The following is a 57,671-nucleotide window of genomic DNA, read 5'->3' on the forward strand; positions in this document are numbered from 1 at the left end:
AGATTTAATAGGAGTGAATAGTAGTTTTATAGATTTAGGAGGACATTCATTAAAAATGGTGTTTTTAGTAAATGCTATAAAGAAAGAGTTTGGGGTGAAATTGAAATTACAGGACATTTTTAAAGGAAAAACAATTAGTCAACTATCAGAATTAATTGAAATAGAAATTTGGTTAGAAACTAAGAATAACAAGCAAGATCAGCGAAAAGAGGTTGTACTATAAAAACGAATAAAATTATGGAAGAATTACTTTTAAAATTACGAAAATTTGATGTTCAATTAAATGTTGATGATAATAATCTTAAGTTAAATTTACCAAATAACTTTAAAGATATTACTTTAATAAATGAAATTAAAGAAAATAAAACTGATTTAATTGATTATATTAATAAAGTTAAAAGAAACAGAGTAAACTCTTTAGAGATACCAGTAGCAGATTTTTCTGATCTTATAAAACTGACTCCACCTCAAACTCGGTTGTATGTACTTCAAGGGTTAGCAGAAAACTCTAATGTTTATAATATCCCTTTTGGATGTGAACTAAATGGAGCTGTAGATGTCTCTCAAATGCAAAAGGCTTTTAAAGAAGTGGTTAATAGGCATGAGAGTTTACGAACATGTTTTATTCTTGGTGAAAATTATGAACCAGTTCAAAAAATTATTGAAGAATTCGAATTCGAATTAGAATATATTAAGTCAAATGAGAAAGCACTGGAAACAATTATACAAGACTTCTCATATGCTTTTGATCTTAAAAAAGGACCATTAATAAGAGCTAAACTAGTAGAGATTAACTCGAGACGATTTGTTTTGTTAATAGATGTTCATCATATTATTTTTGATGGGATTTCTACTCAAGTGTTTTTAAAAGATTTAGTTTCATTGTATAATAAAGAAGAGCTAAAAGACCTTAGAATACAATATAAAGATTATACAGCATGGTATTATAGTGATGATTATCAAATGAGTCTTGCTACTCAAAAATCATTTTGGGTAAAAGAGTTAGAAGGGTTTTCTAATACAGCAGTTCTTCCTAGAGACTTTAAGAAATTAAATAAAATTTCTTTTGAAGGAGGATATGCGAATTTTAAAATTAATAGTAAAAGGAGGAAAATTATAGAAGAACTTTCGAAGGAATCTGAAGTGTCTTTATTTAGTGTATTAATTACTCTTTATAGTATTTTACAAGCAAAGTTGTCAGATGCAAATGATCTAGCAATAGGTGTTCCTGTGGCTGGAAGACGTCATTGGGATTTAGACAATATGATTGGAATGTTTGTGAATACTTTAGCAATTAGAATGAAACCTGAAGGGGAGGTTCAATTTAATGAATATTTAAAAAATGTAGGAGCAACGGTGGTTAAAAGTTTTGATAATCAAGAATACCCCTATGAAAACTTACTTGAAGATTTAAATTTAAGAGGGAATAATGATATGAATCCGTTATTCGATACACTTATTACTCTAAATAATATTGAAGAAAGTCAGTTAGAACTTAATGATGTAAATGTAAAACCTATTGAAATAAATAAATCAACTTCTAAGTTTGATTTAATTATGCATTTTAATGAGCTTGATGAAGAGCTTGAATGTACCTTTGAGTATAGCACACAATTATTCAAAAAGGAGACCGTAAATAGATTTTTTGATTACTTTATTAATATAATAGATCAAGTAGGAAGTAATAAATCTATTGCTCTAGAAAAAATAACACTTCTTAATAAAAAGTCAAAAGAAGAAGTGTTAAAGTTAAATGACTTTACAAGTGTAAAATATCCAAATAAGCTTACGTTAGTTGAAATGTTTGAAAATCAAGTTTCTAAATCTCCAGATAGTATAGCTCTGATTTTAGGTGAAGATACTATGACCTATAAAGAAGTGAATGAAAAAGCAAATAGGATCGGAAGAATGCTTAGAACAAAAGGAGTTGGACGTAATGATACGGTTGGGGTTTTAATGGAAAAAAAATTTCAAGTGGTTATTAGTATGCTGGGTATTTTGAAAGCAGGTGGTGCTTATGTACCAATTGATGTTAATTACCCTCAAAACCGAATTGATTATATTATTGAAAATAGTGGAATTAGTTGGGTTTTATCTACAGAAGAGTATTTTGAAGTAATTAAAGAAAGTAAGATTTCAATTATAAATGTGTTGGAGGCAGAATCTATAGGAGATACGTGTAATTTGGAAGTAATGAATAACCCTGAAGATTTATGTTATGTGATCTATACTTCTGGAACTACTGGTGTTCCAAAAGGAGTAATGATTGAACATAAAAATGTTGTTCGTTTACTTTTTAATGAAGAGTTTCAATATGATTTTACAAGTAAAGATGTTTGGACTATGTTTCATAGTCACTGTTTTGATGTAAGTGTTTGGGAAATGTATGGAGCATTATTGTATGGAGGTAAATTAGTTATAGTGCCACAAAAGGACGCTAGAGATCCTTTAAAATATTTAAAAATTTTAAAGGAAAATAAAGTAACTATTTTAAATCAAACACCAACAGCTTTTTATTCGCTAAATAATGCTAGTGAAAAAGAAAATATAGCATTACCAGAAATACGATGCGTAGTCTTTGCAGGAGAGGCATTAATGCCATCTAAGTTAAGAAAGTGGAGAGAATTGTATCCAGACACAAAATTGATAAATATGTATGGTATTACAGAAGTGACTGTGCATATGACTTATAAGGAAATAGGAGGTGAAGAAATAGAAAAAGGCACTGGTAATGTAGGGAGAGCATTACCAACAGGGGTTATCTATTTGTTAGATAGTAATATGCAGCCAGTTCCTAAAGGAGTTATAGGTGAAATATATGTTGGAGGAGAAGGTGTTGCACGTGGTTATATGAACAATAAAGAGTTAACTAATTCTCGTTTTATGAATAACCCTTTTAAAGAAGGAGATCGTTTGTATAAATCAGGAGATTTAGCAGTGCTGATGCCTAATGGGGATCTTGAATACAAGAGACGTATGGATAATCAAGTTCAATTAAAAGGGTTTAGAGTTGAGTTAAAAGAAGTAGAACATCATTTGTTTCAACATGAATTAATTGATGATGTCTTGGTTATTAAAAGTGTTTCAGAAAAAGAAGAATCTTTTTTATGTGCTTATTATATAGCAAAAGAAGAAATAGATGTTACAGATTTAAGAACCTACTTAAGTAATAAATTGCCTCACTATATGGTTCCGTCATATTATGTTAAGATGGAAAAAATGCCGTTTACATCTAATAATAAAATTGATACATCAAAATTACCAGAACCTAAAACTGGGGTGTCAAACAAAAGATATGTAGCTCCAGTTAATGGAGAAGAAAAACTGATGTGTGAGATATGGGAAGAATATATGAGTATAGATCAAGTAGGGGTTGTAGATAATTTTTTTAGTTTAGGAGGAGATTCTTTAAAGGCTATAGGGTTAGTTTCTACAATTAATGATCGTTTTTCTTCTGCTCTTGTTATTGCTGATATATATTCTTACCCAACCATTAAGGAATTGGTAAAAGTATTAAAATCTAAAAATGGAAGTGGAAATGATTTATTGAAGGATGAAGTAGAAAAAGAATTGAAATTATTTCAAGAGAATTATAAAAAAGATAACGATTTTTTAGAGTTGTATGAAGAAGTTTACCCTATGAATGGTGTAGAAAAAGGAATGGTGTTTTATTCTTTATTAGGGAATTCTGAAGATATTAATAATGTTTTATATCACGAACAAAATATATATAACCTATCGTTTAAAGATTTTGATTTTAACATTTTTAAGCAAGCATTAGATTTAGTAATAAAAAAACATAGCGAATTTAGAAAGATATATGATTTGGAAAATTTGGCTCATATCATATTAAAAGAAATAGATCCTGAAGTTTATTTTATAGATTTATCCCATCTTAATACTATCGAACAGGAAGAGTTTATAACTGAAAAATTGCATGAAGAAAAATTAAAAGAAACAAATCTTTCAATGTCTTTAATATGGCGTATGCATATTTTAAAAATACGTGAGGATTTTCAATATTTATTATTTGATTTTAATCATTCTTTATTAGATGGGTGGAGTTTATCAGCTTTTTTAACTGAATTGAATAATACTTATTTAGCATTAAAGAAAAATACTTTTTTGGGATTGAAAACTATTCAGGGTAGTTATAAAGATCAAATAATAGGAGAGTTAACAGCTGTTAAAGATAAATCTAGTAAAGAGTATTGGAAAAAAGAATTAACAGGGTATAATCGATTTGAATTATCGATGACAGGTTTACCTGTTGAAACGGTAACGAATGATTATAATTTAGGGAAAAAGTATAGAAAAAAAATAGAAAAAATAGCTAGTGAACTCAATACAAGTTTTAAGCATTTGTGTTTTGCAGCGACAGCATACGCTTTACGTAAAATAAGCTACGAGAATGATTTGGTAATGGGTATGGTTACTAATGTAAGGCCGTTAATCCCAGATGGAGAAAATTTGATAGGATGTTTTCTAAATACAGTTCCAGTAAGAATTAAGGTTTCTGAAGATATAACTTGGAAAGAATATGTTAATTATATTGAAACTAAACTAAGAGAATTAAAGTATCATGAGCGAGTACCTTTTTATAAAATATTAGAATATATAGATGAAAAAACCTCAAAAGAAAATCCAATTTTTGATGTTAAATTTAATTATATCGATTTTAGGGTTTTTAATGAATTAGAAGGCTATAATAAAAAGAATTCAGAAGAAGTTCATAAAGGATACTTAGAATCTAAATCTTATTTAAATGAAAATACACCTCTTAATGTTAATATTTTTGCAGAGAATGATGACTTTACTTTGCGTATTGTTCATGAGGCTTCTCTTTTAGAAAATAATCAATCAAAAAATATATATCTATATTTTAAGAATGCTCTTGATCAAATATTAAATGAAACAAATAAAAAGTTAAAACTGGAAGAAGTTTTACCTCAAGAAGATTATCTGAAAATAACCAAGCAATTTAATAATACAGAGATTTCTTTTAGAAAGAAAACAACAATTTTAGATTTGTTTAATGAACAAGTTAAGTTAAGGCCAACTAAAGTAGCAACTGTATTTGAAAACGTGTCTTTAACTTATAAAGAGCTTGATGAAAAATCTAATCAATTATCTCATAAGTTAATTGAAGTTGGGGTGAAAAAGGAAACCTTAGTACCAATTAGTATAGATCGTTCTGTTGAAATGATAATTGGTATTTTAGGAATAATGAAGGCTGGGGGTGTTTATGTTCCAATTGACCCTACTTACCCGAAAAGTAGAGTTGACTATATTTTAAATGATATAGAAGCATCATTTATATTAACAGAATTTAAGTATAAAGACCAATTTGAAATATCTCAGTTGATACTAGATGATAAATCTATTTATGAAAATCGATCAAAATTTTCTGCTTTTATAGAAGTAAAAGAATTGTCGTTAGCATATGTTATATATACTTCTGGGTCTACAGGTAAACCAAAAGGAACTATGATTGATCATATAGGAGTGTATAATCAGCTTTGCTGGATGAAAGAATATTTAAATGTTTCTGAACAAGATGTAATTTTACAAAAAACAAATTTCAGTTTTGATGTTTCGGTTTGGGAATTAATATTACCATTATTGTGTGGTGCAAAACTAGTATTCAGTAAGCCTAATGGTCATGCAGATACAAATTATTTAGCGTCTATTATCAATAAGCAAAAAATCACATTAATTCATTTTGTACCTTCAATGTTATCAAATTTTTTAAATGAGGTAAAAGATAAAGGAATAGGAGTGGTACGTAAAGTTATTTGTAGTGGAGAAGAACTTCTACCAAATACAATAAAGCAGTTTCAGAGTAAGTATCCTAATGTATCATTGCATAATTTATATGGACCTACAGAGACGTCAATCCACGTTACAGCTATGGACGTTACAAACTATAGTAAGGGTAAAGTATCTATTGGCAAACCAGTAGCAAACACAAAGGCATACATAGTAAATAGCGAAAATAGATTACAATCAATTGGAGTAAAAGGAGAGTTGTTAATAAGTGGTGTTCAAGTAGCAAGAGGGTATCTTAATAGATCAGATTTAACGCTAGATAAATTTATAGACAATCCATTTGATACACAAAAAAAATTATATAAAACAGGAGATATGGCACGTTGGCTTCCTGATGGTACTATTGAATATCTTGGACGAATTGATAATCAAATAAAACTAAGAGGAAACCGAATAGAATTATCAGAAATAGAAACTGTTTTATTAAGTCATTCAAAAATACGTGTGGCAGCTGTAGATTACCGAGCGTATAAAGGAGAGTTCTGTTTAATAGCATATTATGTTACTTACGGAGAAGCTATTGATGTAGCAGACTTTAGAGAGTATTTAAATAAAAATATTCCTGACTATATGATTCCACTATACTATGAAGAAATGGAAGAATTTCCAATTACTTCTAATGGAAAACTAGACAAGTCGTCATTACCAGATCCTAAAATTAATCGATTAGAATCACATACTGATCCATTAAATGAAACAGAAGAAATATTGTTAGAAGTTTGGTCAGAAATATTAAATATAGAAAAAACTAAGATTAGTACTAATACTAGTTTTTTTAATATAGGAGGTCATTCGTTAAAAGCAATTACTCTAGTTAATAAAATTGTAAGATATTTTGCAGTAAATATAACCTTGAAAGAAATATTTGAAAAGCAAAGTATAAAAGGTATTTCTGATTATATAATTACTATAAAACAACTCAAGAATACTAACTTAAAAGATGATAAAGAAAAAGTAGCTTTATTAATATAAAAGGGGTAGTTTTTTAGAATACTTCATAATATATAATAATAAGACATATGCTTTTAAGGAAAAACATTTGATAAATGTTGATGCTTATTAAATTTAAGTTTTTTGTATAATTATTTTATGGACTATGCTTTCTGATGATTTATAAATAGTTTTCAGATTTATTAACATCTTACTATATGTTGTTTATCTAAGTGTTTTGATTTATTCTTAAAATTAAAACTGGTGCTATGAAAAAATACCAAATTAAACCTAAACAACCAAATTAAACCTAAACAACCAAATTAAACCTAAACTCATGAAAATAGATCAATATATCAGTGATTTAAGGAGTAGAGATATTATTATTTCTGTGCAAGATGGACAAATAGCTGTTAAGGCACCAGATGAAATTATTACTCCTGAAATAGTAAGAGAATTGACAATAAAAAAGCAAGAGATTTTAAGTTTTTTTAAGTTAATCAAAAATGAAAGAGCTTTTACTTCTATTTCAAAAGCAAAAGTTTCTGAGCATTATCCATTGTCTTCAGCTCAACATCGTATGTACTTTTTATATGAGCTTGATAAAGAGGGAACAAGTTATAATATGCCAGGTTTTTATAAAGTTAATAGAGACTTAGATATATTAAAAGTAAAATCTGCTTTTGAAAGTTTAATTAAACGCCATCAAAGTCTTCGTACTATTTTTACAATTGTAGAAAACCAACCTGTTCAAAAAGTTTTAGAAGCTGACTTATTTGAGGTGAATTTTTATCAAGGAGATGTTGATAAAAAAGATAAATATAAGCATGATTTTGTAATGCCGTTTGATTTGTCATCTGACTTTCCAATTAGAATTTCTTTGATAGAGATTCCGAAGGAAGATTATTTATTATTTATTGATATGCATCACATAATTAATGATGGTGTTTCACAAGAGATTTTAATGAATGATTTTTGGTCTTTTTATTATGAGAAATCTTTACCAGTACTACAAACTGAATATATAGATTACTCAGTATGGCAACAAGGTGAATATCACCAATCGTTAGTTGCTACTCATAAAAAATATTGGTTAAATAGGTACAAAAAAGAGTTTACTAAATTAGAATTACCTACAGATTTTTCTAGGCCACAGAAACTTAGTAGTGAAGGGGAGGTATATTCAATAAAACTTAATGCTCAAAAAAGTTCCAAGTTGCGTGCTTTAGTGAAAGAGGAAAGAGTTACAATGTATTCATTGTTTTTAGCAATTTATAATGTTCTATTGAGTAAGTTATCGAATCAAAAAGATATTATTGTTGGAACTCCAACATCGGGTCGTTACCATTCTGATTTAGAGGGGGTAGTGGGTATGTTTGTTAATACTTTAGCTTTACGTAATCAAATAAGTCCAGAAATTACTTTTAAAGAGTTTTTAAAGAATGTTAAGGAAGATACATTTATGGCTTTTGATCATCAATTATATCAATATGAAGAGCTGATTGATGCATTGAATATCAGAAGAGATATGGGACGTAATCCCTTGTTTGATGTTTTCTTTTCTTATAGTAAGCAGATAGATGTGAAAGTGGGAAAAAATACAGGTTCTAAAATCATGAGTTATGATGAAGCAAATGTCATGTCAAAGTTTGATTTAGAGTTAGATGTTTTAGATTCGAATGAGATTGTTTTATCACTAACATATCGAACTGATTTATTTAGTGCATCGAGTATAACTAGATTTTCTAATTATTTAATTAAAATAATAGATGAAATACTGAAGGATAAAAAAGTTTTAATAAAAAATATTGAGATATTATCAGAGGTTGAAATAAATAAATTATTAGTGGAGTTTAATGATACGGATGCAGATTATGATTTAAATAAAACTGTTCTAGATATGTTTGTTGATAAATCTCTTAGTAATCCAGATGCAATAGCTATTGTATTTGAAAAAGAGAAAATGACCTATAGAGAGTTAGATATTCGTTCTGATTTATGGGCAACACATTTAATAAAATCGGGTGTTGTATCACAATCTATAGTTGGCTTATTTATAACACGTTCAAGTGAAATGATAGTAGCTATTTTGGCAGTAATGAAAGCAGGAGGAGCGTATTTGCCAATTAATCCAAATCAACCAATAGCTCGAACCCTTGACATGTTGGAAGATTGTGGAGTTTCTACTATAATTACTAATGCAAGCGAGTCTTTGGAAAATTTAAAGCAAAGTTATAACTGTTTAACTCCCAGTGTTCTTAATTTAGATACGGTTATAGTTGAAAAGAAAACTATGTTTAGGGTTCTACCAACTAGCTTGGCTTATATTATTTATACTTCAGGTTCTACAGGAAAACCAAAAGGAGTGCTAATTCAGCATGAAGGAGTTTCTAATTTAATTCAACATCAACAACAACTTTTTAAGATGAATTATGATGAAAAAATTCTATTATTTTCTCCTTATTATTTTGATGCTTCTGTTGAACAAATATGGTTGGCATTATCAAGCGGAGCCACTTTAGTTATAATAGAGGAACAAAAATTGTTAGAGACAGCTTTTTTAAAATCATATTTAAAAGAACATAGTGTTACACATCTTGATAGTACGCCATCTTTTTTAGAAAGAATAGATTTAGAAGACTTACCAAATCTTCGTCGCGTAATTTCAGGGGGAGAAGCTTGTAGGTCATCTTTGATAGAAAGAGTTACTAATAAATGTCCTTTATATAATGAATACGGACCTACTGAAGCTACTGTAACAGCTACTTATCAAAAGATAGTAAAAGAACAAACTTTTGAATATAGAAGCTCTATAGGTAAACCTATAGCTAATACAAAGATTTATATTTTATGTGAAGATATGAAGTTATTGCCTCAAGGGGCAATAGGAGAACTTTATATAGGAGGAAAAGGACTGTCTTTGGGGTATTTAAATAGGTTAGATTTAACTGAAAAACGTTTTATTAAAAATCCTTTTGGAGAAGGACGTTTATACAAAACAGGAGATTTAGCAAGATGGAAAGAAGATGGTAGACTAGAGTATTTAGGACGTAATGATGATCAGGTAAAGCTTCGTGGTTATCGCATTGAATTAGGAGAAATAGAATGTCAATTAGAGAATTTAGAACAAATAAATCAATCATTAGTAATAACTTTCGGATCGGAAGAAAATAAACAGTTGGTTGCTTATTTATGTGGAGAAAAGGAGTTAAAAGATAGCGAAATTAAATCGTTTTTGTTATCAAAACTTCCCAATTATATGATACCTACTGGTTATATATGGATTGATTCCTTTCCACTTAATGCAAATGATAAAATTGATAAAAAAGCTTTACCTAGCCCAGATTTTATTATAGGAAAAGAATATATAGCTCCAAATACAGAAGAACAAGAAAAGTTAGTAGGTATTTGGTCAGAGGTTTTAGGATTTGAAAAAGAAAAAATTAGTATTAGTTCAGATTTTTTCCAATTGGGAGGGCATTCATTAAGTGCTATTACTCTGGTAAATAAAATTAATCAGATTTTTAATGTAGAAGTTTCTTTACAAGACTTATTTTTATATCGAACAGTTTTAGAATTATCCATTCATATTTCTGGTATGAATAAAGGGAATTATATATCTATTGATAAAGCACCTATACAAAACTCATATCCTTTATCATCAGCTCAACGTCGTATGTATTTTTTATACGAGTTTGATAAAGAGGGGACTAGCTATAATATGCCAGATTTTTATAGAGTTAGTAAAAATATAGAAGCAGCGTTATTAAATAAAATATTTAAAGAATTAGTAATGCGTCATCAGAGTCTTCGTACAATATTTGAGTTAGAAGATGGTCAACCAGTTCAACGTATTTTAGAAGCTGATTTATTTGAGGTTACTTATGATAAGGGTGAAGTAAATGATATAGATCGCTATATTAAAAATTTTGTTCGCCCATTCAATTTATCAAAAGATTTACCATATCGTGTATCGTTGATTGATATTTTAGGAGAAGACTATTTATTAATGATTGATACTCATCATATTGTTAATGATGGTGTTTCTAATGAAATATTGATAAGAGATTTCTGGTTGTTATATAAAGGATATAAATTACCTGAATTAGATATCCAATATGTAGATTATTCAGTATGGCAGCAAGAAGAAGCACAGAAGTCATTAACTTCTAGTCATAAAGAGTTTTGGTTAGAACGTTATAGTGAAGATTTGTCAATTTTAGAATTGCCGACAGATTATTCTAGAATTGAAAAACGAAGTAATAAAGGAGGTGTTTATTCAATAGAACTTAATAAATCACAAAGTGAGAAGTTATCTTTATTGGCAGTTTCTGAGGGGGTTACAATGTATACGTTGTTTTTTGCGGTTTATAATGTATTACTTAGCAAGTTATCAAATCAACAAGATATAGTTGTTGGTACTCCAACAGCAGGTCGTCATCATTCAGATTTAGAAGGGGTAGTAGGGATGTTTGTAAATACATTAGCTTTGCGTAACCAGGTATGTTCAGAGGTAATATTTAAAGATTTTCTATTTAAACTACAAGAAGATACATTGATGGCTTTTGACCATCAGTCATATCAATATGATGAGTTAGTGGATGCTTTAAATATCTCTAGAGATAGTAGTCGTAACCCTTTGTTTGATGTTTTCTTTTCATATAATCAACAAATTAAAGATACAGATTTTAAAGAATCTGATGACCTCAAAATAATAAGTCATAATGTGAACTATGATATAGCAAAATTTGATTTAGAGCTAGATGTGGTTCAGAAAAATGAGGGGTGTAGTATAATTTTTAATTATAATAGCTCTCTATTTAAAGAAAAAACAATAATAAGGTTTTCTAATTATTTTAAAAAAATAATAGAAGTAATATTATTTGATAAAAACATTGAAATATCAAAAATAGATATTCTTTCAAAAGAAGAAAAGAATCAAATTATTAATGAGTTTAATAAACCAGAAATTGAGCATACTATTTCTGGAACAGTTATCGATTTAATAGAAAAACAAGTTACTTCTAATCCATTATCAGAAGCATTATGTTTTAAAGGGGAAGTAATAAATTATAATACTTTAAACAGAAAGGTAAATCAATTAACTCATTATTTTTTAGATGTAATTAAAGTTGAAAAGGGAGATAGAATAGGTATCTATTTTGAGCGTTCTCCAGAAATGATAATTAGTCTTTTAGCAATTCTTAAATCAGGAGCAACATATATTGCTCTTGATCCTGAAAACCCATTGGATAGATTAAAAAAACTAATTGATAATTCAGGTATTAAGTACATAGTAACTAATTTAAGCACTGATTTAATAAATGTAAAAAAATCAGTACAGGTTATAGATTTGTTAGCCCAAAAATCAGAGATAAATAAAATGCTGGAATCTAATCCAATAATATCAATTCAGAAGAATGATCCAGCATATATAATTTTCACATCAGGAAGTACAGGAAAACCAAAAGGAGTAATTATAACGCATGATTCTTTGATTGATTATAGTTTAACATTTACAAAATATTTTTCAATTACTTCTTCGGATAAAGTAATACAACAAGCTTCACCAGCATTTGATACAATGATAGAAGAGATTTTTCCAGCTTTATTGTCGGGAGCTTCTGTTGTAATAATGCCAGAAGGAGGTCGTAATATAGAGGCACTTGTTAAAGGTATTGAAGAAACAAAAGCTACAATTTTAACTACTGTGCCAGTTGTTCTTGACGTATTAAATAATTTTTTAGATAATTTAAAAAGCTTGAGGTTTATTATAAGTGGTGGAGACGTATTACTTCCGAGACATATTAGTAATTTAATTAAAAATTATCCAATATATAACACCTATGGACCTTCTGAATCAACAGTTTGTATTACATACCATGAAATTGATTCTCTTGAAAAAGCTTCATGTATAGGTAGGCCTATAAGTAATAGAAGTGTATATATACTTAATAAAGCTAAACAATTATGTCCTATAGGAGTGTCGGGAGAATTATATGTTTCAGGGAAAGGGTTAGCGAAAGGGTATTTAAATGATGATAAATTAACAAAAATTAAATTTGTAGAAAATCCTATAGTTCCAGGAACAAGAGTTTATGCTACAGGAGATATGGCTAAATGGAATGAAAATGGGACTATTGATTTTATTGGAAGAGTAGATAAACAAATAAAAATTGGTGGTGTTCGTATTGAATTGGGAGAAATAGAGAGTCAATTAGAAAAGTTGGAATTTATTAATCAATCATTGGTAATGGACTTTGATGTTGGAGATAATAAACAATTGGTTGCTTATTTATGTGGAAATGATATTGAAGGTGAGAAAATAAAAAGAATTTTATCGTCAAAGTTACCAAATTATATGATACCTAATGTCTACGTTCAGTTAGAGAGTTTCCCTGTGAATTCAAATGGAAAAATAGATAGAAAATCATTACCTAACCCTAGTCTTAGGAAAATAAATACATTTATTTCTCCAAGTAATGAAATTCAAGAGAAATTAGTAAGTGTTTGGTCTAATATTTTAAAAATAACGAAAGATAAGATAAGTATGAACTCGGATTTTTTCTTACTTGGAGGTAATTCTTTATTAGGAATAAAATTGAAACATGAGATAAATAAAGAATTTGGATTTCAATTTTCGTTAACTGAAATTTTCTTAAATCCAACAATAATGTATTTGTCAAATAAAATAGAAGAGAAAGAGGAAGAAATAAATAGTAAGGTTGATTTAATTCCTTTAAACAATGAAGAGTTAAAAGAGAAATTATTTATAATTCATGATGGAAGTGGAGAAATAGAGGGGTATTTAGAGCTTACTAGAAATATAAAAGAATATCAGTGTTATGGAATTATGTTAGATGATAATGATAATAAGATAACAGTGCCAAGTATTCCTGAGATAGCTTCTTTTTACATAAAAAAAATAAAAACAATTCAACCTTTTGGGCCATATAATTTATTAGGTTGGAGTTTAGGAGGGGAAATTGCTACAGAAATTACTTTACAATTGGAAAGTAATATTGAAAAAGTAGAGAAATTAGTTTTAATAGACTCTTACCTTAAGTATGATAAACCAGTATTTAAAAAGTTATTTAATATTGATTCAGAATTAGAATTAATGAGTTCAATTTTTAATTTCTATCCTAAAAATAGAAAAGAAATTAATTCATTTCAAACTTTAGAATCTGAATTCCTAAAATCTAGTTATTTTAAGGGTTTAACAATTGGTGAACTTCAAAAAATTGTACCGCAAAATATTAAAGAGCTTATTCCTGATTATTTCAATAAAAATAAAAAAGAACTTTTTAAAATGACAAATAAAATCCGAAGGCTAATCGCTTCTTCGGAGGTACATTTTGTGAATAAACAGATTAGTGCTAATACTTTGTATATATGTCCATCAGAATCTCCAAATAACATGAATTTTAATAAATTAAGAAAAGTATTTAAAAGTATTAGTATTAATAATATTTCTGGAGACCACTTTTCTATAATGAAAACACCAGAAGTAATGAAACTATCAAATTGTATAGAAAAACATTTTGAATTAACAGTAGTATAATAATATTAATAAAATAACTATAAAAATATAATTAATGGAGAAAAAAATAAAACTTTTTTGTATTCCATATGCAGGAGGGTCATCGAGTATTTATAATAAATGGAAAGATAAATTAGGAAAGAATATAGAACTATGTCCTATTGAATTAGCAGGAAGAGGAGGAAGGATAAAAGAAAATCATTATAGTTGCTTGTCTGAAGCTGTAAATGATATTCTTAACCAAATAATAGAAGATATTAATGCTTATGATTATGCTATTTTTGGGCATAGCATGGGAGCTTTTTTGGCTTATGAAGTAATTCATAAAATAATGAAATTAGGATTGCGAAAACCAATTCATTCATTTTTTTCAGGAAGAAAGCCTCCAGGTATAGGTATGAGAAAAAAACTTTTTACAGAAATGAATCCTATAGAGTTTGAAAAGGAAGTTTTGGCTTTAGGAGGAACTCCCCCTGAATTTTTTAAATATCCTGAGTTAAAAGAGTTATTTATACCTCTATTAAGGAGTGATTTTGCAATATCGGAAACAATAGTTGAAAGGAGTGAAGGAATCGTTTTAAATAATAATTTTTCCATATTGATTGGTAAAGATGAAAATATTAATTTAGAAACTGCAGTCAAGTGGCGTAAATTCACAGATAAAGAATGTGATATTCATTTTATAAAAGGAGATCATTTTTTCTTGTTACATGAGCAAGAAACTGTTATAGGTCTGGTGAATAAAGCACTGGAAGGTAGTTGTATAGAAGTGTGTTTATAATAAAAAAATAAAATAGAATGAGTTTTACAATAATTAATGAAAAAAAGCATATTATATCTTTAACGGATTTATCTGAACAAGAAACATTAGATATAATTAACAGGGGAATTGAATATTCAAATGGAAGTGTTGAATTAGGTCATCAGTTAAAAAACCAAGTCATTGGTATTTATTTTACAAAGACGTCAACTAGAACAAGAACTTCTTTTTCAACTGCAGCACTTAGGTTGGGAGCTAATGTTATTGCTTATGGCCCAAATGATTTACAAATAAATACAGGTGAAAGTATGAATGATACTTCTGAAGTACTTTCTAGAATGTTAGATGGCTTAGTTGTCAGAACTGCAGGAAGCCCATCAGTACTTAGAGCTTTTGCAAATCAAAAAAGAATGTCTATAATTAATGCCATGACAGAGGATGAACATCCTACACAAGCTCTAGCAGATCTAACTACATTAAAAGGTCATTTTGGGGAATTATCAGGGCTTGAAATAGTTTATTTGGGAGAGGGAAATAATACAGCAGTAGCTCTTGCACTTGCTTTATCTAAATTTTTTAATATTAAACTAAGTTTTTTTACTCCACCCAATTATCAAATAGAGCCAAGTATATTACAATATGCAAAAACTGAAGGAGCAAAGAAAAATACGGTTATTAATGAATATCATGATATAACAAAATTACCAAAAAACGCTGATGTAATTTATACTACACGTTGGCAAACAACAGGAACAACAAAGCCCGATGCGAATTGGAGAGAGATATTTGAACCGTTTGCTGTTACTCAAGAGGTAATGTCAAAATATTCAAAATCTATTTTTATGCATGATCTTCCAGCTCATAGGGGAGAAGAGGTAGAAGCTACTGTAATTGATGGTAGAAACAGTATTGTTTTTCAACAAGCAGAAAACAAAGCTCATAGTGCTAAAGCCGTTTTGGAATGGTGTATGAGGTAACTAAATATTTACTTAGATGTAAGTAAACAAAAAAGTGCATTAAATAATTTATTAATATTATTCTTATGACATCAATTTATTACACTTCATGTAAGAAGTTACCTGAAAATGAATATAAACAATTAACTAAATTATTACCTAAAAATATGCAAGAAAGGTTAAGTAAATTTCTTCGTTGGCAAGATGCTTATAGCTATTTGTATGGTAAATTACTTTTAAGAACAAGCATGCTTCAATTTGGGTATAATCATTCTTTAGAGTTTATAAAAATGACAAAACATGGAAAGCCTTATTTTGAAAACAGCCCTTTCGCATTTAATATTTCTCACTCAGAAGAATATGTTGTATGTGCAATTAGTAATGATGAGAAAGTAAGTTTAGGAATTGATATAGAAAAGGTAAAGCCTATTGAATTAAATAGTTTCAGTTCAGTTTTTTCTCCAGAAGAAAAGCAAGAAATAAATAGTTATAATAAGTTTTATACTTGTTGGACAAGAAAGGAAGCTGTTGTAAAGGCAGATGGGAGAGGATTAACTATACCTTTGAATACAATTAACACGTTAAATTTGTCAACGAAATTAGAAAATGAAAAATATTATTTATCTAGAGTAGATATTAACAAAGGCTATATTGCTCACATTGCATCTCAAACTAAAATAGAAAAAATGAATGTGATTAACTTTTGTTTTTAATTTTAAGGCTTGATTGTTAACAGTTTTTTTTTTTGTAAAATAAAAACAAAAAAATACATTGTCTTTCTATAAATACATTGTATATTTGCAACCGCAAATCGCGGGATAGAGCAGTAGGTAGCTCGTCGGGCTCATAACCCGAAGGTCACAGGTTCGAGTCCTGTTCCCGCTACTAGCCAAGACCCATCACCATATTTTGTTGATGGGTTTTTTATTTTCCACTCTGAATCCCTTGGTATCACTGTCTTTTTATAAAATATAGCATTTGTTTTTTTGGTTCGATATTGCCTGTTTTCTGGGTTAATGACCACTCCCTCTGGAAATACTAATTTTTGAATACGTTTTTTTGTGTTAACGTTTCCAGAAGCCCAGTATTTACTGATGTTTTTAACAACTTCCACACAATCCTCAATTTTTTTGTCTTGGTTCGATATTTTTAGATTTATATTTTGTAGTTCTTCATTTAATTCAGTTAATCTTTCTTCTAAAGGTGTTTTATATCGGTTATATAAATCGTCTGATAAGCCATCAAATATGTGTTTTTTATCTATGGTCTCAATTTTTTTCTTGACTTCTGATATTTGATTTGAGATAATTTTATAGTTTTCCGTCTGTTCTTTGTCTAATTCTTTAAAAGTTAATTTTAATTGTTCTTTAAAAGCATCTTCAAGTTTTGGGTCTAATTCAAATTTCTTTAAATATTGACTAAATAAATCATTGACTCCCTTTTTAACTGAACGAGGTGTTGTTTTAGCGTTCATGTCTTTTGCAGAGCACTTATTGTTTTGACATTTGTAGTAAGGGTATTTACCTTTCGCCATGTACCCTGTTAACTTTGAACCACAATTACCACAAAACAATGAATGGGTTAGAGGTCGTTCTTCTGAATATTTTGATTGTTTATATCCGCTTGTATTTCCTTCTAACTTGTCGTTTATTTGTTTAAACTGACTCGGTGTAACCATCCCTTTCCATCTACCTTTTATTGCTTCTCCATTTAAAAAACTATGTGTGCTAATACCAGCATAAAAAGGTTTTCTCCACATAGCGCTTAGACTTTGTTTACTGATTTTTAACCCTAGTTTTTCTAACTTTTGTTTTATGATAAAATCTTGTTCACCTTTTAGTTTCCATTTCCATGCTTTCTTCAATAATTCACCTTCTTCATTAATAATTATTTTTTGTTTAGAGGCAATATGTTCACTTTTAGTTACACGTGAACCATAAGTGGTGTAACCACGAGGAGATTTACCTAGCCAGTTGCCCTGTTTTACAAAAGCTGTCATTCCAGGTAATGTAATTTCTAAACGTTCTAAATTCTCTTTTCTAGCGTATTGTAATGATTCCATTATTTCAAATTCACCTCTTGCAGTGGTACTGTCTTTTTCAGTGGAAACTTCGATTAGATGAACGCCATGTTTCTTGATAATTTCATCAACTAATTTGATAGCGTTTGCTCCAGAGCGAGAAAAACGACTCATTTTATATATAAGTACGGCAAAAGGTTTATTTTTTGTTTTAGTAATTTCATCATAAAGTTTTTTAAATTCTTTTCGAGTGAAGTCTCCTTTTGCGCTTTCATAAGTTCCTCCAAAAACTTTTGTTATTTCGTAGCCGTGTTTTTTTGAATATTTTTCAGCACTGTCCTTTTGATTGGTAATACTGCTGTTTTTTTCGAATTGCTCTTTAGAGCTAACTCTAGTATATAACCAAACATTTTTATTTGTTTCAACTTCTTCTTTGTAAGTGCTAAATTTTTTAAAATAATCTAAACTCATTTTCAATTTTTTTTTAATTCTTATTTATTTCCTTCGTATGCAATAATGCTTAATATGTATAAGCTATCTATAATATTTTCAGCTAATTCGTCACTCATGTTATTTTTGCCAGTAAGTGACTTTAATTTTTCAATAGATATTTTCTGTATTCCTGTAACGTCAAATATCTGATTAGATTCATAATTTTTGTCCAATTCATAATCAATTATCTTTATTGTTATTTGCCTTTACGCATCACATAAGGTCTTTAATTGTGATATACGCCATACAAGTTATTAGTTGGGATGTATGAAGCCCATAACGAATCCTGTTCCAATTTTATTTATAATTAGAAAAGGTTTGATTAACCCAAAAACAATTGTTTTCAGAGTTAATCTGATAATTTGTGGTTATGATTGTTCGCTGAAATTACTCTTTGTAGTCGACATTCAGAGTAATAAGAAGGTTGTAATTTCTTAATACAAATATACCCAAAAAAAATGGTAAGTGCAACGTGTTTTAATATTCTGAGTTTGATTCGTGGTGTATTAGTTCCTTTTAAGGGTGGTTAATAAGTACGTTAGCACCTATTTACTAGTATCCCACTTATGAATCGTATTAAGTAGAATAGAGTCCTCCCTTTAAATATCTTTATTATAATGTCTATAACAGTAGTTTTATGACCTTTCTTACTAAATGTACATTTTGTTAATCTGATGATAAACATTAAGTTTTGATTAAACTCTTTTGTAGTTTTTTTAGAAAATAGTGATAATAGTATCATTTTGGTACAGTTACATTTTGAGCGAAAATTTTTTTTATAAAAAAGTGTCCCATAATAGTTTACTTTTTGAAATTCTTACGTATTTATTTAATGATAGAACTAGAGTAATCCTCTTGTATGGAGTTCTTGTGTCTATTAATTATTACAATACAGATGAGGTATGAAAAAGTCAATGATTTTTTAAAAATTATTAATAAAGGAAAAAGTACATTATATAGATTTTATAGTAAGAATCAAGATTTATACAGTGAAACTAGAAAGAAGAGAAATAAAAGGTTAATTCCTAAAACCCATGCTAAATATTTTAATTCTGAAATTATGCATGAGGAAAATAAGGTCTTGAGTAGAGAAAATAAATCAATGAAAAATTTAATAGATTGTCTAATTGATAGAGATTCATTGCAAACGAAGTTGTGGTATATGGATTGGAGTTACTTTTTTACAGTAGCTTATAAAGTTGATAGAAATAAAAAATCGTGCTTTAAAATGATGCATAGTTGTTATGAGTATTTAGTAAGCGAATACGGAGGTAAAACAGAGATAAGATTATTTTTCACAACAGAACCATTTGTAAATCGTAAAGGATACCACAACCACTTTTCAATATATATTAGTAATGACAAATTGCATAATGAGATTATACAAGTGATTCAAACATTTTTTAGCTTTGATAGAGTTGATTACAAAAAATATGACAGGTATAAAGGAGGGTTGTTTTACATGAGTAAGGAGGGGCTTATAAATGAGGATTGGGATGTTTTAGGAAATAATTTAAGCAATAAAAATAAATGATTTATGAAGATGATATTAACCGTTGAACAGTATAAAGTATTGAAAGTACAAGTGGATAGATTACAATTAAATTCGGTGAAAATAAAAATGACAGTAAATACACTTAAACAATTAGTGAAATAATTTGTGTTAGTTTTAGACTACAGTCTTTTTATAAAACAAATAATAAGTGTAAAATAGCTAAAAATCATTGTTTTTTGTGTTATTTTATTTGATAGTCTAAAAATAAAACATTATCTTTATTGAAAAATTAAGTAATGTATTATTTTTATTCAAGGGTTTCAACTACTAACCAAAATTCCAATCGTCAAATTTCTAATTTCAAACGAATAAAAGAATTTAAAGCAGAGAATTTATTCATTGATAAAATTCAAGGTAATATATCTTTTTTAGAAAGACCAGAAGCTTCAAAGTTATTTGATGTAGCCACTAGTAATACATCAGAAAACATTACTATTGTAGTAGACAGTATTGATAGACTTGGAAGAAATTTAATAGATATACTCAACACAATAGAACGTTTTACTAGTAATGGTATAAATTTAAAATCGTTAAAAGAAGGTTTTGAGACTTTGATTGATGGAAAAGAAAATCCGATGGCTAAAATAGTGATTAGTGTAATGGGGTCTATCGCCGAAATGGAAAGAAACCGTATAAAAGAACGTACAGCAGAAGGTATTAAAATAGCACAGGCAGAAGGTAAGTTTAAAGGCAGAAAGATAGGTTCAATTCAATCTAATGCTAGACTGTTAGAAAGACATCCTAACATTGTAAAAAAGCTAAATAAAGGACTTACAGTTCGTGAAGTAGCTGAAATTGTAGGTAAGTCTACCACTACAGTAATGAAAGTTAAAAAGGTTTTGGAGTTGAATAAATAATAAAAGGAATCGCTTATGTGATTCCTTTTATTTTAATTATTTGTGAAAACTAGCAACGTTTGTAACAAGTTTGTTTTCTGTTATTTCTATAATTTTAAATGACAAACTTCCAATTTGAGTATCAAAAGTTATTGTTTTACAATCATCCTTTAACTCCCAATTACTATTAAAATATCCCATCTTTGTAGTATTTACCATCTTTAGTAAATTGTTGAGTTGAATTAAAAGAGTTATTTGGTAACCAAATACCATCAGTTAATAGTTCTATAGTATCTGAACAGCTTCCATTAATTTCATCATCAGATGAACAAGATAATAGAGTAAATGCTGAAATAAAAAGTATAAGTAATTTTTTCATAATAATATTTAGTTTTAATTCCACCCTTTGACACATAAATAAGAAGCTGAATTACCTCCTTTAATGTATAAATAACCTTTGTTTGTTAGCTCTAAATCTAAAATATTTGACATTTTAGTATCCCAACACTCATCTTCAACTTTCAAAAGCCAAGATTTTATTTTAACATACCTGTTTTCTGAATAATTCATTTCGCTTCTACTATCCTCATAAAGTTGAAAATTGCATATTGCTTTGGGTTGAGAACTCCAACCATTATCTAAATTATCCCAATAGAATATCTTATTACCTTTGATTTGAATTTTCATTTTACCATATGGTAAACTATTTCTAAACTTACCAACTTTGTTCAGATACTCTAATGCTTCAGATGAGCTAGTTATTTTAAAGTTTTTTCTTCTTTCTTTTTCTTCTCTACTTCTAATATCACTTAAGGCAGCCCACCCTAGTAATACAATAACAGGGATTATCCATAAATTCTTTTTTAGCATGTTTTAAAATTTAAGTTTGTTGATAGTGGCTATATACTTATTAAACCATTCTTTACATATTTCGATAATTTTAGCCTCACTGTTTTCATTAGGTTCATACATACCACTTACATATACGTGACACTTTAAAAAAGTTATAAGGTGATTATGTTGATAGTCTTTAGAATAAGTAAAATAATGATGGTTCTGTTTATATTCAAATTCTGGAAAAGGAATAATCATATCTTTAGAAGCATATTTCTTTTCTAATTCTTCATTTAGAGTATTTATCACTTTGTTAAAATCTACTTGTTCAGTCATATTTGTTTTTTTATCAAAGAAAAACAAATAAAACAGCTGTTATTCAGTTAATTATTTAGCGTGTTGTTTTTTAAAGTAATCGTTACAATTGTTCCTTTTATAGTAGAAGAAGTAATTGAAAAGGAATCAGAAGGTAGGTTTAATAATTGTAGTCGTTCTTTAACTAATTTAATTCCTTTAGATTGATGTTTAGCTATATTAAAATTACTATTAAACCCTATGCCATTATCAATTATATTACAAATAAGGAAGTTATTTTTTTGATTAAAATCAATGGTTAAAATTGGATTTTCAGAATTATTATCGAAAGCATGTTTAAATACATTTTCTACTATTGGTTGCAATAACATTGGAGGGATAACAGTAGTGTTTATATCAATATTATTAAAATTGATTTTAACAGTTATTTTGTTTTGAAATCGTAAATTTTCAAGTTCTATGTAAGTTTTTAAATAACTAACTTCTTCTGCTAAAGAAATGTTTTGAAGTGAAGAATTATGAAGTGTTTTACGAATCAATTTTGAAAACTCACCCATGTATTTTAGTGAATTATCAACATCATTATCAATGATAAAATTTTGAATAGAGTTCATTGCATTAAAAATAAAATGTGGATTCATTTGACTTTGTAATGCTTCTATTTTAGTTGCTGAAATACGTTTTAAAATATCTTGTTTAATCTCTTCTTCTTTTTTAATTCTATTAACCTTAGACTTGTAAAATAGGTAGAAACTAAATAAAAGAATACCTATACATAGACTCTTAAACCACCAAGTCTTCCAAAAAGGAGGAGTGACGATAATTTTTAATAAACTATTTGTATAAGTTTTACTATTACTATAATCTTTTATTTCTCCAGTAATATCATAGTTACCATTAGTTAAATAGTTTAATCGAACTATATTTTCATTACTCCACGGACTCCAATCCTTATTAGATAATTTGTATCTATACTTTAATTTATTCGGGTATCGATGGTTGTTAATATCAAATGTGAATGAAATTGTATTTTGATTATATGGTAATTCAATAGATTTTTTAGAATAATTAAACCAATAGTAATTAGAGGAATCAATATCCTTATAGTTTACTTTAATATTTGAAATATTAAACTTTGTATGTTTTAAATCTGAGTCATTCAGTATACTTTCCAAATTGATTTCATAATACCCTTTACTTGTACCTACAAATAATTTGTTGTCTATTACGGTTGCACAAGTAAAAAGTTTATTAGTTATACCTTGTTCTTCATCTAAGAAGGTAATTGAACCATTTTTATAAACATTTATTCCTTTTTCAGTACCAATTATTAAATGCTCTTTGTATGATTTCAGAAATATGATTGTATTTCCAATTATTTCTTTGTTTTCAATTGTGTCTACTATTTTAAAACCATCATTTGGCTCTGTAATAAAAATAGTACCTCTTGAATTTGAAATAACAAGTTGTTTCTTATTAATAACTATTGAATGTGTTAATTCCTTTTCAGTCCAAATATTGTCTTCTAAAAAGGAAGTAAATCTTCCTTTTTTATATTGATATAAACCAGAAAATTTTGATGAGAAATACAACTTATCACCAATCTTATTTATCGAAATAATATCTCTAGGATTATATTTTTTGCTAAGTTCAAAAACAGTGCTTTTAGTTTTCATTCCAATATTCTCTATAGTATAAACCTGTGAATATGGTCTTTGAAAAAAAGCATTGTTATTAGAAGTGAAATAAAATGCATTGGTATAAATAGGGTAGTAATTTTCTAATTCATAAGAATCAGATGATTTATAAAGACCAATAGTAGTATTAATCCAAATTTCTTTATTATTCTTCGTTAGACTTAAAAAATCTAAATCATTTAAACTGTTTCCTTGAAAATGCCCACTAAATCCTTCATTGAATAGTGACTTTTTATTTATATAAAAAGCCTTAAATTCTGAATAGAATTCTTTCTTGGAAATATTAATATTTTTCTTTTTCGACTTTATAATTAATCCGCTTTTCGTTAGAAATAATATCTCGTTTTCTTTAGTTTGAACATCAATTATATTTTTAATTTTATCATAAAAATTAACTTTTTTAGATAGATTTACTTTAAAAAGTCCTTTGTCTAAAGTCCCTACTAATAAATCATTGTTCTTTTCATCATATTCTAAGCACCATTGCTTGGTACTATTGATATTAAACCTAATATTATCTTTTAAAACAGTGTTGTTATCGAGTTTGAAGATACCTCCAGTTGGGAAATTAATCCCGTCTGCTACACCGTAAATATCTTGATTGTTATCATAAATGAAATCCCAAAAGACACTATTTCCAAACTCGTTAGTTGGTTTAATTCCATTTATATAATCTTCAATGCTAAACTTTTTTATTGATTTATTTTTATGAGCGAACCCATCAAAACTTACCAATATGGAGTTCTTGTTTTTAAATATTGAAAACACTGAATCATAGTTATGATGTAAAAAAACTAGTTGGTTTTTAACTTCATCATATTTGAATAATCCATTTCGGTATGTTTGAATGTAAATGACTTTTTTAAATTTAAAAAAGCCCATAACTTGTAGTTCTACATTCTTATTATAAGTTGGAGTAAGAATTTCTTTGCTATCTATGTTTATAATAGTTATTCCATTTTTAGTACCTACAAAGACCTTTCTGTTATTGTAGCATATCTTTCGAACATAATTGTTTACTAAACCGTTATTAATATTGTAAATAGAGAATTTATTACCATCGTAAAAAGTTAATCCTCCACCATAACTTCCAAACCATAAATTATTATTACTATCTTCTTCTATTGCCCAACAGTTATTAAAAGCTAAACCATCTTCTTCATAAAAATTAGTTATTTTTTTATTCACAATTTTAGAAACTCCAGCACCAGTACCAACCCATAAAATACCTCTACTATCTTTTTTTATTGAATAAATACTATTGCTAGACAATCCATTTAAAGTAGTAATGTTTTTAGAAGGATATGATTGTGTAAATGCTAATTGAGAACACAATAAATAAACAAAAAGAACTAATCTATTTTTTATGAAGTATAGCATTTAAGAAACTTTCTTTTTTTCGGGAAGCTATTGGTAATTGCTCACCGTTATTTAATTCAACATATAACTCCACAGTTTTGTTAAAACGAGCTACATGATTTAAGTTAACTAAATAAGATTTATGTATGCGATGAAAATTTGTTTTTGGTAGTAGTTCATCAACATATTTTAGTGTTTTAGATAATGTTAATTTTTTGCCATTTACAAAAGTTACAGAACAGTAATTACTGTCAGCTTTGCAGTATAAAATTTTATTAGGATTTATAATTTCGTAACCAGATTCTGTTGGTAAAGCAATTTTATTATAATTAGAATCTCCAGAATCTATCTGGTTTAAAATCATCTTTAAATTATTTTCTTTAGTCCTATTATTAAGTGATGATTTATAGCGTTTAATCGTTTCCAATAAATCAATATAATTTATTGGTTTTAATAAGTAATCTAACGCATTCTCTTTAATTGCTTTAATTGCATATTCTGAATAAGCAGTAGTAAAAATAACATCAAATTTTCTATTTTCAATTTCTTTTAATAGTTGAAATCCATTTTTATCTGGCATTTCTATATCAAGAAAAACTAGTTCTGGTTCATATTTACTGATAGATAATAGTGCTTTGTCTACATTTTCACATTTATCTACTACTAGAAATTCATTTGGTAAATATCTATTTAGTAATTTTTCTAGAAAGTCTCTAGCATTATATTCATCGTCAACAATAATAGTTTTTATCATAGGCTTAAAAGTAAGAAACTTAAATGTAAAGTAGTATAATGAATTAGTTATCGTTTAGCTTTGATGAGTTAATGTAATTATAAAACCCGATAATGTTTAAGTAGTCATTTATGAATTGGTTCGTTTTTTTAATATTTCCCGCTACTATATAAAAAAGCCTCATAATTATATGAGGCTTTTTGTATTAATAAAATTTCTTAAAGAAACTTATTTTTTTAATTATAACGTTCAACATTAAATGGAGTTAAATTTAAACTCGTTTTTTGTTCAGAAATTAACTCAGAAACTATTTTACCAGTAGCAGGACCTAAACTCCAACCCATCATAGCATGTCCTGTGGCAACAGTTACATTTTTAAAATTTGATAATTTACCGATGTAAGGTAATCCATCTGGAGAGCATGGACGTAAACCTGAACGAGCATTTTTAATATCTAAAGAATCAATTTTTAAACCTTTATAATACTCTTCAGAAGCTCTGGCAATCATTGAAACTCTTTTAGTATTGATTTTTTCATTTATTCCTGCAATTTCCATTGTTCCAGCAAAACGAGTAAATCCTTTCATTGGAGTTACTGCTACTTTTGCTTCCATTAAAATTGAAGGAATAGTGACCCCTGTATCTTTTTCAACATTAATTCGATATCCTTTTCCAGCCTGAACAGGTATTTTTAAATCGAGTTTTTTTGCAATTATAGGAGTCCAAGAACCCGTTGCTAAAACCATTTCATCAGCTATAATTTCTCTATTATTAGTTTTTATTGAAGTAACTTTGTTATTTGAGGTTGTTATATCAATTAGTTCTTCATTAGAAAGTATAGTAACTCCTGAATCTATTAAATGGTTTTTCATTTGTTTTATAAATTCTGAAGGTGTCATATGAGCATCTGAATGATAATAAACAGCCCCTTTTATATTTAAGTCAACATTAGGTTCAAGCTTTTGTACTTCTTTGAGAGTTAAATGTTCTACCTTTAAACCTTCTTTGATAGCTCTTTCCCCAACCCTCCATTCTTCTTCACCAGTTTTTTCAGTTTGATAATACATCATCAATCCTTTATCTTGATAATCAAAATCAAAATCAGATGAAGCTTTAATGTCTTTATATAATTTTTTACTAAAAAGATTAATATCTTTTATTACTGGTATAGATTTTTCAACTTTCTGATGAGTTGAGGCTTTTTTAAACAACCAAGACCAACGTATAAAATCAAAATCTAATCTAGGTTTTATTGATAAAGGACTTGTTGAGTTAAACATCCATTTAATGCCTTTGTTAATCATTCCAGGAGCAGCTAGAGAAATTATATGACTTGGAGTAATAAGCCCTGCATTTACATGTGAAGCACCACTTAACAAATCTGACTTGTCAATAATAGTAACATTATGACCTTCTTTTTGTAAATAATAAGCAGAGCATAAACCTATAATACCACCACCTACAACTAATATATTTTTATTCATAAACTATATAACTTGGAATCCATGTGCATATGGATCATCTTCATCGTCAATTACTATATTATTATAACCATAAACTTTAGCCCAACCTTGGATGCTTGGTATAATTGCTTTTTTACCATTTAAAGTTGTTTCTTTTTCTACGCAACCTATAAATTTACTACCAATAAAACTTTCATGAATATACTGTTCACCTTGTTTTAATTTTCCTTTGGCATGAAGTTGTGCTATTCTAGCTGAAGTTCCTGTTCCACATGGACTTCTATCAATTGCTTTATCACCATAAAAAACTGCATTTCTGCCTGATGAAGTCGGGTCAATAGGATTACCAGTCCACAACATATGAGTTACATCTCTAATGGTGTGATTTTCAGGATGAATAAACATGTCAGGATATTTCTTATTAATTCTATTACGAACAACTTGTGAATATTGAATTATTTTTGAAGCTGTAAAATCATGAATACCACTAAAGTTTTTTTGAGGATCTACAATAGCATAATAATTTCCTCCATAAGAAACATCAAAAGTAATTTCTCCTAATTCAGGACATTCAATCGTTAATCCTTCGGCAGCTAAATAACTTTTTACATTTGTTAATCTAACCCAATCAACTTTTTTACCCGTTTGTTGGTATTCTATTTCAACTAAACCAGCAGGGGCTTCCATTTTTATTTTTCCAGGAATTTTTGGCGTAATTAACCCTTCTTCAATAGCTATAGTTATTGTACCGATAGTTCCATGTCCACACATTGGTAAACAGCCAGAAGTTTCAATAAATAAAATGGCAAAATCATTTTCAGGATTATGAGGGGGAAAAAGTATAGAGCCACTCATCATATCATGACCTCTAGGTTCAAACATTAAACCTTTTCTGATCCAATCATATTCTCTTAAGAAATGTTGGCGCTTTTCGCTCATATTTGAGCCTTTTAAATTAGGACCGCCACCAGCAACAACTCTTACTGGGTTACCACATGTATGTGCATCTACACAAAAAAAAGTTTTTCTCATCAAATATATCTTTTTTAACCCCAACCTAACTCCCCTTAAGGAAAAACACCCTTCTAAGCTTTTCCTTTAGTGAGGAGTATAGGTCAGTATATTAAATTTTTTCGTTAGTAATTTTGTTGTTAACTAACCTTGATATACCTAATGAATTTTCATTCTTTAGTTCTTCAGGTAATAATTCATTTGGCCAATTTTGATAGCTAAATGGTCTTACCCATCTTTTAATAGAACTTGTTCCAACAGATGTAAACCTAGGGTCTGTTGATGAAGGATAAGGGCCTCCATGCACCATTGAAGAACAAACTTCAACACCAGTAGGAACTCCATTAAAAATAATACGTCCTACTTTATTACTTAAGAGCGAAAGTAAATAATTATACTCATTTATTTCAGAATTATTTCCTAAAATTGTTCCAGTAAGTTGCCCTTCCAGATTCGACACAACTTTTTCTAGTTCTTTTTTGTCTTTACATTTTACTATTAAGGAAAATGGACCAAAAACTTCTTGGTGAAGGTTCGGGTTTTCTATAAAGTCACTACCATTAACAACAGCTAATGCTTGTTTTGCAAAATTAGCTTCTGTATCATTTGCATAGTTTGCAACAGTATGCGTTTTGTCTTGACTAATTATATTATCTTTATTTGCATCGTATGATTCTTTAATATTAGGGTGTAGCATACAAGTAGGGTCTATTTTTACTATTTCATTAGATAAATTAGTAATGAATTTTGAAAAATCGTCACTTTCTATTCCTAGAATTAAACCAGGATTTGTACAAAACTGACCTGTTCCTAATGTAATTGAAGAAGCATAAGTTTTAGCTAATTCTTCGCCTCTTGTTTTTAAAGCTTCTGGTAAAGTAATAACTGGGTTAATACTTCCCATTTCAGCAAATACAGGAATCGGTGTTTCTCTACTAGCTGCTTTGTTAAATAAACTTCTACCTCCAGCAATACTACCTGTAAAACCTACAGCTTTTACATTTGGGTGTTCTACTAGAGCAATACCAACAACTCTTCCGCTTCCGGTAATGTTTGAAAATACACCATTTGGCATTCCAGTTTTTTCTGCTGCTTTAATAATAGCACTAGCTACTAGTTCACCAGTACCTGAATGCATAGAGTGTGATTTTACAATTACTGGACACCCAGCAGCAAGAGCACTAGCGGTATCTCCTCCTGCAGTTGAAAAAGCTAAAGGAAAATTACTAGCGGCAAATACAACAACAGGTCCAATAGGAATGTTTATTTTTCTTATATCAGCTTTAGGTAATGGTTGTCTATCTGGTATAGCAGTGTCAATAGTAGCGTCAATCCATGAACCTTCTTCTACCAATTTAGCAAATGATTGTAGTTGAAAAATTGTTCTACCTCTTTCTCCTATAGCACGTCCTTCAGGTAATCCTGATTCTGAACAATAAGTTTGAATTAAATCATCTCCTAATGCCATGATTTCATCAGCTATTGCATTTAAAAAAGCTGCTTTCTTAGCGCCTGAAAAAGTTTTATACTCTTCAAAAGCTTCATTGGCTAATTCTACAGCTTCATTTACTTCTTCTATAGTTGCTTCATAAAAATTAGAATCGTTTTCTATATTAAGTTTTGGATTGAATGTTTTATGAGTTACGTTTCCTTCCGCAGAAAGTTTATTTCCTATTTGGTTCTTTCCTGTAACTCTTTTTGTGATGGTTGAAATCATAATTTATTTTTTTATATGAAGCTTTTTTGTGAAATAAAATAATTATAAGTTGAGGTAATTATACCCCAACTTATTTGTTAAATAGCTAGTTCTAAGCTTTTATAATCGGGTAATGTAGGACGGTTTTTTACTCCGTTCTCAATTATTTCTAGTACTTGTTTACGTTCTTCACCTATTAAAGGTAATCTTGGTGCTCTTACATTTTCTGTTCCAATACCAGTTGCAACTTCAGCTAATTTAATATTTTGCACTAATTTAGCATTAGTATCTAATTCTAATAAAGGTAAAAACCAACGATAAATGGCTACAGCTTCATTGTATTGACCAGCTTTTATTAATTGATAAATAGCTACTGTTTCTGCAGGAAAAGCACAAACTAAACCAGCAACCCAACCATCAGCTCCTAAAACTAAACTTTCTAAAGCTAAAGTATCAACACCACTTAAAATAGCTAATCTATTTCCAAAACGATTCTTTATTCTTGTAACATTTGAAATGTCTCTTGTAGATTCTTTTACGGCTTGAATATTTGGGCAAGAAGATAATAATTCTTCAAACATATCTAATGTAACTTCAATTCCATAATCAACAGGGTTGTTGTATACCATAATAGGTAAATCTGTTGAATTAGCAGTTTGCTTAAAAAATTCAACTGTTTCTCTTGCATCTGCTTTATAACGCATAGGAGGTAACATCATTAAAGCTGATGCTCCATCTTCTTTCGCTTTTTTTGCAGCTTCAATAGCTCCTTTTGTAGTTTGTTCAGCTATATTCATAACAACTGGTACAGCACCATTTACTATGCGAACTGCTTCTTTAACTAATAAACGTTTTTCTTCATCAGATAAAGTTGAAGCTTCACCTAAAGTTCCACCTAAAATGATTCCGTCTACACCAGCTTCTAACTGAGCTTTAATGTTTACTTCAAACATTTGTAAATCTAGTGTATCGTCATTTGTGAATTTTGTTGTTACTGCTGGCATAACGCCTTTCCATTGAATGCTCATTATAATTGTTTTTTTTACAAATTTATATTGAAAAAGAAAATTCAAACGTGATTCTATTATCACTTATTGATACTATATTACCTTATTATTTGTTTTTGTGTGGTTATAATGTGTATATTTAATAGATTTGATAAAAATAACCCTCATGAAAGTATTACCTTTTAAAATACCAAAAGCAAAAAATATAGGACTTATTTATCAAGAAGATAGAGGAATTTCTTTTTATGATAAATTACATCAGCATGAAGAAATTCAAATTTGTTATATAGTAAAAGGGGAAGGATCACTCATAGTAGGTGATGCTGTAAATGATTATTGTGATAATACTATTCTGGTTATAGGAGGAAACCAACCTCATGTTTTTAAAAGTGATACTTCTATCATTAAAAAATCATTTATGATGTCGCTTTTCTTTACAAAAGAATCATTTGGAAATGCTTTTTTTGATTTAGATGACTTTAAAGAATTAGAATATTTCTTTAATAATGCTAAGACTAGTTTTAAGATAACGAATAATAGTGAAGAATTAATTAGTTGTTTTAAAGATTTACCTAAAAGTGACGATTTTGAAAGGTTTATAATTTTTCTTAAAATTATTAAGCTTATTTTAAAGTCTGATATTGAACGATTATCCACTTTTTTATACACAAAAAAGTATACAGATAATGAAGGAAAAAGAATGGGGAAGGTTATGGATTATACTTTAAATAATTATAGTAAAAAAATAGATTTAGAGGAAGTTTCCGAAGTAGCAAATATGACTCCTAATGCTTTTTGTAGATATTTTAAGCAAAGAACAAATAAAACATATTTTACATTTCTTAATGAAATTAGAGTTGAAAAAGCATGTAAATTATTGCAAAATAAAGAATATTTAATAACAGAAATATCTGAAAAATCTGGGTTTAAAAATATATCTAATTTTAATCGGAAATTTAAAGAGATAAAAGGATTTACTCCGTCTGATTATCGAGCTAATTACTAAATATTTATAATAAAGTAGGGAAATATATATTTTAACTGTTTATTATGTTGGGGGCTTTTTAATATTGAAGTTCTTTAATTAGAAACATACCTAGTATTTTGTGAAAATAAATCTTGTTTTTAAAAAAATTAACAAATTTTTATGACTCTGTTGTTTATATTTGGGGTCCTATCTACATTTTAATGAAAAAATATATACAATCCTTATTATCGATTATCTTTTTTGTGAGTTTGCACACTAAAGCGCAAGAAACTTTACCGATTTATTCAGATTATTTATCAGATAATGTTTTTCTGATTCACCCTGCTTCTGCTGGGATCGGAGAGTGTGGTAAAGTAAGATTAACTGCACGTCAACAATGGGTTGGTGTTAAAGATTCTCCTGAGTTACAAACATTAAGTTTTCACAGTAGAGCTGGAGATAATTCAAAAGCAGGTTACGGATTTGTGCTATTTAATGATAAAAATGGATATCATTCTCAAAAAGCTGTTCAAGGTACTTATGCATATCATTTAGATTTAGGAAATGAGAATTTGTTTAATCAAGTTTCATTTGGTTTATCATTTTCAGCTGTTCAAAATGAAGTAGATCAAACGGGGTTTTTTAATGATCCTGCAGTAAGTCAGGTTGTAGAAAGTAGTTTTTACTTTAATGCAGATTTTGGTATGGCATATCATTATAAAGGCTTTTCATCATATTTTACAGTAAAGAATATTTTATTATCGGCAAAAAATAAATTGAATTCAAATTTTGAATCATTTAACCTTAGAAATTATATTTTGGGAGCTGGTTATTTCTTTGGTGATGAAAATAATGTACAGTTTGAACCTTCTTTTATGTTTCAATACAAAGATCAAACAGGAGAGAAGATTGCTGATATTAACTTAAAAGCTTATAAGAAATTCTCAAACACTCAATTGTGGGCTGCAATTTCTTATAGAAGAAGTTTTGATGGTACTGTATTTGGTGATGCTCATTACGTTACGCCAATAGTTGGAGTTAATTACAAAAAATACATGATAGCATATACATACACAAAACAAACTGGTGATATTACTTTTTCTAATGGTAATTTTCATCAAATATCGTTAGGTATAGATATCTTATGTAGAAAAAGAAGAGCTTCTGCTTGTCCAAATATAAATGGTAGTTTTTAAAAATCCAATTCTTTAATAATACTATTAGGATATTGTTTTAAAAAATAACTAAGTGTAGATTTATTTTTGTTAATATAGAATTGATAAGTAGGAGTATTATTACTTTGTAATAGTAATTTATGCTTATTTAATACATGCTTTGTTTGTTTAGCAACTGCAAGTCCTGAGTCTATTATTTCTATTTTATTACCTACAATTTTTTTAATTAAATCTTTTAAATAAGGGTAATGAGTACAACCTAAAACAATGCAATCTGCATTTTTTTTAATCATTGGTGTTAGATATTTAGTAAGTAGTCTATTCATCTCAGGAGAATTAATTTCTCCCTTTTCAATTAAATTTACTAAACCTTCACCAACTTGTTCTATAACCGTGATATTATCTTCTAGGTTAGATGATGCTTTTTCAAATAATTCACTATTTAATGTCCCTTTAGTAGCTAAAATACCAATAGTATTAGTATTTGTTTGAAGCGATGCTGGTTTTATTGCTGGTTCTATACCAATAAAAGGAACATTATATTTTTGTCTTAATATTTTTATAGCATTTGTTGTAGCAGTATTGCAAGCAACTACTATGATTTTACAATTCTTTTCTAATAAATATTCAGTATTCTTAATTGATAACTCAATTATTTTTTCTTCTGATTTATAACCGTATGGGGCGTTTTTACTATCAGATAGATACATAGTGTTTTCATTAGGCATCAAAAGTTGAATTTCTTTCCAAATTGAAGTTCCTCCTACACCTGAATCAAATATGCCTATTGGATTTTGAGATTGTACTTTCATGATATTACAAAAATAAAAAACCTGCTTTATTAAAGCAGGTTTTAAAAATTATCTTTTGTTAAATTAAGTACTATAATGTATTAGAAGCCTAATTTAGCTTTTACAGCATTGTAAATATTTTCACCTTTATCGTAAACGATTAATCCTTTACCTGGAGCAGCATCAAATACATAAATAATTCCTTTTTCAGCAGCTACAGCTTTAATAGCATCTTCTGCTTTCTTTAAAATTGGAATAGTTTTTTCTTGATATTTTTTTTGCATTTCTTTTCCAGCAGCTTGTTCAGCTTGAGAAATTTTAGCTCTTTCTTGTTGAATTTCAGCAGCTCTCTTTTGATTAACTTCTAAAGTTTGGCTTTTTCCTTCTGCGTCGTATTTTTTATATTTAGCTTCAAGTTTTTTGTACATTGTTTCAATATCATCACGGTACGTTTTATTTAACTTTTCAAGTTCCGCTTTCATTGCTTTAGTTGCAGGCATTTCAGCTAATAATTTATCAGTATTTATATGTGCAGTTTTTTGTGCGTTAGCTACACCACCTAATCCAACTGTAAAAATTGCAACTAATAATAACGTTTTTAAATGTTTCATCTCTGTTGTTTTAATTTAATTATTGTCTTTATTCTTGATTTATTTGTTTTCTTCTTGTTGTTTTTTCTTTTCTTCTTGCGCTTTTTTTAATGCGTCTCTTTTCTCTTTTAATAGTTTTCTTTTTTCTGCTCTAGCTTTTAAACGAGCTTTTCTTTTTTCTTCAATTTTCTTTATTCTTTCTTCTCTTTCAGAAAGTTTCTTTTGCTTTAAAGCAGCTTTTTTAGCGGCTATTTGCTGTTGTTTTTCACTTAAGTCACCATTTTTCAATAGTTCTTTCTTAGCAGCTATTTTATCTTTTTTAGCTTGCTTTTTTTGATCTATATTGATCATTTTTACTACAAGATTACTAATGTCGTGTTTCTTGTTAGAGTAAAGCATTACTAAATCAGAAGATTTATCAAAAACAAAATCGTATTTCTTTCTAGATGCAATAGTTTGTACTGAATTATATACTTGATCTTGTACGGGTTTTATTAATTGCTTTCTAAAATTATACATATCACCGTTTGGACCAAAATATAAAGATTCTAACCTTCTAAGTGATTCTTGTTTTATCTTAATATCTTCTTCACGTTCCTCAATTAAATCTTTAGTTAAAATGGCTTTTTCATTAACAAGATCAGTTTTCAAAACTTCAATATTACGAGCCTCTTTATCTAATTTCTTTTTCCACTTATCAACTTTTGCATTTAATGAATTTTGAGCTTCAATATATTCAGGAATATTCTGCAGAATATATTCCATATCAATATATGCAATACGTTGATTTTTTTGTGCAAAAGAGGTTGCGACTAAAAGTAAAAGAACTACTGATAAAATGTTTTTTTTCATCTTTGTATAATGTGTTTAGAAAAAACCGTGCCAAAAACCAGACACATTACAAATGTAAGGTTTTAGAACTGTCTTCCAATAATAAAATGTGTTTGCCAACCAGATTTTAAAGCGTTTATACCTTCTAATCCAGGTAAAGGATCGAATCCATGTGCAAAATCGATTCCTAATAACCCAAAAGCAGGCATAAAGATACGAACACCTACTCCAGCTGAACGCTTTAACCTAAACGGATTAAAATTGCTAAAATTGTCATATGAATTTCCAGCCTCTAAAAAACCTAAAGTATAAATAGATGCAGAAGGTTTATCTGTTATTGAATAACGAACTTCTAACTGAAATTTATTATATATAGAACCACCATCTACAGATGATATTCTATTATTTTCATAACCTCTTAAACCAATTGTTTCTCTTCCATCTAATTGCCCTTGAGCAATACCATCACCACCTACAAAATATCTTTCAACAGGTGTTAATCCTAATTTACTATTATAACTTCCTAAATAGCCTATTTCAAAATTAGACATTAATACTAATTTTTTAGCTAATTCAGTATACCATTTTCCTTTTGCAGATAGTTTATAATACTCCAACCATTTATATTTATCAGCAAAATAAGTTTGTTCTTCTGGAGACCCTTGAATTAGATCAGAAGGTCTTGTATAGTCTTTACCATTAATTAAAGAGTATGGAAGCGTAGCTTTAGCTCTAATAGTAAACTCTGAACCATAAGTTGGGAAAATTAAACTAGGCCCTGTTGAATTACGGCTAAAAGATGCTGTATAAGCTAAGTTATTTAAATCACCCTGACTTAAAACTGCATTTGATGAACCTACTCTATATCCATAATTCTGTAAGTCTATACGTTGGTAACTAATGTTTTGAGATAATGTAAAGTAGTCATCTGGCCACTTTAATCGTTTACCTAAACCAATAGAAGCTCCAATAATACTTAAACTTTCATTTTTATTTACAGAGTTTGTCCTGAAGTCAAATCTGTATTGGTTAGAAAGATATACAGAAAACGATAAAGATTGAGGTGTTTTACCACCTAACCATGGCTCAGTAAAAGAAAAACTATATGTATTATAAGTTCTACTTGCTTGTAAACGTAATGATAGACTTTGACCGTCACCCATAGGTAAAGGTTTATAAGCATCTTTATTGAAAATATTTCTTATAGAGAAATTATTGAAAGATAAGCCTAAAGTACCTATAAATGAACCACCACCGTAACCACCTTGCAATTCAATCTGGCTTCCACCTTTTTCCGCAACAGAGAATTCAATATTAGCAGTTTTATCTTGATAATTAGGAGTAACATTAGGAGTAACATTGGTGTCAAAGAATCCTAATTGACCAATTTCACGGATAGAACGTATAATGTTTTGACGACTAAATAAGTCTCCCGGTTTTACACGTAATTCTCTAAAAATAACATGGTCATTAGTTTTATCATTTCCAGCAACAGTTACTTTTTTTATTGTTGCTTGTTCATCTTCTCTAATTCGAACTTCAACTGTAATTGAATCATTTTTAACTTTAGTTTCAACAGCGTTTATTTGAGAAAATAAATACCCATTATTATGATAAAGTGTTTGGATATCCTGAGAGCTTGGTGTACCATCTCCAGAAATACGTTCTTTCAATACTTTTCCATTGTAAACATCTCCTTTTTCAATACGTAATAAGTTTTGTAGTTGAGAATCAGTATAATTTTTATTTCCTACGAATAAAATATCTCCGAAACGATATTGGCGACCTTCTTCTAACTTTATTTCAAGGTTAATAGTATTGTCATCATTCCAGGTTACTTTATCTGATAATATTCTAGCATCTCTATATCCTTTTTCGCTATACTTTTCAAGTATATTTTCAAGATCTTTTTTATAGTCTTCTAAAATATATTTTGATGATTTCCAAAAACGACCAAAAAACTTACGCTTGGTGTTTTTCATAGCACTTCTTAACGCACCAGCTGACATAGCTTTGTTACCAGTAAAGTTAATTTCTTTAATTTTTATACGATTACCTCTATCTATAAAAATTTTCATGCTAATGGCATTTACATCAGAAGTATCTTTTTTAGTTTCTAATGATACTTTTGTTTTTAAATACCCTTTATCTGTATATTTTTTCTTAATATAATTACGAGTAGTTACAATAAGGTTGTCAGTTACCATCATACCTTTTTTTAACTCAGTCTCTTTTCTAATATCTTTTGCTTTTGATTTGCTTACACCAGTAATAACTACATTTGATAGTTGTGGGAGTTCAGTTACATCAAATTGAAGGTATACTGTATTTCCATCTAGCTTAGATAAGTATACATCTACTTCACTAAATTGTTTACTTTCATACAGTTTTTTTATAGCACTTGTAAGTTTATCACCTGGAAGTTTTACTGGTTGTCCATTTACTAGACCAGTATAAATTCTAACAGTTTGTTCGCTGAATTTTTGAAGTCCAGTAACAGTTATGCCTCCTAGTATATAATCTTTTCCTTTTTCGTAAGGAATAACACCATTTGTTTTGGTACTGTCTTTAACTATTATGTCTTGACTTTGAGCATTTACTGTTATAAAAGTAGTAATAAATAATGCTATTAAATATGAATATTTATTCATCGCTTTCAATCTGTTCACTTGTTTTTCCAAATCGTCTTTCCCTATTTTGGTAATCTATTATTGCATCAAATAGATGCTCTTTTCTAAAATCTGGCCAAAGTACTTCAGTAAAGTAAAGTTCTGCGTATGCCATTTGCCACAGTAAATAATTACTAATCCTTTGTTCCCCACTTGTACGTATCATTAAATCAACGTCGGGCAAATTAAATGTATATAAATGATTATTTATAACTTTTTCGTTAATTTTTTCAACATCTAGCTCGTTATTAACAACTTTTTTAGATATGTTTTTGATAGCATTAACAATTTCTTCCCTTGATCCATAGCTTAAGGCAAATGTTAATGTTATTTTCTTATTGTTTTTTGTGCTTTCAATTACATGTGCTAAAACCTTCTGAGCATTTTTAGGTAAACTACTTATGTTTCCTATTGAATTGATTTTAACATCTTTTTTTATGAACTCAGGTAATTCTTTTTTAAGAGTAGTTACTAATAGGCTCATCAATGCATCTACTTCAAATTTTGGTCTATTCCAGTTTTCAGTAGAAAAAGCATACAATGTTAAAAATTTTATACCTAAATCAGAAGCTGTATCAGCAGTTTCTCTAATTGCAGTTAAGGCATTTCTATGCCCAAAAACACGTTGCATCCCTTTACCTTTAGCCCATCTACCATTACCATCCATTATAATGGCTATATGATTAGGTTTCTTATGTAAATTAATGCTTCGTAGTTTTTCTTCCATATTTTTATTCGGTTAATCCGTTATAACATTGTGGCCTGCCAAAGGTATAAACTATTGATAAACCAGAAAAGACATACCAATCATTTCCATTACCTCCAAAATTAAGAGAACTTATGTCAGGAGTGCTATAATCTATATCATCGGCAAAAGTAAATCTAGCACCTATTTCAAAAGCAATAGCTAGATTATTAACTAGTAATCCTTTTATACCTATACCTACTGGGGCTGAATAAGAGAATTTGTTTTTTAATTCAATAATGTTGTTAGAAATTGCTCTAGCTGGACTTTTATAGTTAAAAGTAGCTACTTCAGCAAAAATATAAGGAGTATAACTAGTTCGGTGATCACCTATGTTGTAGTCATAAAAATTAAATTCAATACCAGCTGCAAATTCGTGTATGTTATTAGAGAAAGTTCTTCCGTTATTTTGTCTAAATGCATGCTCAGCATCACTATCTTTAGCAGATACAGGGATGTATGTATAAGTACCCCTAAGTGCTATTCTAGGATTCAAATTGTACTTATATATTATACCTCCGCCTATTTTATTTGGGTAAATATAGTTAGTTCTTCCTATGTCACCTATGAAGTTTGAGCCCCCTAACAAGACCCCTATTTCATGGCTTTGAGCCTGTGAAACAATTGAAGCAATTGAAAATAATATGAATAAAATTTGTTTTTTCATTATAAAAATAGCGTGCAAATATAGGGAATTGAATTTGCTTTAAAAAGTTAATAATCTGTCTTTTTTGATTAACTTTTTTTTTGAAGATTTATTGTGGATAGTATATTTTATAAAGCTTCATTTCTTGTGTCTTCTCCCCACAATAGTTTACCTCTAAGTGTTTTTATGTAGGATTGATTTTTTGGTAGAATACTTTTAATAGTAAAAGGAGCTTTTTTTATTCGGATTGTTGTTTTTTGATCTACAGTAGTTATTCTAGAGTCTAAAGATATTAAATAGTCTTTTTCTCTTGCGCTAACTTCTAGTTGAATTGAGGTGTTATCGGGTATTACCATTGGTCGGGCATTTAGGTTGTGAGGAGCAATGGGGGTAATAACTAAACTTTTAGAGTTTGGTAAGATTACTGGTCCGTCACAACTTAAAGAGTAGCCAGTTGATCCTGTTGGTGTTGATATAATTAAACCATCTGCCCAATAGTTTGTTAAATATTCATTATTTAAGTAAGTTTTTATCCCAATCATAGAAGTTGTGTTTCTACGCGCGATTGTTATTTCATTTAAAGCAAAATTTAATTCTGAAAACTCTTCTGTTGTAGGATTGGTCTCAATTTGTAAAAGAGTTCTTTCTTGAATAGAATACTCTTTTTTTAGTAAAAGCTCAATAGATTCTTCTATTTGGTCTTTTTGTATGGTAGCTAAGAAGCCTAATCTACCAGTGTTTATACCCATCATAGGGATATCTAAATTACGAACATATGTAATTGCTCGTAAAAAAGTTCCGTCACCTCCAATAGTAAACAATAGATCAAAAGAATCTGATAAATCATTAAAGTGAGAAAAGGTTGGGTATTTTTTTTCAAGTGATTTGTTTTCAATTAACAAGTCGTAAAATTTTTGTTCAAAAAAAACAACAATATTGTATTTCTTTAAAAGAGCAAGCAAAATTTTTATTTCCTTTTCAGCAGAAATAGTATACGCTTGTCCGTATATGGCTACTTTTTTCACTTTTTGATAATGTTAGTTATAATTATGAAAGTTACATGTCTAGATATTTTCTCAAATATCTAGCTCTATCTTTAAGTTCTTCAATGTAAAAATCATCATCATGTTGTGTTACTACAGTGTAATCATATCTCCTAAAAGTTTGAATGATTTCATTTATTTCTGTTGATGATACTTTTAATGTTACTTGGATGTTATCTTGCCCTTCATGAGACATATACATACCTAATAATTTTCCATTATTACTTTCAACTATTTGAGAAATTTGACTCATAGAGTGTTCACTTTTCCCTTTTTGAATAATTAAAGTTTCACTTTCTAAATGTAAAAAAGGGCTGTCAGCAAATGCATCTAAAATATCACCTAGCTCATAATATCCTACATAGTTTAACTCGTTGTTTAAAACAGGAATTAAATTACAATCATTGTCAGCAAATAAAGTAACTAAATCAAGTAAGGTAGCTCTTTCATTAGTGTAAAAATGATCTAGTAGGTAGTCATATTCTTTTATACTACCATTTTTATTTTCAATAGTTTGAATATCACTTTCAGGTAAACAACCTATAAGTTTTCCGTTTTCAATAACTGGAATATGTGTTATAGGTAAATTTTTAAATAAATCTTGAGCACTACTTACCGTATCTTTTAAGCCAAGCTCTTTAATTTCGTTTAATATAAAATCGTTAATATTCATTAGTACGAATATAGGTTAAAATGATTTAATCAATTACTTTTGCTCATAATAATATATAGCTTAAAATAAAACTTAAACAGTAATGGCAAAGTTAAGTGTAAATATAAATAAAATTGCAACATTACGTAACTCAAGAGGAGGTAATGTACCTAACTTACTTAAGGTAGCACAAGATGTTCAAGATTTTGGTGCTGAAGGAATAACTATCCACCCAAGGCCAGATGAGCGACATATACGTTATCAGGATGCTTATGATTTAAAGTCTATCGTTACTACTGAGTACAATATTGAAGGAAATCCAATTAAGCAGTTTATGGATTTGGTGTTAGCAATTAAGCCAACGCAAGTAACTTTAGTTCCGGATGGAGAAAATGTACTTACATCTAATGCAGGATGGGATACTGTTAAGCACCAATCATATTTACAAGAAGTAATTTCAGAATTTAAAAAAGAAGGAATTAGAACTTCTATTTTTATAGATACAGATTCAAAATTAATAGAAGCAGCGGCAAAAACTGGAGCAGATAGAATAGAGTTGTATACAGAAGATTTTGCTAGTGGATTTGAAAAAGGGAATACTGAAGCTATAAAGCCATATACTAAAGCTGCGGTTTTAGCTCATGATTTAGGTTTAGGAATCAACGCAGGACATGATTTAAATTTAGAAAACATTCAGTTTTTTAAACAAAACATTCCAAATTTAGCAGAAGTTTCTATAGGACATGCATTAATTTCTGAGAGTATATATTTAGGTATTCAGAATGTTGTAAATATGTATTTACATAAATTGCAAAGTTAGTTTAAATGAAGTTTTTTACCATAATTTCATAAGTATGGAAATTTTACATTCACGAATTGTAGGAGAGGGAATACCGTTAATTATTTTGCATGGCTATTTTGGTATGGGAGATAATTGGAAAAGTCACGCTAATAAACTGGCTAATGACGGTTTTGAAGTACATCTAATAGATCAACGAAACCATGGACGAAGCTTTCATTCAGATTTTTTTGAATATGAATTAATGGTAGAAGATTTACTAGCTTATATTGAATATCATAAAATAGAAAAGCTACATTTATTAGGGCATTCCATGGGAGGGAAGACTGCAATGTTGTTTGCTACTGAATATGATGAGTTAGTTGATAAATTAATAATAGCTGATATTTCACCAAAAACTTACCCACCACATCATAATGATATTTTAGTAGCATTAAATTCCGTTGATTTTACTATTCAGAATTCTAGAAAATTGGTTGATGAGAAATTAGCAGAATTAATACCGCAAGCTGGAGTTCGTCAGTTTTTATTAAAAAGTCTTTATTGGAAAGAGAAAGGAAAATTAGATTATCGTTTTAATTTGAAATCGTTAACGGAGAATAATAATGAAGTAGGAGTAGCATTACCTTCGTTTACTGTTTTTGAAGGTGAAACATTATTTTTATCAGGAGAGAACTCTGGTTATATTTCTAAAGAAGACGAACCTTTAATAATGGCTCATTTTCCAAAATCTATAATTCAAACAATAAAAAATGCTGGGCATTGGTTGCATGCTGAAAATCCAAATGATTTTTATCAAGAAGTAATAGGTTTTTTATTGGATTAATTAAGCGATGAGAAAAGTGCGTTTTTAGAATTTTGTTAGTTGATGATTTTCACTAAAAAAAAACGAGGCAGGAAAATTAAATAACCCACCCCGTTAGCGCCCCTCCGTATCTGCTTTAAGAGGAAAATTCAAGGGATACCTTCAATCTGCGTTATTTTTAATTTGATTAGCTATATTATTTATAGAGTTGTTGATTAATAGCTTTTCCTTCATATGATTGTTAAAAACTATTGTGATAGCCTTAGCTATTACCAAGTTGTTTCTTTTTCCAGAATATACTTTCTGTATAGTTTCTAATGAAAAATCATAATCATTCTCCATTAGGTATTCTTTAACTCTTTCCCTGTATTTGGGAGGTTTGATTTTTTCTAATTCTTTTCGTTGCATTGTTGTTATCATAAAAACTACAGTTGTTTTTTAGTAAAATACAGCACTTTTAATTTATATTTGTACGTGTTTTGTACTTATGATACTACAAATCTACAAACAAAATTCTAATTAGAAAAACAAAATTAAAATAAATTTAGAAAAAAGTTATTTTTAATGAGTGATTTTATTGATCAGACATATAAAAGAGTAGAGCAGATTATTGATTATAATAATCTGAATATTAAGTCTTTTGAAGATAGGATTGAGGTGTCTAATAATTCGATAGGTACAGCTATAAGAAGAAAAGCCTCATTTAAAAGTAATGTGTTAAACAAAATTCTAAATTCTTTCCCTGATATAAATCCAACATGGTTGTTAACTGGAAAAGGGAGTATGATTTTAAATGATATAACGAGAGAGCCAGAATCTGATTATAAAAATCAAAAGTTACAATATCAAATAAAAGAGCACCTCATTGAGTTACTTTTAGAAGACAATGAGGTGAGAAGTGTACTTTCAAATCAAGTGAAAAGTATAATTAATTAAAAAGTTATTTTAGTAGTTATTTTAATTTTTCACCTAAGCTATATAGTTTATTAAGCCATTTATCTCGATGTTTTTCTGTTGAATTTTTAATAACGGATAAATAAGTGATTTTAACAGGTTTTATACCACAAAACTGAAGAGTTCCTTTTTTGAATTGATTAATTGCTGGTCTTTTCATAAATAAATAGTCATACCAACTAGGAGTATCTGAGGTAATTACAATTCTTGCTGTTTTTCCTTTTAAAAGTTTTTTAGGAAAAGGTTTTCCATTTACAGGTTCAAAAGTTATACCAGGCAAAAAAATCCTGTCTATAAAGCCTTTCATAATAGCAGGGTAGCCTGCCCACCATAAAGGAAAAAACCAAACAATATGATCTGCTTTTTTAATTTTATCAATCGCATTTATTAAATCAGGTTCCAGTTCTGTTCTTTTCCTGTAGCCAAATTTTAAATTTGAATTAAAATTTAAATCTACTATGTTAATTTGATCAATTATTACATTTGTTTTTTTTGTCCCTTTTTTATACGAATCACATAAAGCATGATTGAAACTTTGTTTGTCAGGATGTCCATTTATGAGTAAAATCTGTTTCATTTGTTTCTTTATTGTTTGATAACAAAGAAACGTATGCTTTAAAATTAAAAAAAGGACATTTGTCTAATTATGAACAGACCTTCTTATTCTACTTAAATGTCTTTGTGTAATTCCTAAATAAGAAGCAAGATGGCTTAATGGGATTGATTGAAGATAGTCTGGATGAGTGTTAAGTAGTTCCTTGTATCGTTTTTCTGCACTTTCTTTTTGCAAAAGAAAAATTCTTTTTTCTAAATTAATGTACTCCTGTTCAGCAAAAAGCTTAAAAAGGCGCAACCAGTTAGTACTTGATTCTTCAAGTTTAGAAAGTTGGTTTTTTGATATTGAATATAATTCAATATCTGTCAATGCTTGAATACTTTCTGTTGTTTTTGTTTGTGTGATAAAAGATGAATATGCAGTAATAAATGAATTTTCTGATAAAAAACAGTAAGTAACTTCTTCTTCGGTAGAAGAGTAATAAAATGACCTGAAAATACCGGATATTACAAAAGCCACTTCTTTACATATAGCACCTTCTTTGATAAAAAAATCACCCTTACTTAATTTTTTGTAGGTAACTAAATTTAAAAATGTTTCAATTTCTTGATTTGTAAGAATATTATATGATTCAAGATGTTTTTTCATTTACAAAAATGTTACTTTATCTAAACAAATATAGATGATTTAGTGTATTATATTGTAAATAAACTGACCTATAACTTCACCAGAGTTATATAAAAAAGTTATACATATTAAACAAATATAGATTGAAAAATATATTTTTTTTGAGGTTTTAGCTTTTTCTGATTTAAAAATGAAAAATATTGAAACTAATAGTAAAATAAAATAATACATAATTTTCTTTTTTGAATTAATTTAATTTTGAGGATATATTATAATTGGTATTCTTAAAAGAAAGAATATTACAAAAACTAATAATTTTTTTAGTCATAATAAAAAACTGCCAAAAGAGCAGTAAAAATTATTTGGTATGATTATGGACTATAATTAAACAATAGTAGATGACTTTAAGAAGTGCATTATTAGTATTCCATAAGTTCTACTGTATTAACATTGATAAAAGAAAAAATGAAAATATTTTTAAAATTACTACTAACAGCCATAGCGGTAATTGTGTTGGCTGCAATTTTACCAGGAATTACAGTTGCTAATTATGTAACAGCATTTATTGTTTCCATAATAATTTCATTATTAAATATGTTTGTAAAACCTCTTCTTATATTTTTTACGTTACCAGCAACTATAATAACTCTTGGGTTGTTTTTATTTGTTATTAATGCAATAATTATAATTTTGGCAGGTAAATTAGTAAGTGGTTTTGTAGTAAGTGGATTTTTTACGGCATTAATATTTAGTGTATTATTGTCAGTTTTTAGATCGTTTTTATTCTCTCTAATGAAAGAAGAAAAAAAATAAAAAAGTAAATTAAAAATTTAATATCAAGATATAAGTCTTGAAAAATAAACAGCAAGTCTTTATTCTTATGGTTAAAAGACTTGGTTCTCAATAAGAAAAGTAGTAATTTTGCACCCGATTTTAAAGAAACAGATTTTAAGATGAACATAACAAAAGAAAACGTAGATGCATTAAATGCAGTTGTAAAAGTTGATATTGTTGCAGACGATTATAAAGAAAAAGTAACAAAAATATTAAACGATTACCGTAAGACAGCTAACATTCCAGGATTTAGGAAAGGTAATGTACCAATGGGAATGGTAAAGAAGCAATATGGTAAATCTGTAATGATTGATGAAGTAAACAAGCTTTTACAAGAATCGTTAAATAAATTTTTAGTAGAAGAGAAGTTAGATATTTTAGGTAATCCATTACCAAAAGTAAATGAAAACTTTTCTTGGGATTCTGAACAATTTTCTTTCGAATTTGAGTTAGGGTTAGCGCCAGAATTTGATGTAGATTTAAAATCTAAAAAAGTAAAGCAATATAATATTGTTGCTACTGATGAATTAATTGAAAAAGAAGTTGAGAATATTCAAAGCCGTTACGGTAATGTTATAACTCAAGAAGTAGCAGAAGAGCATTCAAATGTTACAGGAACTTTTGTTAACGAAGAAAAAGAAATTAACAAAAAAGCTACTTTTTTAGTTAACGATTTAAAAGGAAAGAAAAACGAAAAAAAATTAATAGGAACCAAAGTTGGTGATGTTGTTGAATTAGAAACGAAAAAGCTTTTTGCTGATGACCATAAGTTAGAGCAAATTTTAGGAGTTTCTCATGATGAAGCACATGACTTAGATGTAAAAGTAACATTTACTGTTGAAGAAATTAATGTTACAGAAAAAGCAGAATTAGATCAAGAGTTATTTGAAAAACTTTTTGCTGATGGAAGTGTTAAAACTGTTACTGATTTAAAAGATAAAATTAAAGAAGACGCAGAAAAGCAATTTCAACAACAAGCAGATCAACAATTATTAAACTCAGTAACTGAAACTTTAGTAGAAAATACTAAGTTTGATTTACCTAAAGAGTTTTTACAAAAATGGTTACAAACTGCAGGTGAAAAGCAATTAACTGCTGAAGAAGCTGTAGCTGAATATGAAAAGTCTGAAAAAGGACTACGTTATCAATTAATCGAAGGAAAGATTATGAAAGATAACGATATTAAATTAGATTATGCAGAGTTAACTGATTATGCTAAAGGTTTTATAAGAATTCAAATGGCTCAGTTTGGTAATGCTAATCCTGAAGAAAAAGAGTTAGATGAAATCGCAGGAAGAATTTTATCTAATCAAGATGAAGCACGTCGTTTACAAGAACAATTAATGTCTCAAAAATTAGTAACTTTCTTTAAAGGAAATATGAAATTTGATACTAAAGAAGTATCTTATGAAGATTTCATTAAAGAAGTTTACAACGTAGATAAAAAATAAAAAACAATAGCATTGTTTAAAAACCTGAACATATTGTTCAGGTTTTTTTGTTACAAAAGATGGCTATAATATTAATGTAAATGTTCTTATATTTACATCTTTATAACCAGAAAAACATTTTACAATGGATTACGGAAAAGAGTTTGAAAAATACGCAACAAAGCATCATGGAATAAATAGTACATACTTAGGTAAAGTAACTAGTAGCTTAACGCCATATATTATGGAAGAGCGCCAGTTAAACATTACGCAAATGGATGTTTTTTCTCGTTTAATGATGGATAGAATTATATTTTTAGGTACTGGTATTAATGATCAAGTAGCGAATGTAATTCAAGCGCAATTATTATTTTTAGAAAGTGTGGATGCTACTAAAGATATTTCAATATATATTAATTCTCCAGGAGGAGGAGTATATGCTGGTTTAGGAATTTACGATACGATGCAGTTTATAAAACCAGATGTAGCTACAATTTGTACAGGTATGGCAGCATCTATGGGAGCTGTATTAATGTGTGCTGGAGAAAAAGGTAAACGTTCAGCTTTACCTCATTCACGTATCATGATTCACCAACCATTAGGAGGGGCTCAAGGGCAAGCTTCTGATATGGAAATAACAGTAAAAGAAATAGGAAAATTAAAAACAGAATTATATAATATTATTTCTCACCACTCTGGGCAACCTTTTGATAAAGTTCATGAAGATTCTGATAGAGATTATTGGATGAAAGCTGATGAAGCAAAAGCATATGGAATGGTTGATGAAATTTTAACTAGAAAATAATTTCTGAAGTTATTATAAATAAAGAAGTATAGTAATATTCTTATTTAAATAACGACAACAATACAATAAAGCAAGAATAATGTCGAAAGAAGAAAACTTACAATGTTCCTTTTGTGGTAGAAAAAAACCAGAAACAGATTTATTAATAGCAGGTTTAGATGCACATATTTGTGATAAGTGTATTGAACAAGCTCATGGAATAGTTGAAGAGGAAGTAGCAGAAGCTAAAACGAGTAGCTTATCAAGTGATTTAACCTTAAAAAAGCCAAAAGATATTAAAGCTTTTTTAGATGAATATATCATAGGTCAAAGTCAAACTAAAAAGTCAATGTCTGTAGCTGTATATAATCATTACAAAAGATTATTGCAAACTAAAGATGATGAGAATGAAGTTGAAATTGAAAAGTCAAATATTGTTTTAGTTGGTGAAACAGGAACAGGTAAAACATTAGTAGCACGTACAATTGCTAAAATGTTAAATGTTCCTTTTTCAATAGTAGACGCTACTGTTTTAACGCAAGCAGGATACGTAGGAGAAGATGTAGAGAGTATTTTAAGTCGTTTATTACAAGCTGCTGACTATGATGTAGAAAAAGCTGAACGAGGAATTGTTTTTATTGATGAAATAGATAAAATAGCTCGTAAAGGAGATAATCCATCAATTACTAGAGATGTTTCAGGAGAAGGTGTGCAACAAGCTTTATTAAAGCTTTTAGAAGGAGCTGTTGTAAATGTTGCACCTAAAGGTGGACGAAAGCACCCTGAACAAAAATTTATAGAAGTTAATACTAAAGATATTTTATTTATAGCAGGAGGAGCTTTTTCTGGAATTGATAGAATTATAAGTAAGCGTTTAAATATGCAAGCTGTTGGGTACAGTGCTTCTATAGATGAAGATAAGGTTGATGAAAGTAATTTACTACAATACATTATTCCTTCAGATTTAAAAAACTTTGGTTTAATACCTGAAATTATAGGTCGTTTGCCAGTGTTAAGTTATATGAATCCGTTAGACGCTAAAACATTACGTGCTATTTTAACAGAGCCTAAAAACTCGATTATTAAACAATACACCAAGTTATTTGCGATGGATGATGTAGAGTTTTCTATGACAGAAGAAGCATTAATGTTTATTGTAGGAAAAGCTGTTGAATATAAATTAGGAGCACGTGGTTTACGATCATTATGTGAGGCTATTTTAACAGATGCCATGTTTGAGCTTCCAAGTACAGATGACAAAGAATTTATTGTTGACGTAGCGTATGCAGAAAATAAACTTACTAAAAATGCTTTAACAAAATTAAGAGCAGCTTCTTAAGTAAAAAAAACAATAAAAAAAAGCCTCATTTTATTAAAAATGAGGCTTTTTTATGTTAAAAAATGTGCTTTTTAAAGCGCTTTAACTTTACTATGTTTAACTATCCATTCTGAAAGCTGAGCAGCAGTTATGTTATACTTCTGCTGTATTTTACTTTTAACACTTTGTGTATATGAATGGTTTAAAACTAATTTTTCATATTCACCAACAACAGATTTTTTAAATTTCAAATAATAGCTTTCAGTACTTTCTTTTTGAGGTGCTGTTTTTGCTTTTAAAGAAGGAGTACCAAACTGATCTATCCATTTAGTAAGATCACCAGGGTTTAAATTATATTTTTGTTGTATTTCTTCTTTTTTACTTTGTAAATACGAAGGGTTTAAAACTAATTTTTCATATTCATTAACGGCTAAATGTTTAAACTTTGAAAAATAAACAGCAGTATTCGTTTTTATAACAGTTTTGTTAGTGTTAGTTAAATTTGAATATTCAGCTATCCATTGACTAAATTGACTACCATCTAAACTATATTTTTGTTGAACTTCAAGTTTCTTGTTATCAAGATGAGAAGGAGCTAAAAGTAATTTGTCATATTCTGTAATTACTGATAGTTGAAACTTTTCATAATAGTTAGCCGCTGTTTCAGTAGATTGATTACTTTTTTCAGTCGTAATAGTTTTTGGTGTGCTAGTCGTTTTAGGAGTACTTTCTACTTTAGTAATTTGTATAGGTGCGCTAGCTTCCATGTTTTCAAGATAAGCTACTGAGCTATCCTTATACCAACCTTCTGAATATTTAGAATAGGTTTCTTTGTTAATTAGAATTTTTTGAAGCTTATTATTGCTTGCATCAAAGTTTTCTAAAGCAGTACAATTTTTAATATTTAGTTCAGTAAGTTTATTGTCATTACAATATAAATCCCTCATGGTAGGTTTATCGCCAAGTTTTAAAGAGATTAATTTATTGTTGTCACAACTTACAGAAAATAAATTTGGATTGTTGCTTAAATCTAAAGTTTCAATTTTGTTATCACTACAGTTTAAAAAAGTAATTTCAGTGTTTTTAGAAAGGTCTAGTTTAGTAATTTCATTACCATAACAATCTAAACGTTTTAAGTTTGGAAAGTGTTCAATACCTGATAAACTTTTTATTTTAGAATTAACATTAGGTAATAATTTATTATCCAAAGGAGTATTAATATTTAGGTTTACAACATATCGTGCATCACTAACTAAAATATTTCCATTTAAACCGTTAGTATCAATGTTTAAATCTATTAAAGCCTCTTCAAAACCAATATCAGGTATTATAATTGTTTCCTGCGAAAATAAACTGATTGTAAATAAGATTGAAATACAAAAAGTATTAATTAATTTCATAAATGTATAGAATTTGGGGTCAAATTTATATATTTAATATGCTTTAAAAAAATTAAAGTGTCAACTCGCTTAATTTTTAAAGACAAGAAAAAGGTAAAACTAGTATCTTTGCAGGCCATATTTATACTATATGATTACTCAACAAACAATCGACAGAGTCTTTGAAGTTGCCCAGGTAGAAGAGGTAATAGGAGAGTTTGTACAATTAAAAAAGTCAGGAAGTAGTTTTAAAGGATTAAGTCCTTTTACAGACGAAAGAACCCCTTCTTTTATGGTATCTCCAGTAAAACAAATATGGAAAGATTTTAGTACAGGAAAAGGAGGGAATGCTATTTCATTTTTAATGGAGCATGAACATTATACTTATCCTGAAGCAATTAGATGGCTAGCTAAAAAGTATAATATTGAAATTGAAGAAACTGAGCAGTCTGATGAGCAAAAAGAGCAAATGAATGAACGTGAAAGTATGTTTCTAGTTTCAAAATTTGCAAAAGATTATTTTCATGATTTATTAATGAATAGTCAAAACGGACGAGCAATAGGTTTGTCTTACTTCAAAGAAAGAGGTTTTAGAGAAGATATTATCGAAAAATTTGACTTAGGATATTGTAAAGATGAATGGGATAATTTTACAAAAGCTGCATTAGCTAAAGGCTATGATTTAAAATATTTAAAATCTACAGGATTAACAATAGTAAAAGAAGGTGGTGCTCAAGATAGGAAGTTTGACCGTTTTAAAGGGAGAGTAATGTTTCCTATTCATAGTATGTCTGGTAGAATTTTAGGATTTGGAGGAAGAATACTTACTAATGATAAAAAAGCAGCTAAATATTTAAACTCACCAGAAAGTGAAATTTATCATAAAAGTAAAATTTTATACGGACTTTATCATGCTAAAAAAGAAATAGCAAAGCAAGATAATTGTTTCTTAGTAGAAGGGTATACTGATGTTATTTCTTTTTACCAGTCAGGGGTTGAAAATGTAGTAGCTTCTTCTGGTACAGCATTAACTCCCGATCAAATTCGATTGGTAAATAGATTAACAAAAAATATAACGGTTCTTTTTGATGGAGATGCTGCAGGAATTAGAGCTTCTCTTAGAGGTATAGATTTAATTTTGGAGCAAGGAATGAATGTGAAAGTTGTTTCTTTCCCTGAAGGTGAAGACCCTGATAGTTTTGCTAAAGCACATTCTACAGCAGAGTTGAAAAGTTACTTAGAAGAAAAATCACAAGATTTTATTGAATTTAAAGTGTCTCTTTTAATGGAGGAGGCAAAAAATGATCCAGTAAAAAAAGCAGGTTTAATTCGAGATATTGTTACTAGTATTTCTAAAATTCCAGATGGTATCCAGAGAGAGGTGTATGTACAAGAATGTGCCAGAATTATGGATATTTCCGAACGAGTTTTATTTAGTGAGTTAGCTCAGTTAATAAATAAAGGAGCAAGTAAAAACTCTACTCAATCTACTCAACGAGCTTCTGAAAAAACAAAAATGGAGCTTGTTAAAGGGAAAGCTTCAGGTAAAGGTGCTCAAAAAATAGATCAATTAACAATTCTAGAAAAAGAAATTATACGAATTTTGTTGTTGTATGGAAACGAGGTGATTGATTTTATTAACTGGGTAGATGTTGTTGATAAGCATGGAAGACCTATGCTAGAAAAAGAAGAATACCAAAATTCAGTATCAAATGAATTGTACCTGAATTTACAAGAAGATGAAATTGAATTTTCAAATGAATTGTTTAGGTTAACCTATTATGAATTAGTACATCAATTAAATCAAAAAGAAAAAATAGTAATTGATCAGCTAATAATGCATGAAAATACTAATATCTCGAGTTTAGTAACTAATATTTTAATGGATGAAGAAAAATATACATTAAGTAGTTGGGAACGAAAAGAAGTTTTTGTTACCGAAACTGCTAAAATATTGCCAAAATTAGTTACTGATGCTATTTTGAATTTAAGAAGAGTGTTAATAGAAAAGAAAATAGAGGGTATACTTCAGGATATACAAGAAAAGCAAGCAGTTCCTGACTTAGAAGAGATTAGTAATTATACAGAGCTTAAAAAACTTCTTTTTGAAAAACTTAATAGAGTAGTTTAAAAAATAAAAAAAAGATAAAAGGTGTTTTTCCTTTGTGTAAAAAAATACGTTTTATCTTTTTTTTTGTAAATTGCCCTCGAAAAGAATAAAGAAAACTAATCATAACAAATAATCATGAGAAAATTTTTACAAATTTTCGAATTAATTAGGCTAATTATTTTACTCCCCTTTAAAATTTCAAATGGTCAAAAAAAACGAGCGTACAAGAGAATAAAGCAGCAGATGGTATCTGCAAATTTACTTTAAGTCTTTTGGAATCTCACAAACAGGTATAGGTATCATCTTATGCTGGTTTATTCGGTTAAGTCGGGTGTATATTTTGTATACTTCTAACTTTCTACCAGTGAAATCAGTGCTAATTTTACCCTTTTCCTGCATGTCCATAGCCCATTCTAATTCATCATATGAAGCTCCAATTTGATCTTCATCGTTTCTACTATCTCCAAATAAGCCATCTGTAGGTTGTGCTTTTTGAATTGATGTTGGAACTTCTAAATATTCAGCAAGTTTGTAAACTTCTGATTTTACTAAATTTGCAATGGGGCTTAAATCTACACCACCATCACCATATTTAGTAAAAAAACCTACTCCAAAATCTTCTACTTTATTACCAGTTCCAGCAACTAATAAACCGTGTAATCCAGCAAAATAGTATAACGTAGTCATACGTAAACGAGCACGTGTATTTGCCAGTGCTAAATCTACTTTAGGAGATGAAGTGATTTGTGGAACTACTGTTTTAAAATTTTCAAAAGTACTTGTTAAATTAACTTCAGTTTCGCTAACATTTTTAAATCGTTCTTTTAGTTGTTTTATATGTTCATTAGCTCTATTTACTTGAGAAGTAGCTTGGTGTATTGGTAGTTCGACACACAATGTTGTTAAACCCGTTTCAGCGCATAGGGTAGATGTAACTGCACTATCTATTCCTCCTGAAATTCCAACAACAAAACCACTAACTTTTGCATTAGTAGCGTAATCTTTTAACCATTTAATAATATGCTCAGCAACTTTAGGTGTATCCATTCTATAAGTATTTGTGTGTATAAGTTTTTACTTGGTGAAACTATTTTAGTAATTTCGACGTTGTAAATTTGAATGTAAATATACTAAAGTTAATGCAAAAGTTTTTAGCCCTTTTTTTGATAACAGTGTTGTTTTTTTCTTGTAAAAACGGAAGTAAAGATGAGGTTGATGTGTCTAATATTTCAATAAATTTTAAGCTTGATAGGTTTGATGTAGATTTTTACAATTCACATGAAAAACAGCTAAATGAGTTGAAACAATATTATCCTTTTTTATTTCCTTTTGGTGTACATGATAGTGTTTGGTTAAAGAAAAGGAAAGATAAAGATGAACAAGAATTATTTGTTGAAGTTCAAAAAAAGTACAATAATATAGATGTTTTAAAAAATGAGTTAGCGTTATTGTTTAAGTATGTAAAATATTATAACACGAAATTTAAGAGTCCTAAGGTAGTTACCATGCTTACAAATATTGATTATGATCATAGAGTTGTGTATGCTGATAGTTTGATGTTAATTTCATTAGATTCTTATTTAGGAGAAAAACATGAGTTTTATGGAGAATATCCAGCATATATTAAGCAAAATAATACTAAAGATCGAATAATAATAGATGTTGCTAATTCTATTATAAATAAACAAGTATTGATAGGGAAGGGAAGAACTTTTGTAGATAAGATGGTAGACAAAGGAAAAAAGATGTACTTATTAGATGCCTATGTGCCTATGATTGATGATAGAATAAAGATAGGTTATAATGCGTTGAAATATAGTTGGGCAAAAAATAATGAAGAAGAAATATGGCAGTATTTTATAGAAAAAGATTTGTTGTTTAGTACCGATAAAAGTTTGGACAGAAGATTTTTGGAAATAGCTCCATTTTCTAAATTTTATAAAGAGGAAGATAACTTGTCACCAGGAAGGATAGGAGAGTGGATTGGATGGCAAATTGTTAGGTCATATATGGATAAGAATGATGTATCTTTGCATCAGTTAATACGAACAAGCGAAGAGGAAATCTTTAAAAAATCTAAATATAAACCAAGGAGATAATGAGTGTAGTACATAAATCAGAAATAGCATTTACAGTAGGATTAGACGAAAATAGAATCCCTGAAGAAATTTCATGGAATGCTGAAGACGGTGGAATTAAAAATGAAGAATCTAAAGCAATTATGTTATCTGTTTGGGATCATAAGAAAAAAGACACTTTACGCATGGATTTGTGGACTAAAGACATGCCTGTTGATGAAATGAAGCAGTTTTTTCATCAAACCTTAGTATCTATGGCAGGATCATTTGAAAGAGCTACAAATGATGAGAAAATGAGTGCTACTATGAGAGATTTTTGCGATTATTTTGCAGAAAAATTGGAATTAGTAAAGAAATAAAAAAAAGCAACTTTTAAGTTGCTTTTTTTTATGAAGTATGGTTTTTTATTTTGTTAATTATAAATTCATAATCTTCTGTATTATTAACGAAATCTAAATTAGAAACGTCAATAATTAAAATATTAAGATCTGATTGAGTTTTTATAAAATTACTATAACCGTCATGGATTTTTTGTAAATAACTTGCTTCTATATTTTGTTCATAATCACGTCCTCTTTTCTTTATGTTTTGTAGTAAACGTGTTGTGTTTTGATACAAATAAACATAAAGATCTGGCTTTGTAATTTCTTTATACATCATGTCAAACATCTTCCTGTATAAAGTGTACTCGTCATTCTGAAGAGTAATTTGAGCAAAAATTAATGATTTAAAGATATAATAATCTGAAACTATAAAGTTTTTAAATAAATCAAACTGAGCTAAATCTTCTGAAAGTTGTTGATAACGATCTGCTAAAAAGCTCATTTCTAAAGGAAAAGCATATCGTTCATTGTCGCTATAAAATTTAGGTAAAAACGGATTGTCAGCAAAACGTTCTAATACTATTTTTGCATTAAATTCATCTGCCATCATTTTTGTTAACGATGTTTTACCTGCTCCAATGTTACCTTCAATAGCTATGTAATTATATTTTTCAGTAATTGGTATAGGTCTGTTTAGCTTTTCAGGAATAGTCTTTATATCTGAAGTATCTGAACAGTTATTTAAACAATCAGTTAATTTTATTTTTTCAATAGGATGAATTACATTTTTTGCAATCTCTACCAGTGGAGCAAGGGCGAATTTTCGCTCTAACATTCTTGGATGAGGAACTATTAAGTTTTTTGAAAAAATAATTTCATCGTCAAAAAGAAGAATGTCAAGATCAATAACTCTATCAGAATATCCATTATTATCATTCCTTACTCTACCTAAATCATTCTCGATTTTGAGAAGTGTTGTAATTAATGTTTCTGGTGGTAGATAGGTAGAGACTTTAATGCTAGTATTATAAAAGTTTTTACTACTAAACCCCCAGGAAGGAGTTTCATATATAGAAGCAACTTTTAGTACTGATCCAACTTTATTTGCAATTACATCAATTGCATTTTGAAGATTTTTTAACTTGTCTCCTTGGTTAGTTCCTAATGAAAGGTATGTAATTCGTTGTATTTTCATTTGTAGAATGCAAAGAAAAATAAAATATAAAAGAATATAGAGATAAAGAAGAGTTTTATTTTTTTAGAATATTAAAGTATGATTTTTATTCTAATTGATTCAATTAATAAGTAAAGCTTAAATACCATTATGCTAACTTTATAAAAGTAGGGTAAAACACTTTTAATTAGTTATACTACTATAATTAGTTTTTAACTGTTTTACTAATTTAAATGGAAGTAAGAATGAAAATAATGAAAAAAATATCGCAATTACTTGAATTAATCGGGTTAATTATATCCTTGCCTTTTAAAATCTCTAATGGGCAAAAAAAACGAGCATACAGAGAAATAAAAAAACAACTAATCTCTACTAAACTAATTTAAGTTTATTTAGATTAAAAAAAATTGCTTTTTAGGTAGGGTAAAGTAAAATTTAATTGTTTTATAATTGAATTTCTTAATAGAGTAAGGTTTTTTGCTAAGATCGTAATTGGGGAATTAGATCTTGATTTATAAAAAAATCTCTTAATTCAAAAGGCTACCAATTCTTGGTAGCCTTTTAGCTTTTTAATTTTTTTAAAGTGAAAAATTTAATTAAAATTTATAGTTAAAGCCAATTTGCAGACCTATACTGTAAGGTAGGCCTGCTGATTTATTTTGTAAGTTGAAATACTTTTTATAATTTAATTCCAAATTTAAATAAGTATTTTTAAATAAATTCAACTCTGAAGAAACTCCTAGGTTTAATGAGCTCGCTTTATCATTAAATAAATTGTTATAACCAATATCGAGTTTTTCATTTTTAGAAGTACTTATATATATGGTGTTGTTTTCTTGATATATCATGCTGTATCCAATTATGGTACTTAAATTATAACGCCCTTTTAAAATTTGATACTTCATTTCTAATGGAAATTCTAAATAGTTAAGCTCTTGAGTTATATTAAATAAATTATCATTGCCAATAAAATTAAAAATATCATTATTGTTGCTAATGAATGATATTCCAGATTGTTTTAGAGTTGTTGAAATTTGATTGTTGATGTTTTTTGTTTGAATGTTGTTGATACTGTTTTTTAATCTTAGCTTTTGTATACCAAGCCTTATTAAAAGATTATTGTTAATTCTGTAATTAAAATACATTCCATAGTTATAGGAGAAGGAATTATTTGTTGTATTTGATCCAAGTTTATTGCTATAAATATCATTTAAATTACTTAATGAACTAAAGTGGTTAACTCCAAAATTTGCAGTGATACTTATTTTACTTTTACTTTTTTTTGATTGATTTTTATAGGTGTTTTTATTTAGTATGTAAATAGAGTTTGTGTTCTTATATGGTTTTATACCCAT

General features: G+C 28.5%; 46 protein-coding genes and 1 tRNA gene (1 of these 47 running past the window's edge). 21 read left to right on the plus strand and 26 right to left on the minus strand.

Translation table 11 applies throughout. The features are described 5' to 3' along the window. From ACKTTQ_RS16425 to ACKTTQ_RS16455, 7 genes are all read left to right on the plus strand, one after another. Positions 1–223, plus strand: a 223-nt coding sequence (locus ACKTTQ_RS16425; protein ID WP_408049821.1) for an acyl carrier protein, incomplete at its 5' end; no start/stop codon positions are given. Between the two features lie 14 nt (positions 224–237). Beyond that, positions 238–6,801, plus strand: coding sequence for an amino acid adenylation domain-containing protein (locus tag ACKTTQ_RS16430; RefSeq protein WP_408049822.1), 6,564 nt, complete (start codon positions 238–240; stop codon positions 6,799–6,801). Positions 6,802–7,096: 295 nt separating this feature from the next. Then, entirely contained in the window at positions 7,097–14,323 is a 7,227-nt protein-coding gene (locus ACKTTQ_RS16435) for an amino acid adenylation domain-containing protein (protein ID WP_408049823.1), read from the plus strand. Positions 14,324–14,357: 34 nt separating this feature from the next. After that, on the plus strand, positions 14,358–15,083 hold the full coding sequence (locus tag ACKTTQ_RS16440; RefSeq protein WP_408049824.1) for a thioesterase II family protein: 726 nt from the start codon (positions 14,358–14,360) through the stop codon (positions 15,081–15,083). A 17-nt stretch (positions 15,084–15,100) separates the two neighbouring features. Continuing rightward, positions 15,101–16,039 carry an ornithine carbamoyltransferase gene (locus ACKTTQ_RS16445; protein ID WP_408049825.1) on the plus strand — a complete coding sequence of 313 codons (939 nt, stop codon included), beginning with the start codon at positions 15,101–15,103 and terminating at the stop codon, positions 16,037–16,039. Positions 16,040–16,104: 65 nt separating this feature from the next. After that, positions 16,105–16,731 carry a 4'-phosphopantetheinyl transferase family protein gene (locus ACKTTQ_RS16450; protein WP_408049826.1) on the plus strand — a complete coding sequence of 209 codons (627 nt, stop codon included), beginning with the start codon at positions 16,105–16,107 and terminating at the stop codon, positions 16,729–16,731. 99 nt (positions 16,732–16,830) lie between these two features. After that, positions 16,831–16,903 (plus strand) — tRNA-Met (locus ACKTTQ_RS16455). Here the strand turns inward: ACKTTQ_RS16455 and ACKTTQ_RS16460 are convergent. Then, entirely contained in the window at positions 16,863–18,509 is a 1,647-nt protein-coding gene (locus ACKTTQ_RS16460; RefSeq protein ID WP_408049937.1) for a recombinase family protein, read from the minus strand. The genes ACKTTQ_RS16455 and ACKTTQ_RS16460 overlap by 41 nt on opposite strands. 916 nt (positions 18,510–19,425) lie before the next feature. On the opposite strand from ACKTTQ_RS16460, the gene ACKTTQ_RS16465 reads away from it, so the two are divergent. Together ACKTTQ_RS16465 and ACKTTQ_RS16470 are read left to right on the plus strand one after the other, a co-directional pair. After that, a complete protein-coding gene (locus tag ACKTTQ_RS16465) occupies positions 19,426–20,064 on the plus strand; it encodes a hypothetical protein (RefSeq protein WP_408049827.1) in 639 nt (212 codons plus the stop codon). Positions 20,065–20,321: 257 nt separating this feature from the next. After that, positions 20,322–20,942 carry a recombinase family protein gene (locus tag ACKTTQ_RS16470; protein WP_408049828.1) on the plus strand — a complete coding sequence of 207 codons (621 nt, stop codon included), beginning with the start codon at positions 20,322–20,324 and terminating at the stop codon, positions 20,940–20,942. Between the two features lie 36 nt (positions 20,943–20,978). On the opposite strand, the gene ACKTTQ_RS16475 is transcribed toward ACKTTQ_RS16470, so the two are convergent. The 10 genes from ACKTTQ_RS16475 to ACKTTQ_RS16520 all read right to left on the minus strand — a co-directional run bounded on the left by ACKTTQ_RS16475 (position 20,979) and on the right by ACKTTQ_RS16520 (position 31,057). Then, positions 20,979–21,122 carry a hypothetical protein gene (locus ACKTTQ_RS16475; protein WP_408049829.1) on the minus strand — a complete coding sequence of 48 codons (144 nt, stop codon included), beginning with the start codon at positions 21,120–21,122 and terminating at the stop codon, positions 20,979–20,981. Beyond that, positions 21,109–21,300: a hypothetical protein gene (locus ACKTTQ_RS16480; protein ID WP_408049830.1), complete on the minus strand. Its 192-nt coding sequence runs from the start codon at positions 21,298–21,300 to the stop codon at positions 21,109–21,111. Before ACKTTQ_RS16480 ends, ACKTTQ_RS16475 begins: the two co-directional genes overlap by 14 nt. A 14-nt stretch (positions 21,301–21,314) precedes the next feature. Beyond that, positions 21,315–21,791 (minus strand): hypothetical protein, encoded by a 477-nt coding sequence (locus ACKTTQ_RS16485; protein WP_408049831.1) that lies wholly within the window; start codon positions 21,789–21,791, stop codon positions 21,315–21,317. 3 nt (positions 21,792–21,794) lie between these two features. Next, positions 21,795–22,091, minus strand: a complete 297-nt coding sequence (locus ACKTTQ_RS16490) for a hypothetical protein (protein ID WP_408049832.1) — start codon at positions 22,089–22,091, stop codon at positions 21,795–21,797. A gap of 47 nt (positions 22,092–22,138) precedes the next feature. After that, the gene (locus tag ACKTTQ_RS16495) at positions 22,139–25,147 is read right to left on the minus strand and encodes a sensor histidine kinase (protein ID WP_408049833.1); all 3,009 of its coding nucleotides are present in this window, start codon (positions 25,145–25,147) and stop codon (positions 22,139–22,141) included. Further along, the gene (locus tag ACKTTQ_RS16500; RefSeq protein WP_408049834.1) at positions 25,125–25,880 is read right to left on the minus strand and encodes a LytR/AlgR family response regulator transcription factor; all 756 of its coding nucleotides are present in this window, start codon (positions 25,878–25,880) and stop codon (positions 25,125–25,127) included. Before ACKTTQ_RS16500 ends, ACKTTQ_RS16495 begins: the two co-directional genes overlap by 23 nt. Positions 25,881–26,095: 215 nt before the next feature. Beyond that, on the minus strand, positions 26,096–27,343 hold the full coding sequence (locus ACKTTQ_RS16505) for an NAD(P)/FAD-dependent oxidoreductase (protein WP_408049835.1): 1,248 nt from the start codon (positions 27,341–27,343) through the stop codon (positions 26,096–26,098). Positions 27,344–27,346: 3 nt separating this feature from the next. Beyond that, on the minus strand, positions 27,347–28,357 hold the full coding sequence (locus ACKTTQ_RS16510; protein WP_408049836.1) for a 4-hydroxyproline epimerase: 1,011 nt from the start codon (positions 28,355–28,357) through the stop codon (positions 27,347–27,349). A gap of 88 nt (positions 28,358–28,445) precedes the next feature. Beyond that, the gene (locus tag ACKTTQ_RS16515; RefSeq protein ID WP_408049837.1) at positions 28,446–30,050 is read right to left on the minus strand and encodes an aldehyde dehydrogenase (NADP(+)); all 1,605 of its coding nucleotides are present in this window, start codon (positions 30,048–30,050) and stop codon (positions 28,446–28,448) included. Between the two features lie 77 nt (positions 30,051–30,127). Beyond that, entirely contained in the window at positions 30,128–31,057 is a 930-nt protein-coding gene (locus ACKTTQ_RS16520; protein WP_408049838.1) for a dihydrodipicolinate synthase family protein, read from the minus strand. A gap of 145 nt (positions 31,058–31,202) precedes the next feature. Here ACKTTQ_RS16520 and ACKTTQ_RS16525 point away from each other — a divergent pair, with 145 nt between their 5' ends. Continuing rightward, positions 31,203–32,042 carry an AraC family transcriptional regulator gene (locus tag ACKTTQ_RS16525; protein ID WP_408049839.1) on the plus strand — a complete coding sequence of 280 codons (840 nt, stop codon included), beginning with the start codon at positions 31,203–31,205 and terminating at the stop codon, positions 32,040–32,042. 182 nt (positions 32,043–32,224) lie between these two features. Then, positions 32,225–33,199 (plus strand): PorP/SprF family type IX secretion system membrane protein, encoded by a 975-nt coding sequence (locus ACKTTQ_RS16530; protein ID WP_093870234.1) that lies wholly within the window; start codon positions 32,225–32,227, stop codon positions 33,197–33,199. Here ACKTTQ_RS16530 and murI read toward each other — a convergent pair. The 8 genes from murI to ACKTTQ_RS16570 all read right to left on the minus strand — a co-directional run bounded on the left by murI (position 33,196) and on the right by ACKTTQ_RS16570 (position 41,166). Next, entirely contained in the window at positions 33,196–33,990 is a 795-nt protein-coding gene (murI, locus tag ACKTTQ_RS16535) for a glutamate racemase (protein WP_408049840.1), read from the minus strand. The genes ACKTTQ_RS16530 and murI overlap by 4 nt on opposite strands. 80 nt (positions 33,991–34,070) lie before the next feature. After that, positions 34,071–34,580 carry an OmpH family outer membrane protein gene (locus tag ACKTTQ_RS16540; RefSeq protein ID WP_093870236.1) on the minus strand — a complete coding sequence of 170 codons (510 nt, stop codon included), beginning with the start codon at positions 34,578–34,580 and terminating at the stop codon, positions 34,071–34,073. 39 nt (positions 34,581–34,619) lie between these two features. After that, entirely contained in the window at positions 34,620–35,411 is a 792-nt protein-coding gene (locus tag ACKTTQ_RS16545) for an OmpH family outer membrane protein (RefSeq protein WP_093870237.1), read from the minus strand. Positions 35,412–35,473: 62 nt separating this feature from the next. Further along, on the minus strand, positions 35,474–38,041 hold the full coding sequence (bamA, locus tag ACKTTQ_RS16550) for an outer membrane protein assembly factor BamA (protein WP_408049841.1): 2,568 nt from the start codon (positions 38,039–38,041) through the stop codon (positions 35,474–35,476). Next, positions 38,034–38,786: an isoprenyl transferase gene (locus ACKTTQ_RS16555; RefSeq protein WP_093870239.1), complete on the minus strand. Its 753-nt coding sequence runs from the start codon at positions 38,784–38,786 to the stop codon at positions 38,034–38,036. The genes bamA and ACKTTQ_RS16555 overlap by 8 nt, the downstream gene beginning before the upstream one ends. Before the next feature lie 4 nt (positions 38,787–38,790). Beyond that, a complete protein-coding gene (gene porG, locus ACKTTQ_RS16560) occupies positions 38,791–39,471 on the minus strand; it encodes a type IX secretion system protein PorG (protein WP_408049842.1) in 681 nt (226 codons plus the stop codon). Positions 39,472–39,578: 107 nt separating this feature from the next. After that, a complete protein-coding gene (locus tag ACKTTQ_RS16565; protein WP_408049843.1) occupies positions 39,579–40,475 on the minus strand; it encodes an NAD kinase in 897 nt (298 codons plus the stop codon). Positions 40,476–40,506: 31 nt separating this feature from the next. After that, positions 40,507–41,166: a CBS domain-containing protein gene (locus ACKTTQ_RS16570; RefSeq protein ID WP_093870242.1), complete on the minus strand. Its 660-nt coding sequence runs from the start codon at positions 41,164–41,166 to the stop codon at positions 40,507–40,509. Between the two features lie 82 nt (positions 41,167–41,248). Here ACKTTQ_RS16570 and ACKTTQ_RS16575 point away from each other — a divergent pair, with 82 nt between their 5' ends. Next, positions 41,249–41,965, plus strand: coding sequence for a pyridoxine 5'-phosphate synthase (locus ACKTTQ_RS16575; RefSeq protein ID WP_093870243.1), 717 nt, complete (start codon positions 41,249–41,251; stop codon positions 41,963–41,965). Positions 41,966–41,999: 34 nt separating this feature from the next. Further along, positions 42,000–42,770 (plus strand): alpha/beta fold hydrolase, encoded by a 771-nt coding sequence (locus tag ACKTTQ_RS16580; protein ID WP_113786916.1) that lies wholly within the window; start codon positions 42,000–42,002, stop codon positions 42,768–42,770. Between the two features lie 141 nt (positions 42,771–42,911). Here the strand turns inward: ACKTTQ_RS16580 and ACKTTQ_RS16585 are convergent, their stop codons facing one another. After that, positions 42,912–43,169 carry a hypothetical protein gene (locus ACKTTQ_RS16585; protein WP_093870245.1) on the minus strand — a complete coding sequence of 86 codons (258 nt, stop codon included), beginning with the start codon at positions 43,167–43,169 and terminating at the stop codon, positions 42,912–42,914. A 144-nt stretch (positions 43,170–43,313) separates the two neighbouring features. Between ACKTTQ_RS16585 and ACKTTQ_RS16590 the strand changes: the two genes are divergently transcribed. After that, positions 43,314–43,685, plus strand: coding sequence for a hypothetical protein (locus tag ACKTTQ_RS16590; protein ID WP_113786914.1), 372 nt, complete (start codon positions 43,314–43,316; stop codon positions 43,683–43,685). A gap of 16 nt (positions 43,686–43,701) precedes the next feature. Here ACKTTQ_RS16590 and ACKTTQ_RS16595 read toward each other — a convergent pair whose 3' ends face one another. Together ACKTTQ_RS16595 and ACKTTQ_RS16600 are read right to left on the minus strand one after the other, a co-directional pair. Then, entirely contained in the window at positions 43,702–44,280 is a 579-nt protein-coding gene (locus ACKTTQ_RS16595; RefSeq protein ID WP_408049844.1) for an NAD(P)H-dependent oxidoreductase, read from the minus strand. A gap of 63 nt (positions 44,281–44,343) precedes the next feature. Further along, complete coding sequence (locus ACKTTQ_RS16600; RefSeq protein ID WP_113786912.1) at positions 44,344–44,907, minus strand: Crp/Fnr family transcriptional regulator; 564 nt, start codon at positions 44,905–44,907, stop codon at positions 44,344–44,346. 444 nt (positions 44,908–45,351) lie between these two features. Here ACKTTQ_RS16600 and ACKTTQ_RS16605 point away from each other — a divergent pair, with 444 nt between their 5' ends. From ACKTTQ_RS16605 to clpX, 4 genes are all read left to right on the plus strand, one after another. Further along, a complete protein-coding gene (locus tag ACKTTQ_RS16605; protein ID WP_408049845.1) occupies positions 45,352–45,699 on the plus strand; it encodes a phage holin family protein in 348 nt (115 codons plus the stop codon). Between the two features lie 140 nt (positions 45,700–45,839). Next, positions 45,840–47,171 (plus strand): trigger factor, encoded by a 1,332-nt coding sequence (gene tig, locus ACKTTQ_RS16610; RefSeq protein ID WP_408049846.1) that lies wholly within the window; start codon positions 45,840–45,842, stop codon positions 47,169–47,171. Between the two features lie 124 nt (positions 47,172–47,295). Further along, positions 47,296–47,955 (plus strand): ATP-dependent Clp endopeptidase proteolytic subunit ClpP, encoded by a 660-nt coding sequence (clpP, locus tag ACKTTQ_RS16615; RefSeq protein WP_093870250.1) that lies wholly within the window; start codon positions 47,296–47,298, stop codon positions 47,953–47,955. Between the two features lie 79 nt (positions 47,956–48,034). Further along, positions 48,035–49,273 (plus strand): ATP-dependent Clp protease ATP-binding subunit ClpX, encoded by a 1,239-nt coding sequence (clpX, locus tag ACKTTQ_RS16620; protein WP_093870251.1) that lies wholly within the window; start codon positions 48,035–48,037, stop codon positions 49,271–49,273. A 71-nt stretch (positions 49,274–49,344) separates the two neighbouring features. On the opposite strand, the gene ACKTTQ_RS16625 is transcribed toward clpX, so the two are convergent. Then, positions 49,345–50,652, minus strand: coding sequence for a leucine-rich repeat domain-containing protein (locus tag ACKTTQ_RS16625; protein ID WP_113786911.1), 1,308 nt, complete (start codon positions 50,650–50,652; stop codon positions 49,345–49,347). A gap of 130 nt (positions 50,653–50,782) precedes the next feature. Here ACKTTQ_RS16625 and dnaG point away from each other — a divergent pair, with 130 nt between their 5' ends. After that, a complete protein-coding gene (gene dnaG / locus ACKTTQ_RS16630) occupies positions 50,783–52,762 on the plus strand; it encodes a DNA primase (RefSeq protein WP_113786910.1) in 1,980 nt (659 codons plus the stop codon). Positions 52,763–52,999: 237 nt separating this feature from the next. Here the strand turns inward: dnaG and nadE are convergent, their stop codons facing one another. Next, the gene (gene nadE, locus ACKTTQ_RS16635) at positions 53,000–53,788 is read right to left on the minus strand and encodes an NAD(+) synthase (protein ID WP_408049847.1); all 789 of its coding nucleotides are present in this window, start codon (positions 53,786–53,788) and stop codon (positions 53,000–53,002) included. Between the two features lie 92 nt (positions 53,789–53,880). Between nadE and gldB the strand changes: the two genes are divergently transcribed. Both gldB and gldC read left to right on the plus strand, forming a co-directional pair. Further along, positions 53,881–54,840 carry a gliding motility lipoprotein GldB gene (gene gldB, locus ACKTTQ_RS16640; RefSeq protein WP_093870255.1) on the plus strand — a complete coding sequence of 320 codons (960 nt, stop codon included), beginning with the start codon at positions 53,881–53,883 and terminating at the stop codon, positions 54,838–54,840. After that, the gene (gene gldC, locus ACKTTQ_RS16645) at positions 54,840–55,178 is read left to right on the plus strand and encodes a gliding motility protein GldC (RefSeq protein WP_093870256.1); all 339 of its coding nucleotides are present in this window, start codon (positions 54,840–54,842) and stop codon (positions 55,176–55,178) included. Before gldB ends, gldC begins: the two co-directional genes overlap by 1 nt. A 28-nt stretch (positions 55,179–55,206) precedes the next feature. On the opposite strand, the gene folK is transcribed toward gldC, so the two are convergent. Next, a complete protein-coding gene (gene folK / locus ACKTTQ_RS16650) occupies positions 55,207–56,337 on the minus strand; it encodes a 2-amino-4-hydroxy-6-hydroxymethyldihydropteridine diphosphokinase (RefSeq protein ID WP_093870257.1) in 1,131 nt (376 codons plus the stop codon). A 575-nt stretch (positions 56,338–56,912) separates the two neighbouring features. Next, positions 56,913–57,671: the 3' portion of a hypothetical protein gene (locus ACKTTQ_RS16655; RefSeq protein ID WP_408049848.1), read on the minus strand. It continues 444 nt past the right edge of the window; 759 of the gene's 1,203 nt are visible here — the last part of the coding sequence; its start codon lies beyond the right edge, outside the window; the stop codon is at positions 56,913–56,915.

The sequence above is a fragment of the Tenacibaculum halocynthiae genome (assembly GCF_964512825.1).
Lineage (GTDB): Bacteria > Bacteroidota > Bacteroidia > Flavobacteriales > Flavobacteriaceae > Polaribacter > Polaribacter halocynthiae.

What these genes read in the sequence shown, in the direction of transcription:
- ACKTTQ_RS16430 (WP_408049822.1), top strand. Translation starts at nt 238, where the DNA reads ATGGAAGAATTACTTTTAAAATTACGAAAATTTGATGTTCAATTAAAT.
- ACKTTQ_RS16435 (WP_408049823.1), top strand. Translation starts at nt 7,097, where the DNA reads ATGAAAATAGATCAATATATCAGTGATTTAAGGAGTAGAGATATTATT.
- ACKTTQ_RS16440 (WP_408049824.1), top strand. Translation starts at nt 14,358, where the DNA reads ATGGAGAAAAAAATAAAACTTTTTTGTATTCCATATGCAGGAGGGTCA.
- ACKTTQ_RS16445 (WP_408049825.1), top strand. Translation starts at nt 15,101, where the DNA reads ATGAGTTTTACAATAATTAATGAAAAAAAGCATATTATATCTTTAACG.
- ACKTTQ_RS16450 (WP_408049826.1), top strand. Translation starts at nt 16,105, where the DNA reads ATGACATCAATTTATTACACTTCATGTAAGAAGTTACCTGAAAATGAA.
- ACKTTQ_RS16460 (WP_408049937.1), bottom strand. Translation starts at nt 18,509, where the DNA reads ATGAGTTTAGATTATTTTAAAAAATTTAGCACTTACAAAGAAGAAGTT.
- ACKTTQ_RS16465 (WP_408049827.1), top strand. Translation starts at nt 19,426, where the DNA reads ATGAGGTATGAAAAAGTCAATGATTTTTTAAAAATTATTAATAAAGGA.
- ACKTTQ_RS16470 (WP_408049828.1), top strand. Translation starts at nt 20,322, where the DNA reads ATGTATTATTTTTATTCAAGGGTTTCAACTACTAACCAAAATTCCAAT.
- ACKTTQ_RS16475 (WP_408049829.1), bottom strand. Translation starts at nt 21,122, where the DNA reads ATGGGATATTTTAATAGTAATTGGGAGTTAAAGGATGATTGTAAAACA.
- ACKTTQ_RS16480 (WP_408049830.1), bottom strand. Translation starts at nt 21,300, where the DNA reads ATGAAAAAATTACTTATACTTTTTATTTCAGCATTTACTCTATTATCT.
- ACKTTQ_RS16485 (WP_408049831.1), bottom strand. Translation starts at nt 21,791, where the DNA reads ATGCTAAAAAAGAATTTATGGATAATCCCTGTTATTGTATTACTAGGG.
- ACKTTQ_RS16490 (WP_408049832.1), bottom strand. Translation starts at nt 22,091, where the DNA reads ATGACTGAACAAGTAGATTTTAACAAAGTGATAAATACTCTAAATGAA.
- ACKTTQ_RS16495 (WP_408049833.1), bottom strand. Translation starts at nt 25,147, where the DNA reads ATGCTATACTTCATAAAAAATAGATTAGTTCTTTTTGTTTATTTATTG.
- ACKTTQ_RS16500 (WP_408049834.1), bottom strand. Translation starts at nt 25,880, where the DNA reads ATGATAAAAACTATTATTGTTGACGATGAATATAATGCTAGAGACTTT.
- ACKTTQ_RS16505 (WP_408049835.1), bottom strand. Translation starts at nt 27,343, where the DNA reads ATGAATAAAAATATATTAGTTGTAGGTGGTGGTATTATAGGTTTATGC.
- ACKTTQ_RS16515 (WP_408049837.1), bottom strand. Translation starts at nt 30,050, where the DNA reads ATGATTTCAACCATCACAAAAAGAGTTACAGGAAAGAACCAAATAGGA.
- ACKTTQ_RS16520 (WP_408049838.1), bottom strand. Translation starts at nt 31,057, where the DNA reads ATGAGCATTCAATGGAAAGGCGTTATGCCAGCAGTAACAACAAAATTC.
- ACKTTQ_RS16525 (WP_408049839.1), top strand. Translation starts at nt 31,203, where the DNA reads ATGAAAGTATTACCTTTTAAAATACCAAAAGCAAAAAATATAGGACTT.
- ACKTTQ_RS16530 (WP_093870234.1), top strand. Translation starts at nt 32,225, where the DNA reads ATGAAAAAATATATACAATCCTTATTATCGATTATCTTTTTTGTGAGT.
- murI (WP_408049840.1), bottom strand. Translation starts at nt 33,990, where the DNA reads ATGAAAGTACAATCTCAAAATCCAATAGGCATATTTGATTCAGGTGTA.
- ACKTTQ_RS16540 (WP_093870236.1), bottom strand. Translation starts at nt 34,580, where the DNA reads ATGAAACATTTAAAAACGTTATTATTAGTTGCAATTTTTACAGTTGGA.
- ACKTTQ_RS16545 (WP_093870237.1), bottom strand. Translation starts at nt 35,411, where the DNA reads ATGAAAAAAAACATTTTATCAGTAGTTCTTTTACTTTTAGTCGCAACC.
- bamA (WP_408049841.1), bottom strand. Translation starts at nt 38,041, where the DNA reads ATGAATAAATATTCATATTTAATAGCATTATTTATTACTACTTTTATA.
- ACKTTQ_RS16555 (WP_093870239.1), bottom strand. Translation starts at nt 38,786, where the DNA reads ATGGAAGAAAAACTACGAAGCATTAATTTACATAAGAAACCTAATCAT.
- porG (WP_408049842.1), bottom strand. Translation starts at nt 39,471, where the DNA reads ATGAAAAAACAAATTTTATTCATATTATTTTCAATTGCTTCAATTGTT.
- ACKTTQ_RS16570 (WP_093870242.1), bottom strand. Translation starts at nt 41,166, where the DNA reads ATGAATATTAACGATTTTATATTAAACGAAATTAAAGAGCTTGGCTTA.
- ACKTTQ_RS16575 (WP_093870243.1), top strand. Translation starts at nt 41,249, where the DNA reads ATGGCAAAGTTAAGTGTAAATATAAATAAAATTGCAACATTACGTAAC.
- ACKTTQ_RS16580 (WP_113786916.1), top strand. Translation starts at nt 42,000, where the DNA reads ATGGAAATTTTACATTCACGAATTGTAGGAGAGGGAATACCGTTAATT.
- ACKTTQ_RS16585 (WP_093870245.1), bottom strand. Translation starts at nt 43,169, where the DNA reads ATGATAACAACAATGCAACGAAAAGAATTAGAAAAAATCAAACCTCCC.
- ACKTTQ_RS16590 (WP_113786914.1), top strand. Translation starts at nt 43,314, where the DNA reads ATGAGTGATTTTATTGATCAGACATATAAAAGAGTAGAGCAGATTATT.
- ACKTTQ_RS16595 (WP_408049844.1), bottom strand. Translation starts at nt 44,280, where the DNA reads ATGAAACAGATTTTACTCATAAATGGACATCCTGACAAACAAAGTTTC.
- ACKTTQ_RS16600 (WP_113786912.1), bottom strand. Translation starts at nt 44,907, where the DNA reads ATGAAAAAACATCTTGAATCATATAATATTCTTACAAATCAAGAAATT.
- ACKTTQ_RS16605 (WP_408049845.1), top strand. Translation starts at nt 45,352, where the DNA reads ATGAAAATATTTTTAAAATTACTACTAACAGCCATAGCGGTAATTGTG.
- tig (WP_408049846.1), top strand. Translation starts at nt 45,840, where the DNA reads ATGAACATAACAAAAGAAAACGTAGATGCATTAAATGCAGTTGTAAAA.
- clpP (WP_093870250.1), top strand. Translation starts at nt 47,296, where the DNA reads ATGGATTACGGAAAAGAGTTTGAAAAATACGCAACAAAGCATCATGGA.
- clpX (WP_093870251.1), top strand. Translation starts at nt 48,035, where the DNA reads ATGTCGAAAGAAGAAAACTTACAATGTTCCTTTTGTGGTAGAAAAAAA.
- ACKTTQ_RS16625 (WP_113786911.1), bottom strand. Translation starts at nt 50,652, where the DNA reads ATGAAATTAATTAATACTTTTTGTATTTCAATCTTATTTACAATCAGT.
- dnaG (WP_113786910.1), top strand. Translation starts at nt 50,783, where the DNA reads ATGATTACTCAACAAACAATCGACAGAGTCTTTGAAGTTGCCCAGGTA.
- nadE (WP_408049847.1), bottom strand. Translation starts at nt 53,788, where the DNA reads ATGGATACACCTAAAGTTGCTGAGCATATTATTAAATGGTTAAAAGAT.
- gldB (WP_093870255.1), top strand. Translation starts at nt 53,881, where the DNA reads ATGCAAAAGTTTTTAGCCCTTTTTTTGATAACAGTGTTGTTTTTTTCT.
- gldC (WP_093870256.1), top strand. Translation starts at nt 54,840, where the DNA reads ATGAGTGTAGTACATAAATCAGAAATAGCATTTACAGTAGGATTAGAC.
- folK (WP_093870257.1), bottom strand. Translation starts at nt 56,337, where the DNA reads ATGAAAATACAACGAATTACATACCTTTCATTAGGAACTAACCAAGGA.